This window comes from Streptomyces sp. UG1 (assembly GCF_049974585.1).
Taxonomy (GTDB): domain Bacteria; phylum Actinomycetota; class Actinomycetes; order Streptomycetales; family Streptomycetaceae; genus Streptomyces.
Genome location: NZ_JBNGGG010000042.1, coordinates 57,672 through 115,342, shown reverse-complemented (window position 1 = coordinate 115,342; position 57,671 = coordinate 57,672). Strand labels below are relative to the sequence as shown.

General features: G+C 67.8%; 51 protein-coding genes and 1 pseudogene (1 of these 52 only partly in view). 20 read left to right on the top strand and 32 right to left on the bottom strand.

Annotated features, from left to right (window positions below; all coding sequences use genetic code 11):
• Window positions 1-87 precede the first annotated feature (87 nt).
• Complete coding sequence (gene dapA / locus ACP4J3_RS38375) at window positions 88-987, bottom strand: 4-hydroxy-tetrahydrodipicolinate synthase (protein ID WP_426540957.1); 900 nt, start codon at window positions 985-987, stop codon at window positions 88-90.
• A gap of 200 nt (window positions 988-1,187) precedes the next feature.
• The gene (gene thyX / locus ACP4J3_RS38370; protein WP_426540956.1) at window positions 1,188-1,943 is read right to left on the bottom strand and encodes an FAD-dependent thymidylate synthase; all 756 of its coding nucleotides are present in this window, start codon (window positions 1,941-1,943) and stop codon (window positions 1,188-1,190) included.
• Window positions 1,944-2,114: 171 nt separating this feature from the next.
• On the opposite strand from thyX, the gene ACP4J3_RS38365 reads away from it, so the two are divergent.
• Window positions 2,115-2,351 carry a hypothetical protein gene (locus tag ACP4J3_RS38365; protein ID WP_426540955.1) on the top strand — a complete coding sequence of 79 codons (237 nt, stop codon included), beginning with the start codon at window positions 2,115-2,117 and terminating at the stop codon, window positions 2,349-2,351.
• 124 nt (window positions 2,352-2,475) lie between these two features.
• Window positions 2,476-3,030 carry a hypothetical protein gene (locus ACP4J3_RS38360; RefSeq protein ID WP_426540954.1) on the top strand — a complete coding sequence of 185 codons (555 nt, stop codon included), beginning with the start codon at window positions 2,476-2,478 and terminating at the stop codon, window positions 3,028-3,030.
• A gap of 140 nt (window positions 3,031-3,170) precedes the next feature.
• On the opposite strand, the gene ACP4J3_RS38355 is transcribed toward ACP4J3_RS38360, so the two are convergent.
• From ACP4J3_RS38355 to eccD, 6 genes are all read right to left on the bottom strand, one after another.
• Complete coding sequence (locus ACP4J3_RS38355) at window positions 3,171-3,623, bottom strand: hypothetical protein (RefSeq protein ID WP_426540953.1); 453 nt, start codon at window positions 3,621-3,623, stop codon at window positions 3,171-3,173.
• A gap of 17 nt (window positions 3,624-3,640) precedes the next feature.
• Complete coding sequence (gene dapB / locus ACP4J3_RS38350; RefSeq protein WP_426540952.1) at window positions 3,641-4,393, bottom strand: 4-hydroxy-tetrahydrodipicolinate reductase; 753 nt, start codon at window positions 4,391-4,393, stop codon at window positions 3,641-3,643.
• Between the two features lie 43 nt (window positions 4,394-4,436).
• On the bottom strand, window positions 4,437-5,816 hold the full coding sequence (locus ACP4J3_RS38345) for a M16 family metallopeptidase (RefSeq protein WP_426540951.1): 1,380 nt from the start codon (window positions 5,814-5,816) through the stop codon (window positions 4,437-4,439).
• Window positions 5,813-8,032 carry a polyribonucleotide nucleotidyltransferase gene (locus ACP4J3_RS38340; protein ID WP_426540950.1) on the bottom strand — a complete coding sequence of 740 codons (2,220 nt, stop codon included), beginning with the start codon at window positions 8,030-8,032 and terminating at the stop codon, window positions 5,813-5,815. The genes ACP4J3_RS38345 and ACP4J3_RS38340 overlap by 4 nt, the downstream gene beginning before the upstream one ends.
• A 311-nt stretch (window positions 8,033-8,343) precedes the next feature.
• The gene (gene rpsO / locus ACP4J3_RS38335) at window positions 8,344-8,631 is read right to left on the bottom strand and encodes a 30S ribosomal protein S15 (protein ID WP_059415298.1); all 288 of its coding nucleotides are present in this window, start codon (window positions 8,629-8,631) and stop codon (window positions 8,344-8,346) included.
• A 189-nt stretch (window positions 8,632-8,820) separates the two neighbouring features.
• Complete coding sequence (eccD, locus tag ACP4J3_RS38330) at window positions 8,821-10,278, bottom strand: type VII secretion integral membrane protein EccD (protein WP_426540949.1); 1,458 nt, start codon at window positions 10,276-10,278, stop codon at window positions 8,821-8,823.
• A gap of 274 nt (window positions 10,279-10,552) precedes the next feature.
• Between eccD and eccCa the strand changes: the two genes are divergently transcribed.
• The 6 genes from eccCa to ACP4J3_RS38300 all read left to right on the top strand — a co-directional run bounded on the left by eccCa (window position 10,553) and on the right by ACP4J3_RS38300 (window position 19,488).
• Window positions 10,553-14,497 (top strand): type VII secretion protein EccCa, encoded by a 3,945-nt coding sequence (eccCa, locus tag ACP4J3_RS38325; protein ID WP_426540948.1) that lies wholly within the window; start codon window positions 10,553-10,555, stop codon window positions 14,495-14,497.
• A 173-nt stretch (window positions 14,498-14,670) separates the two neighbouring features.
• Window positions 14,671-15,060 carry a hypothetical protein gene (locus tag ACP4J3_RS38320; RefSeq protein WP_426540947.1) on the top strand — a complete coding sequence of 130 codons (390 nt, stop codon included), beginning with the start codon at window positions 14,671-14,673 and terminating at the stop codon, window positions 15,058-15,060.
• A gap of 109 nt (window positions 15,061-15,169) precedes the next feature.
• A complete protein-coding gene (locus ACP4J3_RS38315) occupies window positions 15,170-15,487 on the top strand; it encodes a DUF397 domain-containing protein (protein WP_426540946.1) in 318 nt (105 codons plus the stop codon).
• Between the two features lie 99 nt (window positions 15,488-15,586).
• On the top strand, window positions 15,587-17,572 hold the full coding sequence (locus tag ACP4J3_RS38310; protein ID WP_426540945.1) for an ATP-binding protein: 1,986 nt from the start codon (window positions 15,587-15,589) through the stop codon (window positions 17,570-17,572).
• A gap of 243 nt (window positions 17,573-17,815) precedes the next feature.
• A complete protein-coding gene (locus tag ACP4J3_RS38305; protein WP_426540944.1) occupies window positions 17,816-19,144 on the top strand; it encodes an SUKH-4 family immunity protein in 1,329 nt (442 codons plus the stop codon).
• Window positions 19,145-19,179: 35 nt separating this feature from the next.
• Window positions 19,180-19,488 (top strand): hypothetical protein, encoded by a 309-nt coding sequence (locus tag ACP4J3_RS38300; protein WP_426540943.1) that lies wholly within the window; start codon window positions 19,180-19,182, stop codon window positions 19,486-19,488.
• A gap of 31 nt (window positions 19,489-19,519) precedes the next feature.
• Here ACP4J3_RS38300 and ACP4J3_RS38295 read toward each other — a convergent pair whose 3' ends face one another.
• The gene (locus ACP4J3_RS38295; RefSeq protein WP_426540942.1) at window positions 19,520-19,936 is read right to left on the bottom strand and encodes a hypothetical protein; all 417 of its coding nucleotides are present in this window, start codon (window positions 19,934-19,936) and stop codon (window positions 19,520-19,522) included.
• A 137-nt stretch (window positions 19,937-20,073) separates the two neighbouring features.
• On the bottom strand, window positions 20,074-20,469 hold the full coding sequence (locus ACP4J3_RS38290; protein ID WP_426540941.1) for a hypothetical protein: 396 nt from the start codon (window positions 20,467-20,469) through the stop codon (window positions 20,074-20,076).
• A gap of 39 nt (window positions 20,470-20,508) precedes the next feature.
• Between ACP4J3_RS38290 and ACP4J3_RS38285 the strand changes: the two genes are divergently transcribed.
• The 6 genes from ACP4J3_RS38285 to ACP4J3_RS38260 all read left to right on the top strand — a co-directional run bounded on the left by ACP4J3_RS38285 (window position 20,509) and on the right by ACP4J3_RS38260 (window position 30,797).
• Window positions 20,509-21,165: a hypothetical protein gene (locus ACP4J3_RS38285; RefSeq protein ID WP_426540940.1), complete on the top strand. Its 657-nt coding sequence runs from the start codon at window positions 20,509-20,511 to the stop codon at window positions 21,163-21,165.
• A gap of 188 nt (window positions 21,166-21,353) precedes the next feature.
• On the top strand, window positions 21,354-25,754 hold the full coding sequence (locus tag ACP4J3_RS38280; protein ID WP_426540939.1) for a toxin glutamine deamidase domain-containing protein: 4,401 nt from the start codon (window positions 21,354-21,356) through the stop codon (window positions 25,752-25,754).
• A 31-nt stretch (window positions 25,755-25,785) separates the two neighbouring features.
• Window positions 25,786-27,942: an SUKH-4 family immunity protein gene (locus ACP4J3_RS38275; RefSeq protein ID WP_426540938.1), complete on the top strand. Its 2,157-nt coding sequence runs from the start codon at window positions 25,786-25,788 to the stop codon at window positions 27,940-27,942.
• Window positions 27,943-28,669: 727 nt separating this feature from the next.
• Entirely contained in the window at window positions 28,670-29,290 is a 621-nt protein-coding gene (locus tag ACP4J3_RS38270) for an SUKH-4 family immunity protein (RefSeq protein ID WP_426540937.1), read from the top strand.
• A gap of 129 nt (window positions 29,291-29,419) precedes the next feature.
• Window positions 29,420-29,788 carry a hypothetical protein gene (locus ACP4J3_RS38265; RefSeq protein WP_426540936.1) on the top strand — a complete coding sequence of 123 codons (369 nt, stop codon included), beginning with the start codon at window positions 29,420-29,422 and terminating at the stop codon, window positions 29,786-29,788.
• Window positions 29,789-30,347: 559 nt separating this feature from the next.
• The gene (locus ACP4J3_RS38260; RefSeq protein WP_426540935.1) at window positions 30,348-30,797 is read left to right on the top strand and encodes a hypothetical protein; all 450 of its coding nucleotides are present in this window, start codon (window positions 30,348-30,350) and stop codon (window positions 30,795-30,797) included.
• Between the two features lie 273 nt (window positions 30,798-31,070).
• Here ACP4J3_RS38260 and ACP4J3_RS38255 read toward each other — a convergent pair whose 3' ends face one another.
• From ACP4J3_RS38255 to ACP4J3_RS38230, 6 genes are all read right to left on the bottom strand, one after another.
• Window positions 31,071-31,355 (bottom strand): hypothetical protein, encoded by a 285-nt coding sequence (locus ACP4J3_RS38255; protein WP_426540934.1) that lies wholly within the window; start codon window positions 31,353-31,355, stop codon window positions 31,071-31,073.
• 21 nt (window positions 31,356-31,376) lie between these two features.
• Complete coding sequence (locus ACP4J3_RS38250; protein ID WP_426540933.1) at window positions 31,377-32,507, bottom strand: hypothetical protein; 1,131 nt, start codon at window positions 32,505-32,507, stop codon at window positions 31,377-31,379.
• A 120-nt stretch (window positions 32,508-32,627) separates the two neighbouring features.
• Window positions 32,628-33,041: a hypothetical protein gene (locus ACP4J3_RS38245; protein WP_426540932.1), complete on the bottom strand. Its 414-nt coding sequence runs from the start codon at window positions 33,039-33,041 to the stop codon at window positions 32,628-32,630.
• A gap of 291 nt (window positions 33,042-33,332) precedes the next feature.
• Window positions 33,333-33,722, bottom strand: coding sequence for a hypothetical protein (locus ACP4J3_RS38240; RefSeq protein WP_426540931.1), 390 nt, complete (start codon window positions 33,720-33,722; stop codon window positions 33,333-33,335).
• A gap of 60 nt (window positions 33,723-33,782) precedes the next feature.
• The gene (locus ACP4J3_RS38235) at window positions 33,783-34,904 is read right to left on the bottom strand and encodes a PE-PGRS family protein (protein WP_426540930.1); all 1,122 of its coding nucleotides are present in this window, start codon (window positions 34,902-34,904) and stop codon (window positions 33,783-33,785) included.
• Window positions 34,905-34,947: 43 nt separating this feature from the next.
• Window positions 34,948-35,274 (bottom strand): WXG100 family type VII secretion target, encoded by a 327-nt coding sequence (locus ACP4J3_RS38230; RefSeq protein WP_426540929.1) that lies wholly within the window; start codon window positions 35,272-35,274, stop codon window positions 34,948-34,950.
• Window positions 35,275-35,490: 216 nt separating this feature from the next.
• Here ACP4J3_RS38230 and ACP4J3_RS38225 point away from each other — a divergent pair, with 216 nt between their 5' ends.
• Together ACP4J3_RS38225 and ACP4J3_RS38220 are read left to right on the top strand one after the other, a co-directional pair.
• Window positions 35,491-35,994: a hypothetical protein gene (locus ACP4J3_RS38225; protein WP_426540928.1), complete on the top strand. Its 504-nt coding sequence runs from the start codon at window positions 35,491-35,493 to the stop codon at window positions 35,992-35,994.
• Between the two features lie 33 nt (window positions 35,995-36,027).
• Window positions 36,028-36,648 carry a hypothetical protein gene (locus ACP4J3_RS38220; RefSeq protein ID WP_426540927.1) on the top strand — a complete coding sequence of 207 codons (621 nt, stop codon included), beginning with the start codon at window positions 36,028-36,030 and terminating at the stop codon, window positions 36,646-36,648.
• Between the two features lie 101 nt (window positions 36,649-36,749).
• Here the strand turns inward: ACP4J3_RS38220 and ACP4J3_RS38215 are convergent, their stop codons facing one another.
• Both ACP4J3_RS38215 and ACP4J3_RS38210 read right to left on the bottom strand, forming a co-directional pair.
• Window positions 36,750-38,012, bottom strand: coding sequence for a PQQ-binding-like beta-propeller repeat protein (locus ACP4J3_RS38215; RefSeq protein ID WP_426540926.1), 1,263 nt, complete (start codon window positions 38,010-38,012; stop codon window positions 36,750-36,752).
• Between the two features lie 290 nt (window positions 38,013-38,302).
• Window positions 38,303-39,619 (bottom strand): hypothetical protein, encoded by a 1,317-nt coding sequence (locus ACP4J3_RS38210; protein ID WP_426540925.1) that lies wholly within the window; start codon window positions 39,617-39,619, stop codon window positions 38,303-38,305.
• A 936-nt stretch (window positions 39,620-40,555) separates the two neighbouring features.
• Here ACP4J3_RS38210 and ACP4J3_RS38205 point away from each other — a divergent pair.
• The 3 genes from ACP4J3_RS38205 (at window position 40,556) to ACP4J3_RS38195 (ending at window position 42,228) form a co-directional block, all read left to right on the top strand.
• Window positions 40,556-40,756 (top strand): hypothetical protein, encoded by a 201-nt coding sequence (locus ACP4J3_RS38205; RefSeq protein WP_426540924.1) that lies wholly within the window; start codon window positions 40,556-40,558, stop codon window positions 40,754-40,756.
• 36 nt (window positions 40,757-40,792) lie between these two features.
• Complete coding sequence (locus tag ACP4J3_RS38200) at window positions 40,793-41,923, top strand: hypothetical protein (protein WP_426540923.1); 1,131 nt, start codon at window positions 40,793-40,795, stop codon at window positions 41,921-41,923.
• 62 nt (window positions 41,924-41,985) lie between these two features.
• Complete coding sequence (locus ACP4J3_RS38195) at window positions 41,986-42,228, top strand: hypothetical protein (protein WP_426540922.1); 243 nt, start codon at window positions 41,986-41,988, stop codon at window positions 42,226-42,228.
• A gap of 190 nt (window positions 42,229-42,418) precedes the next feature.
• Here ACP4J3_RS38195 and ACP4J3_RS38190 read toward each other — a convergent pair whose 3' ends face one another.
• Genes ACP4J3_RS38190 through ACP4J3_RS38180 form a run of 3 tightly spaced genes read right to left on the bottom strand, consistent with a single transcriptional unit; the run spans window position 42,419 to window position 45,441 of the window.
• Complete coding sequence (locus ACP4J3_RS38190) at window positions 42,419-43,867, bottom strand: hypothetical protein (RefSeq protein ID WP_426540962.1); 1,449 nt, start codon at window positions 43,865-43,867, stop codon at window positions 42,419-42,421.
• Complete coding sequence (locus ACP4J3_RS38185; RefSeq protein ID WP_426540921.1) at window positions 43,848-45,011, bottom strand: hypothetical protein; 1,164 nt, start codon at window positions 45,009-45,011, stop codon at window positions 43,848-43,850. The genes ACP4J3_RS38190 and ACP4J3_RS38185 overlap by 20 nt, the downstream gene beginning before the upstream one ends.
• Window positions 45,012-45,027: 16 nt before the next feature.
• Window positions 45,028-45,441, bottom strand: a complete 414-nt coding sequence (locus ACP4J3_RS38180; protein ID WP_426540920.1) for a hypothetical protein — start codon at window positions 45,439-45,441, stop codon at window positions 45,028-45,030.
• A gap of 191 nt (window positions 45,442-45,632) precedes the next feature.
• On the opposite strand from ACP4J3_RS38180, the pseudogene ACP4J3_RS38175 reads away from it, so the two are divergent.
• Window positions 45,633-46,484, top strand: a pseudogene (locus tag ACP4J3_RS38175) (IS5 family transposase).
• Here ACP4J3_RS38175 and ACP4J3_RS38170 read toward each other — a convergent pair.
• The 11 genes from ACP4J3_RS38170 to eccB all read right to left on the bottom strand — a co-directional run.
• Window positions 46,408-46,743 carry an ankyrin repeat domain-containing protein gene (locus ACP4J3_RS38170; RefSeq protein ID WP_426540961.1) on the bottom strand — a complete coding sequence of 112 codons (336 nt, stop codon included), beginning with the start codon at window positions 46,741-46,743 and terminating at the stop codon, window positions 46,408-46,410. The pseudogene ACP4J3_RS38175 and the gene ACP4J3_RS38170 overlap by 77 nt on opposite strands.
• 514 nt (window positions 46,744-47,257) lie before the next feature.
• The gene (locus ACP4J3_RS38165) at window positions 47,258-48,673 is read right to left on the bottom strand and encodes a hypothetical protein (RefSeq protein WP_426540919.1); all 1,416 of its coding nucleotides are present in this window, start codon (window positions 48,671-48,673) and stop codon (window positions 47,258-47,260) included.
• The gene (locus ACP4J3_RS38160) at window positions 48,670-49,794 is read right to left on the bottom strand and encodes a WXG100 family type VII secretion target (protein ID WP_426540918.1); all 1,125 of its coding nucleotides are present in this window, start codon (window positions 49,792-49,794) and stop codon (window positions 48,670-48,672) included. Before ACP4J3_RS38160 ends, ACP4J3_RS38165 begins: the two co-directional genes overlap by 4 nt.
• Complete coding sequence (locus ACP4J3_RS38155; protein ID WP_426540917.1) at window positions 49,791-50,129, bottom strand: hypothetical protein; 339 nt, start codon at window positions 50,127-50,129, stop codon at window positions 49,791-49,793. The genes ACP4J3_RS38160 and ACP4J3_RS38155 overlap by 4 nt, the downstream gene beginning before the upstream one ends.
• A 781-nt stretch (window positions 50,130-50,910) precedes the next feature.
• The gene (gene mycP / locus ACP4J3_RS38150) at window positions 50,911-52,269 is read right to left on the bottom strand and encodes a type VII secretion-associated serine protease mycosin (RefSeq protein WP_426540916.1); all 1,359 of its coding nucleotides are present in this window, start codon (window positions 52,267-52,269) and stop codon (window positions 50,911-50,913) included.
• Between the two features lie 84 nt (window positions 52,270-52,353).
• Complete coding sequence (locus ACP4J3_RS38145) at window positions 52,354-53,901, bottom strand: hypothetical protein (RefSeq protein WP_426540915.1); 1,548 nt, start codon at window positions 53,899-53,901, stop codon at window positions 52,354-52,356.
• Window positions 53,902-53,943: 42 nt separating this feature from the next.
• Complete coding sequence (locus ACP4J3_RS38140) at window positions 53,944-54,306, bottom strand: hypothetical protein (RefSeq protein WP_426540914.1); 363 nt, start codon at window positions 54,304-54,306, stop codon at window positions 53,944-53,946.
• Between the two features lie 61 nt (window positions 54,307-54,367).
• Window positions 54,368-55,732, bottom strand: a complete 1,365-nt coding sequence (gene mycP / locus ACP4J3_RS38135) for a type VII secretion-associated serine protease mycosin (RefSeq protein ID WP_426540913.1) — start codon at window positions 55,730-55,732, stop codon at window positions 54,368-54,370.
• A 277-nt stretch (window positions 55,733-56,009) separates the two neighbouring features.
• Window positions 56,010-56,300, bottom strand: coding sequence for a WXG100 family type VII secretion target (locus tag ACP4J3_RS38130; RefSeq protein WP_426540912.1), 291 nt, complete (start codon window positions 56,298-56,300; stop codon window positions 56,010-56,012).
• A 126-nt stretch (window positions 56,301-56,426) separates the two neighbouring features.
• Window positions 56,427-56,738, bottom strand: a complete 312-nt coding sequence (locus tag ACP4J3_RS38125) for a WXG100 family type VII secretion target (protein ID WP_426540911.1) — start codon at window positions 56,736-56,738, stop codon at window positions 56,427-56,429.
• 217 nt (window positions 56,739-56,955) lie between these two features.
• Window positions 56,956-57,671, bottom strand: partial view of a type VII secretion protein EccB gene (gene eccB, locus ACP4J3_RS38120; RefSeq protein ID WP_426540910.1) — the end only. Its footprint extends 874 nt past the window's final position; 716 of the gene's 1,590 nt are visible here — the last part of the coding sequence; its start codon lies off the right edge, out of view — the gene reads right to left on this strand; the stop codon is at window positions 56,956-56,958.

Here is a 57,671-nt window from a genome sequence, read left to right as displayed (position 1 = left end):
TTGTCGTTGTGTGTGCTGTGCAGGCACCGGTGGCCCGCTTATTCAGTTGTGGAGTCCGTTTGCGCGCCGGGCGCGCGAAGTCTGGTGTTAGAGCTGTACCCCGCCTGCGGCAAGATCGATCTTGAGCTGCTCGATCTCCTCTGGGGAACACTCGGCCATGGGGGCGCGCAGTGGTCCGGCGGGCAGGCCCTGGAGGGCGAGCGCGGCCTTGGTGGTCATGACGCCCTGGGTGCGGAACATGCCCGTGTAGACCGGGAGCAGCTTCTGGTGGATCTCCGTGGCCTTCTGGACGTCGCCGGAGACGTACGCGTCCACCAGCGCCCGCAGGTCGGGGGTGACCACGTGGCCGACGACGGAGACGAAGCCGACCGCGCCCACGGAGAGCAGCGGCAGGTTCAGCATGTCGTCGCCGGAGTACCAGGCGAGGCCGGAGCGGGCGATGGCCCAGCTCGCCCGGCCGAGGTCACCCTTCGCGTCCTTGTTGGCGACGATGCGCGGGTGCTCGGCGAGGCGGACGATCGTCTCGGTGTTGATCGGGACGCCGCTGCGGCCGGGGATGTCGTAGAGCATCACCGGCAGCTCGGTGGCGTCGGCGATGGCCTTGAAGTGCCGGTACAGGCCCTCCTGCGGGGGCTTGTTGTAGTACGGCGTGACCACCAGCAGTCCGTGTGCGCCCACCTGCTCCGCGGTGCGGGCGAGCTCGAGGCTGTGGTGGGTGTCGTTGGTGCCGACGCCCGCCACGACATGGGCCCGGTCGCCGACCGCCTCCAGCACCGCTCGTACGAGGTCCGCTTTCTCCGCATCGCTGGTGGTGGGGGACTCGCCGGTGGTGCCGTTGATGATCAGGCCGTCGTTGCCTGCGTCCACCAGGTGCGTGGCGAGCCGCTGTGCGCCGTCGAGGTCGAGTGCGCCGTCCGCCGTGAAGGGCGTGATCATGGCGGTGAGGACCCGCCCGAAGGGGGTCTGCGGAGTGGAGGTCGGAGCCATGGGTTACACGCTACTCGTTGCGCCCGGCCTGGTCTGCCCTCGGGGGGTGCGGGAAAGTCAGGACAAATGTGGAGCCCGGCACTGCCTGCTCGGGGGTTCAAGCAGTGCCGGGCCCGTTTGATCAGGCTAGATGAACTTCTCTAAATGCCGCAATACGGACACTTCATGAGGCTGAACCATGCCCCCGTGCCCGGGTTGCGTTACGGCGCCACGCGGCCGTTCGCATTGAAGGCGGCGTACGTCAGCGGCATGAGCCTGGCCCACTCCGCCTCCATCTTCTCGCCGACCATCTCGATCTCCCGCTGCGGGAAGGACGGCACCTTGGCCAGCTCGTGCTGGGTGCGCAGGCCGAGGAAGTGCATCAGCGAGCGGGCGTTGCAGGTGGCGTACATGGAGGAGAACAGGCCGACCGGGAGGACGGCGCGGGCGACCTCGCGGGCGACGCCGGCGGCGAGCATCTCCTGGTAGGCCTCGTAGGCCTGCCGGTACGAGTCCTCCATGACGCGGCCGACCAGCTCCTGCTGGGCCTGGGTGCCCTCGACGAAGACGTACTTGCCCGGGCGGCCCTCCTGGACCAGCTTGCGGGACTCGTCCGGGACGTAGAAGACGGGCTGGAGCTCCCGGTAGCGGCCGCTCTCCTCGTTGTAGGACCAGCCCACGCGGTGCCGCATGAACTCGCGGAAGACGAAGATCGGGGCGCTGATGAAGAAGGTCATCGAGTTGTGCTCGAAGGGGCTGCCGTGCCGGTCGCGCATGAGGAAGTTGATCAGCCCCTTGGAACGCTCCGGATCCTTGCTCAGCTCGTCCAGGGACTGCTCCCCAACGGTCGACACACGAGCCGCGAACAGGACGTCGGAGTCTGCCGCGCTGTGCTTGACCAGTTCAACGGTGACATCGCCGCGGAGGTCGATCTTGAGTTCGTCGTCGGGGGTCACGATTCGGAGGGTCCTTCCCATCACATCACTTGGCGACGCCACTCTACGGCCCACCAAACGGGACGATCACGATCGTGACCGAGTGAAGTTGGCGAAACCGGGCACCTTTTGGGGCACTCGCTCGTCTGTGTTGGTGATGGTCGTTCATACGATCCCGAAGATCCCGACGATCCCGAGAGGAGACGTTCCCCGATGTTCCGTCGGCGCGAGCCCGTCCCGTTCGCCTTCCTCGCCGAGGCCGACAGGTTCCGCAGCAATGTCGCTCCCCCGCCCCGTGAGCGGGCGTCCGCCGGTCAGATAGCCGGACGCTGGCTGCTGGGGCTCACCATCGTCGCCGGTCTGGTCGGCTCGCTGGTGGTCGGCATGCCGGCGCTGTCCACGGACACCGCCACGCAGACCCAGCCGTCGCAGGCGTCCCAGGGGCACTGACCTCTCCCCCACAGCCCGAATGGCGTGAGAGGCACCCCCATGGCCCCCCGCGGGTGGTGAGCGGGCACTCAGGTCGATAGCCTCACCGGGCACAACCCATGCATGGATTGAGTGAGGACCAGCCGTGCCCCTGCCCTTCCTGACGGCCGACCGCGCGTTCGAGGCTGCCGACGACGTCGCGCTGCCCTTCGACGACCACGACCGCTGGCGGCGTCCCTACCGTCCCGGGCCGTGGCGGGTGGGCATGGCGGCGCTGGGGCTGCTGCTCGCCTCGTTCGTGCTGTTCGCGGCGGTCATCATCGCCCTGACCGGCACGGTCAACGAGGCGGCCGTCATCTTCGGCATCGCGCTCGCCGTCATCGCCTGTGCCCTGCGGCTGCTGCGCGCGGGTGTGTGGGTGAGCGCGCGCGGGCTGCGCCGGGTGAACTTCCTGGTCACGCGTACGGTGCCCTGGGAGCAGGTCGTCGCGGTGCGGACGGTGCAGCAGCCGGTGCGCTGGCTGGGGTTGCCGCGCACCGTGCAGGGGCAGGCGCTGATGCTCGTACGGCAGGGTCGGTCGGCGGATGACATGCCGACGCTGATGACCACGCACAACGCGGACTTCCTGGCGCGGGTCGCGGCGTTCGACCGGGCGGCCGACGCGATCGAGGCGTGGGCGGCGGAGAATACGCGCGGCTGATCGAGACGGAGTGCCGAAGGGGCCGGTCCGAGGTGAGAGCGGGCCGGCCCCTTCGGTGTACGGATCGAGCGGCTGCGTACGGATCCGGCGGATGCCGTACGGCTCAGGCCGCCACGATCGGCCGGACCTCCACGGTCGGCTCAGACCTGCGCGGTCTTGCCGTCGTGCAGCGCGATGGCCCGCTGCATCGCCTTGCGTGCCCGCGGGGTGTCGCGGGCGTCGTGGTAGGCGACGGCGAGGCGGAACCAGCTTCGCCAGTCGTCGGGGGCCGCTTCCGTCTCGGCCTTGCGGCTGGCGAAGACCTCGTCGGCCGAGTCGCGGTCGATGCGGCCGCTGGGGGTGCGCTTCAGCTCGTCGACGGGCAGGCCGCCCTCGGCGTCGAGCTGGGCGGCGAGGGCGTTGGCCCGGCGGACGAACTGGGTGTTCTTCCACAGGAACCACAGCCCGATGACCGGCAGGATCAGCACCGCCACGCCGAACGTGACGGTCAGGAGCGTGCCGGACTGGATGAGCAGCACGCCACGGCTGCCGACCAGGACGAAATACACGACCAGGACGGCGGCCGTTATGGCGTAGGAGATCTTCGCGCGCATGTTCTCGGGGCCTCGTGTCAGCCCAGGTCCAGGAAGTGCTCCAGGCCGAAGGTCAGGCCCGGAGTGGTCACCACGCGGCGCGCGCCGAGCAGGATGCCCGGCATGAAGCTGCTGTGGTGGAGGGAGTCGTGGCGGATGGTGAGGGTCTCGCCCTCGCCGCCGAGCAGGACCTCCTGGTGGGCCAGCAGGCCGCGCAGGCGGACCGCGTGGACCGGCACCCCGTCGACGTCCGCACCGCGCGCGCCGTCCAGGGCGGTCTCCGTGGCGTCCGGGGCGGGGGCCGTGCCGGCGGCGCGGCGGGCCTCGGCGATGAGCTGGGCGGTGCGGGTGGCGGTGCCGGAGGGGGCGTCGACCTTCTTCGGGTGGTGCAGTTCCACCACCTCGACCGACTCGAAGTACGGGGCGGCGATCTGCGCGAACTTCATCGTCAGGACGGCCCCGATGGAGAAGTTCGGCGCGATGAGGACGCCGGTCTCCGGGGAGGCGGACAGCCAGCCCTTGAGCTGCGCGAGGCGCTCGTCGGTCCAGCCCGTCGTGCCGACGACCGCGTGGATGCCGTGGTTCACGCAGTAGTCGAGGTTGGCCATCACCGAGCCCGGCGTGGTCAGTTCGACGGCCACCTGGGCGCCCGTCTCCGCCAGGGTCTCCAGCTTGTCGCCCCGGCTCAGGGCGGCGACCAGCTCCATGTCCTCGGCGGCCTCGACCGCCCGTACCGCCTCGGAGCCGATCCGGCCCTTGGCACCGAGGACCGCCACGCGCAGCTTGCTCATGTCTTCTTGCTTCCTTACGTCGGATCTTCCGAGGGCGGAGAGGTCAGGCGACGGCGTCGTGCAGGCGGGAGGCCTGCTTGTCCTTCAGCGGGCCGATGACCGACAGCGAGGGCCGCTGGCCCAGGATGTCGCGGGCGACCGAGCGGACGTCGTCCGGGGTCACCGACGCTATCCGGGTCAGCATGTCGTCGACGGACATCTGCTCGCCCCAGCACAGCTCACTCTTGCCGATGCGGTTCATGAGCGCACCGGTGTCCTCAAGGCCGAGGACGGTGGAGCCGCGGAGCTGGCCGATGGCACGGTCGATCTCGTCCTCGGGCAGGCCGTGTTCGGCGACGTGGTCGAGTTCGTCGCGGCAGATCTTCAGCACGTCGTGGACCTGCGAGGGCCGGCAGCCCGCGTACACGCCGAACAGGCCGCAGTCGGCGAAGCCCGAGGTGTACGAGTACACGCTGTAGGCCAGGCCGCGCTTCTCGCGGACCTCCTGGAACAGGCGGGAGGACATGCCGCCGCCGAGGGCGGTGTTGAGGACGCCGAGTGCCCAGCGGCGCTCGTCCGTGCGGGACAGGCCGGGCATGCCGAGGACGACATGGGCCTGCTCGGTCTTGCGGCCGAGGAGCTCGACACGCCCCGCGGTGCGCAGGGCGCGGTGTCCGTCGCGCGGGGCGATGGGGGTGGCGGCCGGGTTCTTCAGGGCGCCCGCCTTCTCGAAGGCCGCGCGGACCTGTCGTACGACCTTGTTGTGGTCGATGTTGCCGGCGGCCGCCACGACCAGGTGCGTCGGGTCGTAGTGCTTCTTGTAGAAGCGGCGGATGCGGTCGGCGGTGAGGGCGTTGACCGTGTCGACGGTGCCGAGGACCGGGCGGCCGAGGGGGTTGTCGCCGAACATGGTGTGCGCGAACAGGTCGTGCACGCAGTCGCCCGGGTCGTCCTCGGTCATGGCGATCTCTTCGAGGATGGCGCCGCGCTCGACGTTGACGTCCTCTTCGAGTATGAGCGAGCCGGTCAGCATGTCACAGACGACGTCGATGGCGAGCGGCAGGTCGGTGTCGAGCACGCGCGCGTAGTAGCACGTGTACTCCTTCGCCGTGAAGGCGTTCATCTCGCCGCCGACCGCGTCGATGGCGGACGAGATGTCCAGCGCCGACCTGCGGGCGGTGCCCTTGAAGAGCAGGTGCTCCAGGTAGTGCGTGGCGCCGTTCAGGGCCGGGGTCTCGTCGCGGGAGCCGACGTGGGCCCAGATGCCGAAGGTGGCGGAGCGGACCGAGGGCAGGGTCTCGGTGACGATGCGCAGGCCGCCCGGGAGGGTGGTCTTGCGGACGGTGCCGATGCCGTTCTCGCCCTTGATGAGGGTTTGGGTACGGGCGACGGCCCGCGCCTCCGAGGAGGTGCGGGCCGTCGCCGTGGAGCTACTCGACGTCACTTGTCGGCGTCGTCCTTCTTGTCGGCGTCAGCTTCTTCGCCCTCGATCACCGGAACGAGGGAGAGCTTGCCGCGGGAGTCGATCTCGGCGATCTCGACCTGGACCTTCTGGCCCACGCCGAGGACGTCCTCGACGTTCTCCACGCGCTTGCCGCCGGCCAGCTTGCGGATCTGCGAGATGTGCAGCAGACCGTCCTTGCCGGGGAGCAGGGAGACGAAGGCGCCGAAGGTGGTGGTCTTGACGACCGTGCCCAGGTAGCGCTCGCCGACCTCGGGCATCGTCGGGTTGGCGATGCCGTTGATCGTGGTGCGGGCGGCCTCGGCGGACGGGCCGTCGGCGGCGCCGATGTAGATGGTGCCGTCGTCCTCGATGGTGATCTCGGCGCCGGTGTCCTCCTGGATCTGGTTGATCATCTTGCCCTTGGGGCCGATGACCTCGCCGATCTTGTCGACCGGGATCTTCACGGTGATGATCCGCGGCGCGTTCGGGGACATCTCGTCCGGGGTGTCGATCGCTTCCATCATCACGTCGAGGATGTGGAGGCGGGCGTCACGGGCCTGCTTCAGGGCGGCGGCCAGGACGGAGGCCGGGATGCCGTCCAGCTTGGTGTCGAGCTGGAGGGCGGTCACGAACTCCTTGGTGCCGGCGACCTTGAAGTCCATGTCGCCGAAGGCGTCCTCCGCACCGAGGATGTCGGTGAGGGTGACGTAGTGCGTCTCGCCGTCGATCTCCTGGGAGATCAGGCCCATGGCGATACCGGCGACCGGGGCCTTCAGCGGCACACCGGCGTTCAGCAGCGACATGGTGGAGGCGCAGACCGAGCCCATGGACGTCGAGCCGTTGGAGCTCAGCGCCTCGGAGACCTGGCGGATCGCGTAGGGGAACTCCTCGCGCGTCGGCAGGACCGGGACCAGGGCACGCTCCGCGAGGGCGCCGTGGCCGATCTCGCGGCGCTTCGGAGAGCCGACGCGGCCGGTCTCACCGGTGGAGTACGGCGGGAAGTTGTAGTTGTGCATGTAGCGCTTGCGGGTCACCGGGGAGAGGGTGTCCAGCTGCTGCTCCATGCGGAGCATGTTCAGGGTGGTGACGCCCAGGATCTGGGTCTCGCCACGCTCGAACACGGCGGAGCCGTGGACCCGCGGGATGGCCTCGACCTCGGCGGCCAGGGTGCGGATGTCGGTGACACCGCGGCCGTCGATGCGCTTCTTCTCCTTGATGACGCGCTCGCGGACCAGGGTCTTGGTCAGCGAGCGGTACGCGGCGGAGATCTCCTTCTCGCGGCCCTCGAACTCCGGCAGGAGCTTCTCGGCGGCGAGCGCCTTGACGCGGTCCAGCTCGGACTCGCGCTCCTGCTTGCCGGCGATGGTCAGCGCGGAGGCGAGCTCCGGCTTGACGGCGGCGGTCAGGGCCTCGAGGACGTCGTCCCGGTAGTCCAGGAAGATGGGGAACTCGGCGGTCGGCTTGGCGGCCTTCGCGGCGAGGTCGGCCTGGGCCTTGCACAGGACCTTGATGAAGGGCTTCGCTGCCTCCAGACCGGCGGCGACGACCTCCTCGGTCGGGGCCTCGGCGCCACCCTGGACCAGCTTGATGGTTCCCTCGGTGGCCTCGGCCTCGACCATCATGATCGCGACGTCGCCGTCCTCCAGGGTGCGGCCCGCGACGACCATGTCGAAGACGGCGTCCTCGAGCTCGGTGTGCGTCGGGAAAGCCACCCACTGACCGCGGATCAGCGCGACGCGGACGCCGCCGATCGGGCCGGAGAAGGGCAGACCGGCGAGCTGCGTGGACGCGGAGGCGGCGTTGATCGCCACGACGTCGTACAGGTGGTCGGGGTTGAGCGCCATGATCGTGGCGACGACCTGGATCTCGTTGCGCAGGCCCTTCTTGAAGGACGGGCGCAGCGGGCGGTCGATGAGGCGGCAGGTGAGGATCGCGTCCTCGGAGGGGCGGCCCTCGCGGCGGAAGAAGCTGCCGGGGATCTTGCCGGCGGCGTACATCCGCTCCTCGACGTCCACCGTGAGGGGGAAGAAGTCGAGCTGGTCCTTGGGGTTCTTGGAGGCGGTGGTGGCCGACAGCACCATGGTGTCGTCGTCCAGGTACGCCACGGCGGAGCCGGCGGCCTGCTTGGCCAGGCGGCCCGTCTCGAAGCGGATGGTGCGGGTGCCGAAGGAACCGTTGTCGATGACGGCTTCGGCGTAGTGGGTCTCGTTCTCCACTAGCGTTTTCTCCGTTACTTTTCGTCTTTTGTCCTGATCCGCCCGTGTGGCGGAGGGACGTGGGCGGAGAAGCGCTCCGTCTGGTGCGGGCCGGTCTTCGATCGAAGCACCCGGGGTTCGCATCGCCCGGGGGCCACTACCGAGGACCGGCGGCGGCGAGGTGCACTTCTCCTCGTGTCACTGCGTTGTGCTACCACACTACAAAGCGGGTGTGACACTCCGCACGTTTCCGTACGCACAGCAAAGGGTCCGTACGTACGGCAAAGGGAGCGGCCCCCGATCCGTTCGGGAACCGCTCCCCTCATGGCGTCCTACTTGGCGCCCGCCGCACCGCGGCGGATGCCGAGGCGGTCGACCAGCGTACGGAAGCGCTGGATGTCCTTCTTCGCCAGGTACTGCAGCAGGCGACGGCGCTGACCGACCAGGATCAGCAGACCACGGCGGGAGTGGTGGTCGTGCTTGTGGGTCTTGAGGTGCTCGGTCAGGTCGGAGATCCGACGCGACAGCAGAGCGACCTGGACCTCGGGGGAGCCGGTGTCACCCTCCTTGGTACCGAACTCGGACATGATCTGCTTCTTCGTAGCGGCGTCGAGCGACACGCGTACTCCTCGTGAGTCTTCTTCTTGCCACCGAGTGCCCCTGGTCTTCATCTCAGGGGAGCTTCCATGACTCGGGAGGCGGGGATCCGCTGGGCGCTGCCCCCAGGTGGACCGGGGACGCGTACACAAACGGCCGTTACACAGCGTACCAGCCCGCAGGCACGCTCCTGACCGGCGGTTCCCCGCCCGTCAGAGGCCGCCGCGGACCTTGGCGTAGACGTCGAGGACCGCGAGGCAGATCGGGACCAGGGACAGCAGCACCAGCGAGTCCGCGAGGTCCAGCATGCGGCCCCAGAAGGGGGAGAGCCCCTTCTGCGGGACGATCAGGGCGATCGCGATCAGCAGCAGCACGCCCGCCCCGACCGAGGCGCCGAGCCACAGGGTGCGTACGTCGACCGGGCCGGAGTCGCCCTGGAGCAGATCGATGATGATGTCGGCCGGCGGCGAGATCGCGAGGCCGAGGACCAGCAGCGCGAGCGTGACGACACCGGCCACGAACAGGCAGGTGACCTGGGCGGTGTAGCGGAACAGCCGGGCCCGCAGCATCGCGGCGAGGCCGGTGCACAGGGCCAGGAGCTGGGCCCAGCCGCTGTCGCTGAAGCCGAGCACCGCGCCGCCCGCGCCGATGATCACGGCGGCGCAACCGCCGACGAGGCCCAGCAGCAGCTCGTGGCCGCGGCTGGTCTGGGCGACGATGCGCTGGACGTCGACGGCCTCGAGGTCGCCCTCGCGGCCCTCGCGGCGGGCGCGGGCCAGGTCCTCGGGGTTGCGGAAGCCGATCGGGAGCTTGGCGAAGCGGGCCGACCAGCCGGGCAGGAAGCCGACCACCGCCAGGGCGACGACCGTGGTGCCGGCGGCGATTTCGCGAGGCTCGGCCTCGGTGAGCACGCCGCAGAACACGGCGAGCGTGCCGATGGCCGAGGCCAGCGCGGCGGCCACGAACGGGGCGTCGCCCTGCGGCAGCAGCATGATCAGTACGACGGAGCAGAGCAGTACGGCGACACAGCCGACCAGGAACTGGATCCTGCCGGGGCCCTCGCCCGCGTCCTGGGGGATGACACCGGAGCCGGCGATGAGCGCGTGCGGCAGGGCCGAGACGCCGAGCGCGACGGCGGCGCCGCGGTCCTCGTACACCCGGGCCCGCACCCCGGCGAGCGACGTCAGGGCGAGCGCGGTCACGCCGGCCAGGATGCCCTGCAGGCCGTGCATGTCGTGCCGTACCGGATCGGCGAACCAGAAGACGAAGCCGAGCATGACCAGCAGCAGCGACCCCGCGACCAGGCCCGCGACCCGCATCAGGTTGTCGTTCCAGCTGCGGACGTCCTGCTTGACCGCCGCGGCGATGGCGTCCACCACGTCGTCATGGACCGCCGGCGGCAGCGAGTCGGCGAAGGTGCGCAGCAGCAGCACCTCGCCGTCCCTGACCCGGTGCTCGAGCAACGACCGGCTCGCGTCCAGCACTTGGCCCTCGCGGGTCACAAGGTGGTAGCCGGCGGGACTGGTGTCCGACTGGACCAGGCCCGAGAGTCTGACGATCTCGGGAAAAAGGTCCTGGACCGGCAGGTCCTCCGGCAGCGCCACATCGACGCGACTGTCCGGCGCTGCGATGGTGATTCGGCAGAAACCTGTCGAAGTCCCCGTGCTCACCTGGTGTTCCCCCTGCTAGACAAGGCTTCTTCACGCCGCTCCTACGACGCGGCTCGCCACCCTATCCGCTGCCGTGCCCGGGGAAGGACCTACCTCCCGCATTCCTCCCAGGACCTGCGCCGCATCTCCATCCGCCTGACTCCATCGGGCACCTGCCGCATCAGTAGGATCGACCTCTACGCGAACGACGCCTACGCGAACGAGAACACGTCGCGGTACAACGGGGGCGTCGGTGCCAGGACGTACGTATCAATCGCGAAGGATGAGTGCATCGGTGAGCGTCGTCATCATCAAGCGGCCACCGCGGATAGTGCCCCCGGCCGTCCCGGACGGCGAGGTCAAACTGGAGACGCCCCCCGAGATCCCTCGCGAGGGCGACGAGAGCATGCTGATGAACCTGCTGCCCATGATGGGCATGCTGGGTTCGGTCGGTTTCTTCTTCATGCCCAACCTGCCCTCTTATATGAGGGTGGTCGGTGGTCTGATGCTGGCCTCGACGCTGGCCATGGCCATCGCCCAGTTCGCCAAGTCCCGGCAGGGCGGCGGCGCGGGGATGGCCCAGGACCGGCGTGACTACTTCCGCTATCTGGAGCAGGTCCGCAAGGACGTGCACAAGACGGCGGAGCTGCAGCGGCAGAGCCAGCTCTTCCAGCACCCCGACCCGGAGCAGCTCTGGGCGGTGGCGGCCGACGGCAAGCGGCTGTGGGAGCGGCGGCCGACGGACGCGGACTTCGCCTCCGTACGCATCGGGCGCGGTGTGCAGCAGCTCAACACTCCGCTCGTCGCGCCGGAGACGGCGCCCAAGGACGAGCTGGAGCCGCTGACCGCGGCCGCCATGAAGGCGTTCCTCGACGCGCACGGCTCGCTGTCCGATCTGCCCGTCTCCATCTCGCTGCGCGCCTTTTACCACGTGACGGTCTGCGGGGACTCGGACACGGTGTACGGCAACGCCCGGGCCACCCTGTCGCAGCTCGCGACGCTGCACTCGCCCGAGGACCTGATGATCGCCGTGGTGGCGCACCCCTCCGCGGCGGCGGACTGGGACTGGATCAAGTGGCTGCCGCACAGCCAGCATCCGAAGGCCAAGGACGGCGCGGGCTCGACCCGGCTGCTCTTCGACGACCTCGGTGAGCTGGAGGAGGCGCTGGCGGACCAGTTGGGCGACCGGCCCCGCTGGAACCGGGAGGCGACCCCCGTCTACGACCAGCCGCACCTGATCGTGGTGCTCGACGGCGGCACCGTGCCGCCGGACTCCGAACTGGCCAGCAGCGAGGGTCTGCAGGGCGTCACCTTCCTGGAGATCGCCCCCGGCCCGCTGGAGGAAGAGCTGCGCGCCGGTCTGACGGTGTACGCCAAGCCGGACCGGATGCGGCTGTTCGTCGGCCACGAGTCCGCGTACACCGGCAAGCCCGATGTGCTGAACCCGGCGCAGGCCGAGTCCCTGGCGCGGCAGCTCGCCCCCTTCCGGGTCGGGTCCGCCGAGGAGGGCGAGCCCCTGCTGTCCAACCTGGACTTCACGGACCTCATGGGCATCGGCGACGCGGGCACCGTCGACGTCTCCCGCACCTGGCGTCCGCGCACGCTGCACGAGCGGCTGCGGGTGCCGATCGGTGTCGGTGAGAACGGCGAGCCGGTCATGCTGGACCTCAAGGAGGCCTCGCAGGAGGGCATGGGCCCGCACGGCCTGTGCGTCGGCGCCACCGGTTCCGGCAAGTCCGAGGTGCTGCGCACGCTGGTGCTCGGGCTCGCGGTGACGCACTCCTCGGAGACGCTGAACTTCATCCTCGCGGACTTCAAGGGTGGTGCGACCTTCGCCGGTATGGCGGACATGCCGCACACCGCGGCCGTGATCACCAACCTCGCGGACGACCTCACCCTCGTCGACCGGATGCGCGACTCGATCATGGGTGAGACGCAGCGCCGCCAGGAGCTGCTGCGCTCGGCGGGCAACTACGCCAACCTGCACGACTACGAGAAGGCCAGGGCGGCGGGCGCCGCGCTGGAGCCGATGGCGTCGCTGGTGATCGTGCTCGACGAGTTCTCCGAACTCCTCACCGCCAAGCCCGACTTCATCGACATGTTCATCCAGATCGGACGTATCGGCCGATCGCTGGGCATCCACCTGCTGCTGGCGTCGCAGCGCCTGGAGGAGGGCAAGCTGCGCGGCCTGGACACATACCTGTCGTACCGGATCGGTCTGCGGACCTTCTCCGCCGCCGAGTCCCGTACGGCGATCGGTGTCCCGGACGCCTACCACCTGCCGTCGATCCCGGGTTCCGGTTATCTGCGCTACGACACCGACACCATGGTCCGCTTCAAGGCGGCGTACGTGTCGGGGCCGTACCACGGTGAGGGCCCGTCCCGTGTGCACCGTTCGACGCAGCTGCGGCCGGCGCTGTTCTCCGCGGAGCACGTGGCGCTGCCCCCGCAGCCGGTGATCGAGGAGCCGGAGCCCGACAACCGGGTGGACGACGCGCTCGCCGACACCGTCCTGGACGTGCTCGTCGGCCGGATGGTCAACCAGGGTCCGCCCGCCCACCAGGTGTGGCTGCCCCCGCTGGAGGAGGCGCCGTCGCTGGAGCAGTTGCTCCCGCAGCTCGCCGTCACCCAGGACCGCGGCCTGACCGCGCCCGACTACACCGCGCTCGGCCGGCTCAATGTGCCGGTCGGCCTGGTGGACAAGCCGTTCGAGCAGCGGCGTGACGTGCTGTACCGGGACTTCGCGGGCGGTGCGGGCCATGGTCTGTTCGTCGGTGGTCCGCAGTCCGGCAAGTCGACGCTGCTGCGTACCCTCATCTCGTCGTTCGCCCTCACCCACACGCCGTCCGAAGTGCAGTTCTACTGCCTGGACTTCGGCGGCGGCAGCCTGATCGCGATGGAGGATCTGGCGCATGTCGGCGGCGTCGCCAACCGTCTGGACGCCGAGAAGGTGCGCCGTACGGTCAGCGAGGTCGAGGGCATCCTCGAAGCGCGCGAGGAGTACTTCCGCGTCAACAACGTCGACTCGATCACGACCTTCCGTCAGCGCCGCGCCGCGGGCCAACTGCCCGACCAGCACTGGGGTGACGTCTTCCTCGTCATCGACGGCTGGGCCACGTTCAAGACGGACTACGAGCTGCTCGAGTCGACCGTCACGGAGATCGCGACCCGCGGCCTCGGCTTCGGTGTGCACGTGATCCTCACGGCCAGCCGCTACACCGAGGTGCGACCGGCGCTCAAGGACATGCTGCAGAACCGCATCGAGCTCAGGCTCGGTGACCCGACGGAGTCGGAGATCGACCGCAAGGTCGCGCAGAACGTCCCCGCCACCGTGCCGGGCCGTGGTCTGACGCCGGACAAACTGCACTACATGACGGCGCTGCCGCGCGTGGACGGCTCCTCGGCGACGGACGACCTGTCGGAGGCGACGTCGATCCTCATCCGCGGGATCAACGACAACTGGCAGGGCAGCCACGCCCCGGCCGTACGACTGCTGCCCACGATGATGCCGGCGGACCGCCTGCCCAAAGGCTTCGAGCACCCGGACCGCGGTGTCGCCATCGGTATCGACGAGTCGTCGCTGTCGCCGGTCTTCGTCGACTTCGAGACGGACCCGCTGTTCATCGTGTTCGGTGAGAGCGAGTCCGGTAAGTCCGCGCTGCTGAGGATGCTGGTCAAGCAGATCACCGAGCGCTACACGCCGGACCAGGCGAAGATCGTCATGGGTGACTACCGGCGTGCCCACCTGGAGGGCGTGCCCGACTCGCACCTGTCGCGGTACTGCGCGTCGGCGCCGGCCCTCACGGAGACGCTGGAGGGCCTGGCCGGCTCGATGCACCGCCGGATGCCCGGCCCGGACGTCACGCCCGAGCAACTGCGCAACCGGAGCTGGTACAGCAGCCCGGACGCGTTCGTCATCGTCGACGACTACGACCTGGTGGCGACCGGCGTAAACCCGCTGGCCCCGCTCCTGGAGTACCTGCCGTTCGCCCGTGACATCGGTCTGCGCGTCATCATCGCGCGTGCCTCGGGCGGTGCGAGCCGGTCGCTGTACGAGCCGGTGATGCAGCGGATGCGTGAGCTGGGCGCCCAGGGCGTGGTGCTCTCCGGCGACCGCTCGGAGGGCGCGCTGCTCGGCAACATCACCGCGTCGCAGCTCCCGCCCGGCCGCGGTTACTTCCACACGCGCCGGCGCGGTGGCCAGCTCATCCAGACGGGATGGCTGCCGAACCGGTTCTGAGGATCGGTCGGTCCAGTGTTCAGGGGCGGTACCCGGGTGGGTGCCGCCCCTTCCTGTTGCCCTTGGGGGTGGGGCTGTCGAGGGGCCCGGCGTTAAGGTGGCGGTGCGACCTGGACACAGGTGCGAGAGACATAAATGACGAGCCACGGGGGGCAGTTGTGCCGTCGGAATACATGGACTCCGATCCCGCGGTCCTCAAGACCGAGGGCTTCCACATGTTCAACGTCGGGGTGGACTTCGCCAAGGCCGTGACGGCGCTGCAGACGGGGCTGACCGCGCTCGAGGAGGGCGACACCCCGCCGTGGGGCGACGACGACATCGGCGAGAAGTTCGGCGTCGTCTACGAGGGCCTGCGCGACGGCATGTACGAATCGATGGCCAGCCTGGCGGAGCGGATCGCAGGGATGGGGGTCGCCTTCGGCAAGATGGGCGTGGCGCACGAGCAGAACGAGGCCGAGCAGGAAGCCATCTGGAAGGAGACGATGGCCCAGTACGACGGGCAGGTGGAGGTGCCCTCCGGGGTCGCACACGCCAGGTTGCGGCCTCACCAGGACCTCCTCTGATCAGGACCTCTGACCAGGACCTCTGATTCCGACGGGCACATGCGGGGCGATCGACGCCAGTAAGGTGAGACACGTCCGTCGTTCGCACATCAGGAAGAGGCCCAGCAGCATGACCGAGGCACGGGACAACGAGGTCGGGACTCAGGCCGAGGACATCAAGGCCCGCAAGGAGCGGGAGCGCGACGAGCTGTACGCCCTCGACATCTCCGGGGTCGAGTGGCACTGCGCGCCCGGTACCGAGGAGCACGAGGAGCGCGTCGAGATCGCGTACCTGCCCGAGGGCGCGGTGGCCATGCGGTCCTCCCTCGACCCCGACACGGTGCTGCGGTACACCGAGGCGGAGTGGCGGGCGTTCGTACTGGGGGCGCGGGACGGGGAGTTCGACCTGGAGCCGACGCCGCACAACGGGGGCGTGACGGCCGACTGAGGGGCTCGGAGCCCCGGTCGGCCGCCTAGGATCGACGTCGTACGCGAACAGATCGGCGCCGTGCGCGAAGGCATCCGCGACGGCGGAGGACGGGGACCCATGACCGGCTCGACCGACGACTACGCACCGCACTCCCACATAGGTGGCCGGGGCGCCGCCCTGCGCGCGCTCGCCGCGTGGCGTGGGGCCGCGCCCGGCGCGCCACGCGTGGTCGTGCTCACCGGCAGCTCCGGCAGCGGGCGTTCGCGGCTGCTCACCGGGTTCCTGATGCTGTGCGAGCCGGAGTACCGCAAGCGGCTGCCGCTGGCCGAGATGGATCCGTCGACGGTGCCGCCGGAGCTGCCGGCCCCCGCGGTGCCGTCCGCCGAAGGGTTGACGGCGGCCCAGGTGCTGTGGCTGCTGGCCGACCACTACGGCCTGAACGCCACCAGCACCGAGGGGGTCTACGCCGAACTGGCCGCGCTCGACGAGCCGGTGACCGTCGTCGTACCGGACGTCGACCGCGCAGGCCCGGTGCGCGCCGCGGGCGAGCCCGAACGGCTCGTACGGGACGTCCTCGCACCCCTGGCGGCCACCGAGACGGTCCGGCTGCTGGCCGAGGTGCCGCGCCGGCTTGCCGCCGAGCTCGCCGAGATCCTGCCGTCCGACGCCGTCCAGGTCATCGATCTCGACGAGCGGGAGTGGGCCGACCCGGAGGGCCTGGTGCTGCATGCCCGGGCCGCGCTGAATCCGGAGGTCGGGGCACCCGAGCTGCCGTTCACGGTCGATCCCGCCGCACGTCTGGCCCTGGGCGCGGCCATCGGCCGCCGGGCAGGGACGAGCCCGCTCGTCGTCGAACTCGCCGTCCGCTGCGTCCTGATGGCCCCGGAGGGCTTCGACCCGGCCGACGAGAGCCTGTTGCCGACCTCAGTCGGTGAGTCCCTCGACCTGCATGCCCGGCGGCTCGGTGCCGACCCGCGGACGCTACGGCTGCTGCTGGCGCCGCTCGCCCTGGCCGAGGGCGAGGGGATACCCGTCCAGTTGTGGGCGCGGTTGGCGAGCGCGGTCGCCGAGCAGGACATGAGCCGGGCCATGGCGGACGGGATGCTCCTCGCCGGGCCCTTCGTCCAGCCCGAGGACCGGGAAGAGGAGGGAGCGGGAGCGGGCGGCGGCCGTACGCTGCTGCGGCTGCTGCACCCGGCCCTCGGGGACGAGATCCGCGCCGGTCTGCCGAGCGTCCGGGCCGCCCAGACGCAGATCGCGATGGCGCTGCTGGAGGCCGTGCCGGAGCAGGACTGGAGCAGGGCCGATCCGTACGTGCGCGACCACATCGCGGGCCACACCCTGGAGGCGGGCCTGCTGCCCCAACTCCTCACGGACCCGGGGCTGTTCGTCCACGCCGACCCGGTGCCGCTGCGCGCCGCCGTCGAGGCCGTACCGACCGAGGCGCTGGGTGCACCCGCCCGTACCTACCTTCGTACGGCCCCTCTGCTGACCCGTACCCAGGCCCCTGTCACGCTGCGGGCCGCTCTGCTGGAGAGCGCGTTCGTCGAGGACGGGCTGCCCGAGTACGCCGAGGCCATCCACGGCCGGCTCGGTATGGAGCTGCCGTGGCAGACCCTGTGGAGCCTGCCCGTCCCCGGGATCACCGCCGCGACCGTCGGCAGTCTGCCCCGGCCCGAGAGGCCGGCCACCCCTGTCGCCGTGCTCGTCGTGCCCGCGGGCACGCCCGGTGCGCTGCCGGTCGGCGATCCCGGCGAGGAATCCGGTTCCGCGGTGCTCGTCCATGGGCTCGTACAGGCCGGTCTCCTCGGCGGCACCGACACCGACACGGATACGGATACGGACACCGACACCGACCTCGACCCCGCGCGGATTCTGCGTCCCTCCGAGGAGGAGCGGGCCGCCGCGCCGCTGGGGCTGAGCCGTGGCGCGGACTATCTGCGGGTCTGGGACCGGGGGAGCCAGGAGGTCGTCGCCGCGATGGTCTCCGACACGCCCTTCACCGCCGCCGACCTCTCCTCCGACGGCATCCTGCTCGTCGCCACCGAGCGCGGGGCGAAGGCCCTCCGGATCCGCTCGGCGGGCACCGGGATAGCCTCGTAGGCACGTACGGCATGGTTCGGCTCGTCGGTACGTATGGCGTGGTCCGCCCGTCGGCACGTACGGCGCGGTCGGCCCGTCGGCACGTACGGCGCGGTCCGCCCGTCGACACGTACGGCGCGGTCCGCCCGTCGACACGTACGGCGCGGTCCGCCCGTCGGCGCATACTGCGCGGTCCGCCCGTCGTCCCTCTTCTTCCCCTCGACCTTCTTCCCCTCCACCGACCAGCCCCGAAGGAGCCTCCCCGTGACCAGTCAGGAGCAGGCGCTCGCCATCGCCGACCGTTGGCTCAACCCGGACGGCTCGGCGGAGCCGCGCCGTGAGGTCCGGATGCAGGAGTTCGACCTGGGCTGGGTCGTGTGGGCCGCGCCCGCGGAGCCCGAGCGTGACCCGGTGACCGGGGAGCGCCGGCCGCCCGCCGAGATCGGCAACGCCTGCGGGGTCGTGGACCGCCGCACCGGCGAGCTGACGGTCTGGCCGTCGGTACCGGTCGACGAGGTCGTGCGGATGTACCGCCAGAAGCACGGCGGCGCGGCGCAGGGCGCGGGATCGCCGGAGGGCGCCCGTCCGGTCACCGGCCCCGGCAACACCGCCGTCTTCACGTTCGTCGACCCGGCGAACGGCGAGGAGACCACTCTCTTCCGCACCTCCGCCCCGGGCATGCTCCCCGCCGAGTACCAGGCGTGGGCCGAGCTGCGCCGGATGAACGTCCCCGTCGACAATGTCGTGGCCATCCACACCGACCTGCGCCCCAGTCTGCTCCCCGGCGGTTACACGGCCGAACTCCTCAACTCCTTCCGCAACGCCCAGCTCTCCTGCTCGCAGACCTACGGAGCCCGTCCCGAGGCCCGTGCGGAGGGCATCGCGGCGCTGGTCGAGCAGGTCGAGACGATGCACCGGATCGCGGGGCAGCAGCCACCGCCCCGCCCGCACCGCGTTCCGGTCCCCACCCAGGTGACGCCCGCCGAGCCGATGCGTGACGTGGCCCTCGGCCGGCATCTCGTCGAGGTCTTCGGCCAGGACGGCGTATGCCGCTTCGACGCCGACGACATCGCCGGCAGCCCGCTGCCCGAGGCCACCAAGGAGACGCTCACCTGGGCCGGGCTCCCCGCCGACCTCCCGCTGTTCTTCACGGCCGACCGGCCCGACGCCCCTCCGGCCGGCGGGCTGTTCACCGACGTCGCGACGAATCTGCGCGAGCGGCGCAGCCCGGCCGGCGAGGAGAAGATCGGCACCCTGGCGCATCTGGTGCGGATCGGCTTCGACGGGGTGGCGGTCGTGGCGGTGCAGTGCCTGCCGGGTTCCGGGCAGCCGGACGGTCTCGGGGCTGTCTGGGCGGTGGATCCGGTCACCGCCGAGGCGCGCTACGTCAATGTCTCGGTCGCCGCCTTCGCCCGTTCCCTGGCCCTGATCGCCACGGTGCGGGAGCGGATGCAGGGCCTGGACCCGGTCGCGGCGGGCGGTGAAGTGGCGGAGCTCCAGGGGCAGTTGGCGGCCGTCGACGCGTCCGCGACGGCCAACGCGGAGACCTGGTGGTCGCTGATCGTCGAGCAGATGTGGCATGGGCTGTTCTGAGGGGCCTGGGCCTCGTGAGTTCAGACCCTGGCCTCGTGAGTTCAGACAGCCATGCCCCGCCCACCACCGCCGAGCAGGCGCTCGCCATCGTGCGCGGCCGGTATGCACAGCCCAGGCTGCCGGACGGCACCCCGGTGGAGCTGCGCGTCGAGGAGTTCGACGTCGGCTACCTGGTGTACGCGGTGTTCCCGCCCGTCACGGACGCCGCCGGGCGGCCGGGGCCCGCTCCGCCCGGTGGCAGCAGGATCGTGGTCTGCAAGGAGACCGGCGAGACCGTCACCGTTCCCAACTGTCCGACGGAGACGGCCATCGCGCTGTACCGGAGGCAGCGCGAGTCCGGATGATCGGTGCAGGACGGGTCTTGGGCCTCGGTGATCAGTACAGCGAGAAGCCGCCGCTGTGCCGGCCTTGGCCCTTCTTGCCGGACTGTGATGCCTGGTCCTTGGAACTGCCGGGGTCGGACTGCCCGGCCGCGGCGTCCCCGCTCGCCGGTGCCTCTCCGTGCCTGATCCGGTCGCGTTCCTCCTCCGACAGCGACTCCCACTGGCCGCGCAGGGACGCCATGCCTCCGCTGAGAGCGCGGGCCACCGCGGGGTCGTCCAGAGCGTCGCGCAGGGCGAGTCGGCCGGAGAGCATCCTCTTCGCCGCCTCCTGCAGGTCCTTGCTGACCCCGTCGGTCTCGGTCAGCTTGCGCAGGGCGGAGTTCAGGGAACGTATCTGCTCCGGTTCGAGTGCCTCGTCCAGTACGCCGCGGTCCGGTGGGTTCGGAGAGTTCTCGGGTCGCCCGGTCATGTCGATGCTCCTCGTTTCTCCTGGCGTCTCGACACCCGCAGTATCTCCCGTCACTTGAGGGGGGAATTATTGTCATGGCTCGGGCGCGCCGACGGCCTGGTCTTCCTGATCGCCGGCCTCGTGGGTGCTCAGCCGGGTCAGGGCAGCGCATCCGCCAGCGACGCGCCCGCAGCCGCGAGAATGATCGCCATCATGGCCCAGCGGGTGCGTGCGCGCCGCGCCAACTCCACGCTGGCACCGGCGAAGACGAAGGCCGAGCCGTACACCACGGTCCCCACGCCCGCCTGCGCACCGTCGTTGAGACGCCCCACCATCACGACGAGGCAGACCAACGCCACGAGCGCCCCCGCGGCCATGAGGCCACCGCGGGCGCTCCGCGCCTGCCGAGACCGTTGTCTCGCGAACCCCGGATCCGGTTGCCCCTGGAAACTCGCCCTGACTTCGTCCACGCCGGGCAGGACCGGATCGCCCTCGCCGCCTCGCGTCTGCATCTGAACCTGTTCCCCGCCGCGTTCCCGGCCGTACGTCGTCATGACGAGGCAGCGTAGGTCAATTGGCTAAGCTCACGCACCATGTTGCCATCGCACACACCCTCCCCCGCGCCGGACGCCACGGTCATACGGACCGGCCGCCGCGGTGCCATGGCCGGACTCCCCTGTTCCGTCGTCCTCATCGCGCTGGGCGCCGTAGGCGTCCTCGGTGCCGTCGTGATCGCCACCGGGAACCAGAAGGGCCAGTCCAGCCCCGCGGGGTTCGTCGGCCTCGCGTTCATGGTGCTGTTGGGTGTTGTCGGCGTGTTCCTCTTCATCGCCAACTGGGCGAACCGCAGGACGAGGATCCTCGTCGACCACACCGGCCTGTGGATCGACACCGGAAAGCTTCGCAACGTCATCCCCTGGCAGACCCTCGCCGGAGTCGGCCTGTACTGGAGCAAGTTCGGCCGCAGCCAGAAGGTCTACTCCCTGGAGCTGTTCCCCACCGGCCCCATCGACCGGGACGACCCGGTCCTGTGGACCCTGGTCCGCGACGAGGAGCCGTTGCATCCGAACCTGCCCCGCCTGCGCTACCGCGTCCCCTTCCCGGCCGGCTGCCAGGAGCAGGTGGTCTCGGCGGTCCAGCAGTACGTCCCACACATCTGGCTCGGCAAGTCCGAGCGCGCGCAGGGGCACATCGGCCGACCTGACGTCAAGGGACACAAGGAGCGAACTCGGGGCCGTACGACTCCGTAGGACGTAGGACTCCGAAGGGCTCCGCACAACGGCGGTGACCTGCAACGGATTTGTGACAGCGAACCTCTGAAGTTGCCTGCGGACGAGTCCGTAAACTTTGCGGACGGCTGTACTCCTGTGTGTTTTCCCTTGACGGATGAGGGAGTTGTACGGCCGTGCTGTCCGACGGGGGTGCTTCTGCTGTGGCGATGATGTTGCCGGACGAGCTCGAGTGGGTTCTCGAGATGCTGGGCTTCCACTGGCCCACGGCGAACGAGGACAAGCTCAGAGACTCCGCCGACGTGTGGCGGAAGTTCGGCGACGACGTCAGAGGGCTGCACACCAAGGCGAACACCAGCGCCCGGCAGGTGGTCGCCCACAACGCCGGCGAATCGATCGACAAGTTCAGCAAGACCTACGAGAAGTTCGACGCCGGAAACGGCTCCGACGGCTATCTCGCGAACGCCGCGGAGGCCGCGTACCTGATCGCGAACGTCCTGGAGTCCTGCGCCTACCTGGTCGAGTTCGCCAAGTGGGCGGTGATCGCCCAGCTCATCGCCCTGGCCATCGAGATCGCCGCCGCCCACGCCGCCGCGCCCTTCACCTTCGGCCTGTCCGAGGTCGCCGGCCTCGGCGCCACCCAGGTCACCCGGCTGATCGTCCGGCGCCTCCTCGACGAGCTCAAACAAGCGCTGATCGAGGCCATCGTCGAGACGATGAAGGAACCCGTGATCTCGGCGGTCGAGGCGATCATCTCCGACTTGATCCGCCAGACCGTGAACGTCGGCTTCGGCGCCCAGGAGGGCTACGACGTCGGCGCCACCATCAAGGCCGGCGGCACGGCAGGCCTCGACGCCCTGCGGCAGAGCCCGCAGACCTTCGCCGAGGGTGTGCGCGACAGCCTGGGCCAGAAGGCGGGCAGCCGGGCGCGGGACGCGATCGACAGCCGTATTGACGGGTATGACGGGCCGTCGGGGTTGTCGGGGGGTGACATCGGCGGCGACTCCGGCTTGGGAAAGTCCGATTCTGGGGGCTCTAACTCCACGTCCTCCGAATCGAGTTCGTCGGGATCGGGAACGGGATCCGGACCGGGATCGGGATCGGACTCCTCCACATCGACGCGTACGAGCAACGGCAATGTCCCCGGCGCGAACATAGGCAACGGCATATCCGCCGACACGGGCGGCACCGACGTGGGCGCACCCAACATAGGTGCGGGGCCCAGTTCCGACTACGGGTCGGGGTCCGATTCCGGGAGCCCGTCCTCCTCGGACACGCCGTACGCACGCCCGACACAGTCCCCGTCCGGATCGTCCCTGTCCGACTTCGACGACCCCTCACCCGGCGGTCCGTCGTCCAGTTCCTCTTCCTCGGACTCCAGCGGTCCGTCCAGCACACCGAGCACCTCCGGCCCCTCCCACACCAGCGGTGGCTCCCCCGTGTCGGGCCTGTCGTCCCCGACCGCGCAGTCCGCGCCCACGCCGGCGTCGTCCGGCGGTACGTCGTCCTCGCCCGGGGGCGGCTCGATCGGCACCCAGATCGACGGCTTGGCGGCGAGCGCGCCCACCCAGTCCAACGCGGCACCGACACCGACGACGGCCGACTCGTCTCCGGCCGGCACCGGCGGCCGCTCGGACGGCGGCTCGGCGATGCCGACGTCGCCGACAGCGCCTTCTACCGGGGGTACGACTCCGGGCACGCACGCCGCGCCGGGCGGTTCGGGTGGGACGCCGTCGGCGACGAGCCCGACGCCCAACTCAGGCCCGCCGAGGAACCCTTCCACCGGCACGCCGACCACGCCCTCCGCAACGGGGACCGGCCCCGCGTCCACGCCGAGCCCCACGTCGCCGACGACGCCTCGCAGTACGCCGACGCCGACACCGGCACCGACACCGACACCGGATGGCCGAATACCCGGTACGGCGGACGGGCGTACGTCCAGCACGCCTGACGGTCGTACATCCAGCACGCCCGACGGTCGTACATCCAGGCCCGACGGACGTACGTCCAGCACACCCGACGGGCGAATACCGACTCAGCGCACTCCGGGGAGCACGACGCCGGGCGACGGGACCACGCCCCGCAACTCCCCCGGGACCACAACCCCGGGCGACCGCTCCACGCCCGGCAACACCCCTGGCACGACGCCGGGCGACCGCACACCGCCCCGCAACACCACGGACCCGAGCACCGGCACCCGTACCACCACCCCGGGCCAGAACCCGGCCCAGTCGACTCCCCCTATGACCGCAGCGCCGTCCACCGGCACCCCCACGTCGACGCCCTCCCCCTCGACCGGTACCGGCCCCGGGCGCACTCCGAACCCCTCACCCCAGCCCGGTCCCACGAACAACCCCACCAGTCAGGGCACACCCAGCACACCCGGCACGGCCGGCACCCCGAACCAGCCGAGCACCGGCTCCACCCCCACCAGGCCACCCCACCAGCCGCCGGGTAGCACGCCGAACACCCCGAACACTCCAAGCGCTCCGAACACCCCGAACCAGCCGACCGCGCAGCCGAACCCCCAGCAGCCCCCGGCGAACACTCCGAACCAGCAACAGCAGCCCCAGGTCACGGTCACCCCGGTCCCCATCCACCACGTGACGCCGACGCCGCACAACCCGCCCCATCAGTCCACCCCACGGACCCCGGACTCCTCCACCCCCAACAACTCCCACCAGCAGAACTCCTCGGACAACCCCAAGCCGAAGGACCCCCCGACCCCGGCGTCGGAGACCCGCAACACCAACCCCCCGGGCGGCGTCATCGACCCCACCCGGGATGAGCAGGACGCCCTGGAGAACTCGGTCCCCCGGGACGAGAACGGCGACCCGACCCGACCGCCGAACCCGGCGGACGGCCGCTGGGTCGAGCGCATCAACGGCGAAGGCCGCGACGTCCCCGGCCGCAACAACAACTGCGTCGACGTCGCCCTGTCCACGGTGGACACCTACGCGGGCAACCCCACGGCAGCGGCCAGCCGCACCCCCGACCTGGACGCCGACGGCAACCCCTCGGACCGCGGCGAGAAGGGCGGCCGCGACCGCATCGAGCACACCCTGGGCGCCCGCTTCAGCGACCTGGGCAACGGTCGCGACGCCTTCAACCGCCTGGAGAACACCCTCCGCGACAGCGGCCACGGCTCACAGGCCGTGATCATCACGCAGGACGCCAACGGACGGGCCCACGCGTGGAACGCCGTCAACCACAACGGCAAGATCACCTACATCGACGCCCAGACGGGGCAGCAGAGCTCCAAGCCGCTGCACAGCGGGGACAACGGGGTCTTCGCGATTCCGCTGGACTCGAACCGGCAGCCGGTCACCCCCGACCAGCACGCCGGCGATGGTACGCAGCCGCAGCGGAAGGCCTCCGAGACTCCCACGGGCGCCGACCGCAGGGCGCCCGACGAACCTGCCGGAACCGATCCCGATGAGACGAAGGGGTCTCCGGACGACGAGGGTGGCAAACCCAACACCGGGACGGCCCCTGAGCGGCTGGGCTCCACACCGTTCGAGGAAGACCAGAAATCGGATCACCAGCACTACGGTGTCGCCGGCGACCAGGCACAAAGGGACTTCCGGGACCACCGGGACATTCGACAGATCGACCTGGACCCCGTCTACGACACCCTGCGGGACTTTGCGAACAACGACAACGGCGGGTTGCGTGACCTGCTCGAAGGAAGCAAGAACGGGACGACCTGGCGCCGCGACGACCTCGCGGATCGCATTCCGGGCTTCAACGATCTGAGCCGAGGCCAACAGGCCGCGGCAGTGGGTGTTCTGGCACGCCTGAGCAATGACTTCCACATGAACCAGGGCGTGGGCGCCAGTCCGTACCGACGCGAGGGCGACCAGTCCGCTTACCGCTGGTCGGAGTCGGAGGACGCCACGGAGGCACGAGAGGCGCACCGGAAGCGCGACATAAATCGGCAGACGAACTTCCCGGGCAACGACAACGAGAAATACCGGGAATCAAGGGCCGCCGTCGCGGCGGCGAATGGAAAGCCCTTCTCTGAAGTGGTCGGCTCCGATGCCCCGTCCGCCAACCCTGCACAGCGCACCCGGCATTACCTCGACGAGACCTACGGCAAAAGCGTGGCCAGTCAGGTCGTAGACGCCACCGCGGACATGAAACCGAATTTCCTTGGGCGCAACTTCGCGGTCATGGAAGTGTACGACCCGGACACCAAACAGACCCACTACGTGGCCGACAGTTCGTTCAACTACGTGGGACCACGACCCGACCACTCCGAACCGCACTTGGGCGGCTGGATCGAACGCCTCAACGAGGACCGCGCGGCCAAGGGACAGAATCCGCTCGTCCCCGCACACCTGTACACGGAGCGGGAGCCGTGTGGTCACCCTTCCGAGTCGAAGGGGCACGCGGACTGCGGAGGCTATATCCGCGCCTATCTGCCGGAGGAGATGGGGACGACCTATGCAACGGCTTACCGAAAAGGCGAACAGGTCGAACCATTCGTTCCGAGCGAGGGCAGACCCACTGCGGCGCGGGCCATGGAAGTCGATTTCCAGGATCACTTGAACAAGGTTGCTGATATCCTCAAGGCTTACGCCTTGCCGACTCCAAATAGCCCTGCGTAGAGAAGACTTGACGGTAGGAAATACCTGACCCATGAGTACCATCCCAAACCCGGATGAAGTCACGGCAGAACTCGCGCTGAACCGTGCGCTGCAGTGGATCGACCGGCCTCGCGAAACAAGTGCCTGGCTGTGGATCGGCGGGCGGGCAGGCAGCGGCAGAACGGCGCTGCTGCGCGAGGTCGTTGCCCGCCATCCGGCCGCGGCTTACGTCGACTGCGCCGGCAGGTCAGCGGAGGAGGTGGCCCGGGAGTTGGCGACGGTCCTTGGCATCGCCGCCTTGGACACCTTCAAGGGCGACATCGCCGCCGTGGCCCGCCGGATCAGCGACGACCCCGTGGTCGTGCTGGCGAACACGCAGTGGGCGGGCCGGCTGCGCACCTCGCGCGAACCGCAGCGTGTGCTCGATCGGGTGGCACGGGCGCTGATCACGTTCCATCCCCGCGGGCTGCGGATGCGTCTGCTGGTCGAAGTCGACGATGCCCCGGGCAGGGCCGCCGAGTTGGGCGGACGGCATCTGACCCTGCAGGGGGGCTTCGAGAGCATGCCCGCCTTCGCGCAGCCGGACGAGGATGCGAGCCTGTCGTCCGCCCTTGATGCGCTGGCGTTGGCCGAGCACCGCTTCGTTCCCATCCCCGTGTGGTCCCTGCTCTGCTCCGCCCTCGGCCGGGACATCCCGGAGTCCGGGCTGGAGTCGCTGCTCGGCGACCCGGTGGCCGGGGAATGGATCCACCGGACGGACGACGGGACCGGCACTGCCCTCGTCTCCTTCAAGCAGGAGGCCGCGGCCCGGCAACTGCGTGCGCAGATGCCCGCCGAGGAGGCCAGGTCCTGTCACGCGCGCGCAGTCACCGCGCTGCCGGCCGCAGACGCCCCCGAGGCCACACGCTGGTACGCCGAGCGCGCCCTGGCCGGTCACGCTGCCGCGGCCGGCCGGTTCAACGCGTTCCTCGAGGACACGGCAGCGGTCGCCGGGGTGGGCCACGAGTCGCTCTTCGAAGGGTTCGAGGCCGCGTTCCATTCACGACCCATCCCGAAGGGAAGTGCCGGGGCCCGTCTCCACTACCTGGCGCTCCGTGGCGTTCAGCCGTCGTCCCAGGGTGAGTGGCTGGCGCTGTTGCACCTGACCCTGATGCAGGCCGGGCCGACGGAGGAAGCAGCCGCCGACCGGCTCCTGTCGGCGGCCGGCCCCGTGGCCCTGCCCTGGCGGACGCTCTGGGCCGAAGGCGTCGGCGCCGGCGTGTTCAGCACGGATGAAGTGGTCAGGCGCCCGATCGTCCAGACGCTCCAGATCGTGCACACCCCGACCGGCGACCTCGTCACAGCCCGTACCCGCCGCGAACACATCGCCACCTGGGACCTGGCCACGGGCGCGCCCCGCCCGGAGCCCGATGAGACCGCGGACACGTCCGGCACCACGCAGGCGGATCAGGGGCCCCGAGGGTGGCGCCCCGCCGGAGCCGCCGGCGGGGAAGTGGATCTGCCGCGCATGCCCCAGTACATCCGTGACGGCGTGCGCTCGGGCCATCGCGTCGCCCTGGCCTCCATGGACGGCGTGTGCGTGATCGAGATCAACCAGGGCACCGGACAGGAAGACGCACCAGGCCTCCTCACGTGCCTGGTGGGCACCGACACGACACTTGCCCGGGCAGACCTGCCCGCCCAGGCCCTGGCCCCCACGACCGATTGGCTGACGGACATCTTCGGATCCGCGGCGGTCAAACGGTTCCCGCAGGAGACCCTGCCGGCCACCCTCTCCGACGGCGTCACACGGACCTTCCTCTCCGACGTCGGCTTCCCCTGCGTCACCGGCCTCCTCGAACTCGACACCACCGGCCTTCAGGACACCGGCCTGCTCCCCGTTGCCGAGCCGTTCGGCAAGCCGGACGACGCGGAGTCCACGTACTTCTCCCTCGGCACCTGGCAACGTGCGCGACTCCTCCTCGACGGCCGCGACGGGCGCGTGCTACAGGACGGCTGGTCGGGGATAGAGGACGAGCTGGCCGGAAGCAGTCTCGGCCAGTTCGTCGCGATGGTCCGCCTTTACTACTGGTGGCGCGCCTCCGACTGGTCGATCGAGGACACGGAGTCGGATCTACGTCACTGGCTGAACCTCATCGACCCTCAGGCCTTCCAGACACAGGGCTGGCAGAGGGTTTTCGAGGACTACAACTTCGACGACCGGGTCTGACGGGCCGGGCCCGGTTTCGGATTCCGAGGCCAAGGGCGAGGCCCCGGGCCAAGTTCGAGACCGACGTGACGTCGCCAGACGCACCACCGCGACTGGAAGATCACCCCGGTGCCCGATATCAACGCTGAGGACTGGGCTCGCATCGAGATCTGGCGGGAGCTGCCCGCGCGGCAGCGGCGGGTGTTCTCCGTTCTCGGTCCGGCGCTCAGCGGTAAGACCGCGTATCTAGAAGCAGTTCGGGATCGTTGGCCCAGCGCCACACTGATCGACTGCCGGGGCATGAATGCCGACGCGGTGGCTACCCGCATGCGTGAAGAGTGCCGTACCGCCCCTGCCGGTCGTCCCTGTGTCCTCCTCCTGGCCAATGTGCAGTACGCAGGTGAGGTCCTGACGTCGACCGAACCGACCCGCGTGGCGGAGATCCTGGCTCCGGGATTCAGACGGTTCGAAGGCCGACGAAGCCGCGAACGCACTGACTTGGCCGCCGGAGACGGGCTGGTCCGGGCCGACCCGTCGCAGCGAACTCCTGGCCCACGACGCCGGCGAGGAGGGGCCTGATGACGAGTTCCTGCCTGTTTCACTGTGCCTTGGCAACCTGGCGGTGTTCGCCGGCCCCGGAGGTGTCTTCGCCGTGGAAGCCGCCGATGCGGAAGCGGCGCACGTACTCGCTCCACTCCGCGGGGCGCCCCTCCTTGGCTCAAATACCGCCGCAGGCCCCATCCTGCCTGTGAATACGTCGACGACGAGCGCGGCCGACTTGGCAAAGCTCCTCCCCGACGCGCCCGTTCTGCGCACCCGACCCGAAGACCTGCCGACCGGACTCACCGATGAAACCGCCCGCCGGGTACTCACCGACATCGGTCTTCCCGTCATGGACGAAAAGGGAATCAGGCTGGAGTCCGATTACGAGAAATTCCTGTGGGAACTTCCCTGGACCAAGGACATCGAACAGCCCGCAGCAAACGGCCCGTTCTTCCAGATCGGCTTGTGGATGGGAGCCGAGATCGTGATCGACGGCCCCTCCGGGCAAGTCCTGCGCATGCCGCGTACCGCCGACGAGAGCGGACTCGACGGCTCCTCGTCGCCACGTCCCTCGACCGCTTCCTGGCCATGGTCACGTGGTGGATCACCGGACGTCGCATTCCCGGGACGCTGGAGAACCGGGACGAAGACCATCTGTACCGCCAGCACATCGAAGACGCCGTCCGGGAAATCGACGCGGCCGGCTCCCAGGCCGAAGCGTGGACGTACGCATTGCACAACGACTGACGCACCATCCGCGAGGGTGCAGGACAGAGACCGCGACCGGCTCAGAGGCCGGCTGCGCGCCCTTCCCCCACTCTCATGAGCATTCTCGGATGGGCGAGTTGCTGCGCAGTGAGCATGGGATCGCATTGGCGGAGCGGGCGCCGAGCCCAGCTACTTCCGTCGCCCGCGCGCTCTGCGAGGCGAGCGGCGCACCCTGTGGAACTGGTGCATGCTCCCCGTACTCGCGACCGTGAGACTCTGCGCCATCACCTGGAACCGGTTCGAGGCGTTCTTCGAGGCTGTCTTCTGGCGTGAGAAGAAGCAGCCCGGCAAGCCGTTCCATGGCGGCTGGGACAGCATGGCAGGCCAATTGGCGCGGGCCATAGCGCCCCGGACCAAGACCAGCACGTCCGTGGTGTTGCAGATCACCGACCGCCGCCTCCAGCTCGCTCACCTGTCCCGCGCACACTCCTTCACCTGCGCACTCGGTCCGGCCGAGGCGGGCTGGGCCACGGAACTTCGCAACGTCCCCTATATCCGCGACCGAAGCGAGGTGGTAGGTGGCGACCACGAGATCGGTTTCGCGGACGGTTCGTAGTGCTCGGTCCATTTCGGGGCCGCGGTTGGAGCCGTACGGCGTCGGCGTTCCCCTTCCAGTTGAGCCACCTCGAGGCACTGCCGCACACGGGATGAACACCGAATCATCCTCGATGCCCTTGATGCCCTTCACGCAGCCCGCTCCGCCCCCGACGGCCCTCTCCTGATCTCACTGATAACTTGCTGTTCTTACTTGTTCACTCCGTGGGAATCCGATGAGCCAGCCGCCGTTCCAACCGCCACCGCAGCCCCCGCAACCGCCGCAGCAACCCCCGCCGGACCCCAACAACCCGTACACGCAGCCGGCCCCACCGCAGTCGGCCCCGGGATTCGGTCCGCCGCCAGCCCCTGGGCAGCCCCCGATGCAGGCCGGCCCACCGCCGGTCCCCGGGCACCCTCCGATGCAGGCGGGAGCGGCGCCGCAAGTCCCCGGTCAGCCCGCGATGCACCCCGGAATGCCGCCTGCCCCGGGCCATCCGGCGCAACCGATGTACCCGATGCAGCCCACCCCGCCGTTCCAGGCGCCTTACGGTCAGCGGCCGAACGCAAGCGGCCACCCGGTGGGCGCCGTTTTCCTCGGGCTCTTTGCGTCGGTCATCGTCTCGCTGCTCTACAGCGGCCTCGTGCTGGCCACTTACAAGGACCAGACGCTCACCCAGGCCCACACCATCTACCTGGTCCACGCCCTGGTCAACGGAGCGATCGTCGGCTGCCTGGTCGGTCTGGTGGGACACCGCAGCACCGGCGCGCACATCGGCGGAGCCGCCGTCGCCGCGGCCGGCGCCTTCTTCGGCTTCACCAACTCCATCCCGCTGATCATCGCCGAGAGCCAATCGCCCGCCGCCATCGGGGACATGATGGAGGCCGACCCCTTCATCCCGGCCAAGGCCTGGTGGAACAACGAGATCGACGGCGGAGTGGACTGGTTCTCCCCGCTCGGCCTCCTGCTCGCCGCGGCCGCCGCCTGGGGGCTCGCGTACCTCATCGGGAGCCGGCGCCGTCAGGTCTGACGTCTCAGCGGGAGCCGGCGCCGTCAGGTCCGACGTCTCAGCGGGAGCTGACGCCACCTCTCATCGAATGCCGCCCCCCGGGTCACCGCTTGGTGCCCCGCCGGCCGGGGCGGCCCTGGTGGCCCGGCCAGCAGCCAAAGCCCGGCCTTCGGTCGGCCCGTCTCCCGAGGCCCCTCAGCGAGCCCACCCACCCGCAGGACGATCACCACCACCATCGTCCATCGCGCGAGGCGAGCCATACGGTACGTCCCACCCGCCGCGCTCCCCCGTCCGCTACGCCCCCTCGAGCGACGCCAACACAAACGCCAACGGCAGCGTGGCGACCGCGAGTGCAAGCCCCGACGCCGCCATACCCGCGCGGATATCGCTCTTCCCCCGGATCGCCAGGTAAGCGGCGATCACCGGCAGGACGCAGCACAGCAGCAGGCTGAAATACCAGCCCTCTTCCTTGATGAAGAAGACCATCGCGGCCAGGCAGACCGGCACCGAGCCGACGCTCATGATGCGGCAACGCGAGAGGAAGAGTTCGAGGCCGTCGGCCCCGCCGAAGAAACTCATGATGGCCTGGGCTCCTTGCGCCTATACCGCGGCATGGTCGTAACCGCCGGTACCCACCTGCGGAAAACTGTCCGCCGCCGAGAAACCGTTGATGGCGGTCGACATGACCACCCCGAGCGCGCTCAGCGCCATCGCGAACTTGTCGAAGGCCTGGGCCGCCTCGGCCCACATCTGCATGAGCCGGATGGCCTGTGCCGCGGCCAGCGCGAACATGGCGACAGACGCCGCCTGCCCACCCACCGGGATCGCGTTGACGGCCTGTGCCGCGAGCAGGTTGACCAGCCAGATGACGAGCAGGTCGCAGAACATCACCAGGAACGACTTGAGGAATTCCGCGAACTGGAACGCCATCTGCGCCGCCTGCGTATAACAGCTCTGCAGGGACTCGAACGTCTCCTTGATCTCTTCGAGTTTCTTGCTGAACTCGTCGAAATACACGGTCGCGGCGTTCGCGGCGTTGCCGTCCCAGGTCAGACCGACGTTCTGGGTGCCCTTGCGCAGATTGGCGGCCACCACGTCACAGAAGGACGCGAGGTTTCCCCAGACGTCGGAGCAGTCGTTGTACTTGTTCCAGTCGCCGAAGACCCAGTTCGTCACTTCGGCGAAGGGGTCGAAGTCGAAGAGCAGCTTGGACGCCTCCACGGCCATCGCCGAGGGGCTGCCCAGGTCGAGGGCGCTGCCCAGCGTCTTCTGCACGGGGCTCATCTGGTACTCGTCCGCGTGACCCGACGCGTACTTGACGATGGGGTTGGTGGGGTCGCCGGGCGGCTTCAGCACATCCACGGCGTCGCCGGCGTCGGAGAAGTCCTGCGGATCGCCGCCGGAACCGCCGCCCGACACCTTGGAACCCGGATAGGTGGCGTCGAGCTTGGCCGCCTCGTCGGTGTCCGTCTCCCGGTAGTACTTGGCCGTGCCCGTCAGCTCCTTCTCGGACGCCTCCAGAAGGCTCTTGACCTTCCCCAGGGCTTTCTTGGCCTCGCTGACGTACTGGTCGTGGTCACCCGCGACGAGATCCCAGGCCGCTCCGCCCGCCGACTTGTCGATCTGGGTGTGATTGCCGGTGTACGAGACCGCCTGCGCACTGCCGTCCGCGGCACGCCCCACCAGCTTCGAGAAGCCGTCGATCGCGCCGGGTTCCACACGAAAGTTCACATCTCCCCCATCGCCTGCATCAGCTCAGCTCCACGGTCGGCGGTCCGGTCCGGTTCGGCCGGTACGGTCGCTCGCCACGGCGTACGACCGCTCACCTTCGGACCCACCGGGCGCGCCCGCTCAGTACAAGGACCAGCCACGCCCGTCGTGACGCGACTTCGTGCCCGACCGGTTCTCGGACTCCGCACGCCGCTCGTCGTCGAGCTGCCGCCGCTCCTCCTCGAGCCGGCGCTCCCCTTCCGCGGCGAGTGCCTCACGCTCGCTGTCGGACATGGCGGCCCACTTCTCGGCGAGCGGGGCCGACTGCTCGACGGCCTCCTCGGCGTACGCCGAGACATTGGCCGCCTCCCGCAACCCCATACGCCCGGAGAGCACCTCCTGGGCCATCTCCTTCAGCGCGGGGCCGCCGAGCCCCGAGGCGAGATGCTCCAGCGACTGCCGCAGCATCTTGGCCTGGACGGCGTCCTGCTGGGTCATCTCAAGAAACTCGGAGTCGTCCACGCGCTTGTCGGACGGGTTTGCGGCGCTGTCCACGGGATTACCTCATCGGGAGGTTCGGCGGGTCTCGACCGGCGTGAACCTACCAACGCACACGCAAACGCATCAACACACGGGACAGCGCCGGAACGGCACTGAGAAGCCGTATCGCCCCCGCTGTCATGCGAATTGACCAGCGAGCGGGTGAGCGTGAAGGTTCCGAGGAGAAATGCGCATCGGATGGTCGAGACCTCTCCAGGGTGACGTATCGGGGGTGACGTATCGGGGGTGACGTATCGGGTGACGTATCGAGACGCGACACCCGCCGCATTCAAAAAGCTCCGCACCTCAGCGCTGAGCCGAGCGACCCCCCTTGCCCGAGCCGTACACCGGCGCGTCCCGCTCCGCGCGCTCGCGGTCCAGGTCCGCCTGCTGCCGGGCGTCCCACTCCGCGAACCGGGCCTTGGACTGCTGGCGTTCCGCGTACGTCTGGTCGTCGGCCACCCGGCGGATCTCGTGCATCCGCTGGTACACGGCCTCGGTGTAGCGCGGGTCCTGGAAGGCGTCCTTGATGTCCACGTTCCCGCTCAGCACGGACCGAGCCATCTCGCGCAGGTCCGGGCTGAGCGAGGTCGCGCCGGCGATGGTGCGCAGGGAGCGGCGCAGCCGCAGAGCCTGTTCGGGGTCCTGGGCGATCCCCATCAGTTCCTCGTCCTGGATTTCCCGGTCCGCGGTCATGGGTGTGGGGTCCTTCCTGTCAGAGGTGAGGGCTGGGGGGTACGGCAGGAAGCGGCGACGTCACCCGAACTCGCTACGGGCCCAGTCGTCCACGCCCCCGGAGGAGCCGGATGTACCGGAGGAACTGGACGTACCGGAGCGCGCCGCTGCAGGGGTGGTGGCTGCGGCCCGTCCGGACGACGTCTGCGCGGCGCCCGCCGAGCCGGTGGAACCGGAGCCCGTCGAGGAGGCAGTGTCCGCACCTCCGTCGGAGGCCGGCGCGTCGCCGCCATTGGCACCATGCCCGGCCAAGGCATCGACACTCTGCTGCGCGCGATCCCCGACGGCACCCGTGGCCGTCTCCTTCGCGTGATCCACGTACGTGTTCGGATCCGCGTAGCCGGCGAGCGTCGACCCCTCGCCGCCGGTGACCTCGTTCTTGAGGTCGCCCAGATACTCACCGGCCGCCGTCTTGGCCACGTCCGCCGTCTCGCCGAGGTCGATGCCGGAGCGTGCGTCGAAGTACGCCTCGATGCTCTGCTGACCGACGTTCTGGGCCATGCCCACGGCGGCCTCACGGGCCTTGTCCTTGGCGGCGTCGACGACCTTCTCCTGGACGAACTGCTTGGCCTGGTCCTTGACGACCTTCTTGGCGAGCTTCTTGAGGGCGTCCATGGTGGCGTGCTCCATGGCCTGGGTGATCGCCTCCATGACCTCCTTCTTGAGGCGGTCCAGGAGTTCGCGGACGATCAGCCGTGTGGCCTGTGTCGCACCCAGTGCGCCGATCTCGGACAGCCCGAAGGTGAAGGGCGCCGCGGCCTGCGCCGCGATGATCTCGATGGCCAGCGCGACGAGCTGGGCGATCACGGCCAGCTTCGCGGTGAGGACGGCGATCGCGGCCGCGTCGAAGGCGAAGGCGATCACTTCGCACGCGGTCTGCGCGTCCGGGAGATAACTGTCCTCGCCGTTCGCGCCGGTGTAGGCGCCCCAGTCCTTGCTGAAGCCCTCGATGGCCTCGCCGAAGTTGGACGCTTGGACGGTTCGGGCGAAGCCCTCGCCCTGAGACTGGATCTTCTCCAGTTCGGCGCCGAAGCCCCGCCAGGTCTCGGCGACCTTGTGCAGTGCTTCTTCGTCGGCCTCGGGCCAGTTGTAGCCGAGGAGGTCGAGCACCCAGACGATTTCGCCGGGCAGTGTGAGCGACATGCCGATAACCCCGAATTCGCAGGATCTACTTCGCTGGATCCACTCAGAGCTGACCGGCGATTCCGCCCAGCAGGCCACTGTTCGACACATCCGAGGCGTCGTAGTTGCGCGCGTTGTCCTGCAAGTTGTGCCCGATCTGTTGCAGCCGTTCGGCAAGGCTGTCCATGGACGTGAAGATCCCGTCACGAATCGGCGTGTAAATCTCCCCGAAGATCTCTCCGAAATCCGCGTCCGCCCAAGGCTCCCCGATCCCCTCGAGGTCGCTCTGCAGCTTCTTCGAGGCCCTCGCGAAATCACCCCCGAGGCCGTCGAACATCCGCCCCTGCTGACGAAGTACATCCGTGTCCACATCAAAGGTGCCGAACGTCATCGCTCTCCCCCGAACCAGCTTTACAGCACGTCATATTGCACGATGGGCCGATAGCTTAGACTCCTCGCGCACGACCTGAAAAATCCATCGGTCAAGAGATCGTCAAGTCATTCAAGGGACCACCAAGTGGACCACCAAGTGGTGACAGCACAGCCGCGTTACGCCAGCACAGGGAGCCTGTGGGTGGGAAGACTCATAGGACTGGGGCTGCTGCTCGTGGCCGCGGTCGTCGCCACGGTGACCATTCCAGAACTGCGCAGTGAACTCGCCGGCGACGGCACCACGGGAACCCTCACCGTTTCTTCATGCGAAACGCACACGAAGACCCACTACGGCAGTCACCGACGCTCCACCGAACTCCAGTTCAGTTGCACCGGGAACTGGACCGCACAAAACGGTGAGCCCACTTACCGAAACGTGGAAGTGAACACTTCATCGCGTTTCGATTCCGGGACGAAAATCCCCGTCGTACAAGTGGACGACACATTCGAGCAACCACAGGACCGGGACCCCGGAGACGACGCCGCGATCCTCGCCCTCTGCCTCTCCATGCTGGCAGCCGGCGTCTACTGCCTTCTCACCGGCTTCGGCGCCCGCAACGGCCCCGGCTTCGCGGCCTCCTGGAATTCCCTGCCGGCCCCGAGCGTCACCGGCCCCCTGGTCGGCGGCCTCTTCACCTTGGGCGTCCTGGCAGCCCTCGTCTGCACCTTCGCTCTGTGATGCCCGTATCCGCTCTCTGAGGAGTCACCCCCAATGGCACAAGTACATGGGTCCCCAGGGTCCCCCGCGACCAACACCGCCGCACCTGGAGGACCCTCGGCCCTCGGCCGCCTCATCGGCCTCGGCCTGCTCCTCGCCGGCGTGGTCCTCCTGGCCCTTGGCGCCTACCTGGGCCCCTACTCCTACGCCACCTCCACGCCGGGCAAACTCACCGTCGAGACCTGCACCGTCGACTACAAGTACCGCTCGAGCACGTCGAGCAGCTCACGCAAGCGCACCAAGACCAAGTGGTGCTACGGCACCTTCACCGCCGCCGACGGCTCCCCGAAAGACCTCAACGCCGAACTCAAGAGCGACGCCCTGCACCAGCGGGGCGACGTGATCGAGGCCCTCAAGACCGGGGACACGTCGTATCAGCAGGATCAGGGGTGGGTCGGTGCGATCGCCGTCGGCTGTGTGTGGTGGTTCGGCGCCCTGGTCCCTCTCGCCCTCGGCCTCTTCAGCACCACCACCGGCTTCGCGTTCGGTGGCGCGTCCGACTTCCGGCGCTCCAGGCAGGCGGCGGGTCAGGGCCTGATCAACACGGTCTACTCACTGATCGCGGTGGGCGTGATCGGCTTCGGGATCAGCTTGTTGGTGATGTTCTTCGTGTGACGGACGTAAGGACCCGCACCGAGCTTCCGCCGCATGTTGACTCCTCCACTCGGCTCGGCGGCGGCCGACCGCGATGGTCTGCGCCGCCGCCGAGTCGCTGCCTAGGAGGCGGTCGTGGGCAACGCCACGAGAGCGTAGGAGTCGCTGCCGAGGCTGGCACCAACCGAGGTGACGTAGAGCACGTCGTTGTGCCAGAAGGGCCACGCTCCGGCGCCCATGTTCTTATGCACCTCTTCGGGGTACTCGGCGACGGTCGTCATCGCGCCGTCCTCCGCGTTGAACTCCACCAGCTTCGGCTTCTCCGGGCCGTCGGTGACGTACGCCAGCAGACGCTCGTCACCCGTGTCCCTCAGCGGAATGTAGTTGAGGGTGCTCGAAGCCGGTGCCTTCCACAGCTCCTTGCCGCTGTCGAGGTCGAAGGCAACCAGCGTCTTCGACTCCCCGTCGGCGCTGTCTTTCTCCCCCATGCCCATGAGGAGGATGTTGCCGATGCCCGCGACCTGGCGCATCGGGCTTCCGTTCTCCTCCGGGAGGAGGTAGTACTTCTCCGCCATGTCCGGGAACGCACCGCGACGTTCACCGGTCTTCTCGTCAAGGGCGAACACGCCCTTCGCCTCGCCGCTGAGGACGAGCGGGGAGGTGGAGAGCGCGATCTCGGCTTCAGCCTCGCCAAATCGCTTCGTCCACTCGGCCTTGCCGGTGGCCGGGTCGACGAGCGACGCCTCGGTCCAGCGCTTCCCCTCGAACTCGTCTCCCTCGAGGCACCACGTCGTGCGGATCAGATTCTTGCCGCCGGTGTACGTGCCGCTCGCACAGGCACTCGGCACGACCTTCTTCACGTCCCAGGCCTTGCTGCCGTCGGCCGCCTTCAGCGCCACCTGCTCCCGATCGGTGGTGACCACGACTGTCTCGCCGGCTCGAGCCACCGCCAGTTCTGTACCGGTCTTGAACTCGTCCTTGACCTTGAAGCCCCGATGCCACAGCTCCTTGCCGGAGTTGAGGTCGAACGCGGCGACGTGGTCGCACTGGCCGTGGGCTCCCCCCACGCCCGAGGCACCGTAAGCGACGACGCCGATTCCCCCGTCGGAGACGGACGGCGCCACGCAGGCCTGATTGCCGGCGCCCGGAAGGGGCGTGGCCCACAGCTTCTCTCCGGTGTCACGGGCGTAGGCCTTCACACCACCGGACAAGGTCTGAATCACAGCCTTGTCGGTGAACCAGGTGCCGTCCACCTCCTGTTCGCCGAGGCCCCATTCCGACTTCGACGGCACGCTCCACAACGGCTTGGTGCCCGAGGCCGCCAGCAGGTACCAGGCGGCCCCTCCGGCGCCGGCGAGCACGACCAGCGCGACGACGAGCAGCACGATCAGCCCGGCTTTCCCCTTCCGCGGCGGCGTAGGCGGGACGGGCGCACCAGGAAAGTGCGGTGGTTGTCCTGGGTGTTGGCCTGGGCCGTAACCGGGCTGGGGAGCCGTCGGATACTGCGAGGGCGCAGGCTGCTGGGGATAGCCGTAGCCGGGCTGCGGCTGCTGCGGATGGCCGTACGCCTGCGGCTGTGGCGGCAGGGGGCTCTGCTGGGGTGGCACGGGAGGCTGCTGTGGCGGCGGAGGCTGCTGTCCGTAGGGGCCCATACCCGGCACAGGTCCGTTGGCGCTCATCGGGTGTTGCTCCTGACGTACTGGGCCCACGCGGTCTCGAAGGCGTCCTCGTTCATGCCGACCGCCTTCTGCAGCTGCTGATCGAGGTTCGTGGGCTGCCGATAGTGATCCACGGCGAACTGGAAGAACGCCCGCTCGCCACCCTTCTCCGCGATGTAGCGCATGGCCAGATAGCTCAGGGCGTAGTTCGTTCCGACCGAGTCGTACTTCACTTCGAAGTCCTGGCCCGGCAGTTGGCCGTCGAACTCCTGGCCCGCGAGACCGCCGCGCACCCGCTCATCGCCCTGCGCCCGGTCGAACCGGTGGGACACATACTCCGCGAATCCCTCGACAACCCAGGCCCGAATGCTGGTCTCCTCGTCGTTGCCGTACGCGCCGGGGTCCTGCGGCTGAATCAGCGCGTGCGCCATCTCGTGCCGGGAGATGTCCCCGACGCCCGCTCGCCAGGCGGACGTGGTGAACCGGCTCGTCGAGGTGTCCATCTTGATGCGCGCCCCGCCGTATTCGAGCTGGTCCTTGTCCCCGCTGTATCCGGCGTTGAAGGCAGGCATGGCGACGCTTTCTCCGGCGTCCCACCCCAGGTCGCTGCCATCGTTGTTGTACAGCTTCGTGTAGATCTTTCGGTCCGGCTCGAGGACTACGAGGAAGCTTTCAGGGGTGTTGGAGACCGAAGAGGTATTCGCTCCCCACAGCTCGAGATCCTTCTTCGCACTGTCCTCGACGATGGGCGCGAACCGTTCCGCGTCAGCCGCGTTCTTCCTCGCCGAGATCGTGATGGTGTGCGCCTGACGCTTGACATACATGTCGTCGTAGAGGTCCCAAGGGGCCGGATAATAGACCGCGTTGGCCAAGGCGGCCGCGCCCGGAGACCCCCCGACCTCACTGATGCGCGGCTCGGCCGACTGGGACTCCTTCTCGACCGTCCACCGATACCACTCGGAGACCGGTCGGACGTCAACGCCCTTGATCTGATGGACGAATGCGACATCCAGCGTGAGCTTCACATCGGAGCCGTACTCGTCCGACCCGTCACCCGTCTGCTTGAGCACCATGTACTTGCTCTCGGCGAAAGGGAGCTTCCGCAGATTCTTGAAGATCTTGCGCTGCTCGTCCTTCGCCGAACCCACGAAGGGCTCCAGAAACTCGTCCTCGTCGCCACTCTTCAGCGCACTCGTACGGCCGTTGAGCAAGGTGCTGATCTCGTCCGAGCTCAGAATCTGCTGTTCCTCGTCGCCACCGCCCCGAGCACCTGGCAGCGAGCCACCGCCGGCAGCGGTGTAGAGAGCGAAGCCGCCAACCGCGAAGACCGCCACCACGGCCAGGACCAGCAACCCGATGACGACGCCCTTCAGCCCTTTGCCCTCGCCGGAGTTGCCGGGCGGAGGCGGGGGTGGAGGTGGTGCGTACCACCCTTGCTGCTGGGCCGGTGCCCCGCAGGGGCCGGCGCTGCCCAGCCCTCCTGGTGGCATCGAATAGGACATGACAACCTCTCACGCGGACATTTCCGATGGGGACACGATGCAGCCGACCGCACGCGGCAGAGGCCTGGGTGACTCACCCAGGCCTCGATGGGCAATGCGTGCGGATCCTTTGAGCGGCACTCACACCGCCCGACTCACCCTCCCCCTAAGTCACGCAACACCTTATGACCTTGGCCAAGGCGACCGGATCGGCCCTCATGGGACTTTCGTGCAGAAAGTGTGATCAGGACCTGGAGAGAGTTGCGGCCTGGGGAGTGGCGAGACCCCCTGGGGCGCGCGCTACGAAACGCCGAGCCTCGCCTCACAACCCTCCCTGCCTACTTCAAGATCATTCAGGCCCGCAACACGTCCGGCCTCGGCCAGCCCGGGTCGGCAAGACGGGTACCAGAAGACTCTGCCCACCCCTCCGGGCCTGCTGGTTGTCCTGTACATTTTCATGTGGCCCATCGCCGTGCTCCACGGAGGAAGTGCTTGCGGACGGCCAGGGGAGGCAACATGAGCGAACCCATCGATCCGAGGACGGCGTACGCGATGACCGCGGAGCCCTCGCCGAGCCCGACTCCCGGCCCCACCCCGAGCCCGTCGCCGTCCGGACCGGGGTCGGACGACAGAGGGCCGAGTCCGGAACCGTCACCCTCGCCGAACCCCAGCCCGACCCCGCCGGCGCCGTGGGGTACCGATCCGGACCTCGGCGTCACCTCATCATTCCTCCGCAAACGGGCCGAAAAGTGCGAGACCGCGTCCGAGATCATCCGCAAGACACGGGGCGTGGCGGAAGACGCGAACAGCGACCTGGCCCGCGCCGCCGACGGCTGGAATTTCGTCAGCAGCCTCGACGAGCTCCAGGGCCGCTGGGAGGCGCTGAACCAGTTGGTCGTGCAGCGGCTCGACCAGGCAGCGGCCAACTTCCGCCTCAGCGCGGACGCCTATGACGCGAACGAGACACGCACCGCCTCACAGTTCTCCTGAGGATCGCCGACCGCCATCGAAAACACGGGGACAGAAATGCCCGGCTTCTACGCACTGCTGCAACTCGACGTCGCAGGACTGGAGGCGTTCGCCGACGAGTGGGTGACGGTCGACCGGAAGCTGAAGGAGGCACGGACAACGTTCCACGACGACGTGGTGAAACCCCTCCACGAAGATCACTGGCGAGGCGAGGGCGGCCGCGCCGCGCAGGACTACTGCGACCGTATCCAGATGGATATCGACGCGCTGGACAAAGAGGTCAGGGCGCTGCGGAAGTTCCTGGACACGGAAGCCGACGGCGCCACCGGTCGCGGCGGCGTGAAAGGCCTCGCAGGCTTGCAACTGCGGGCCGAGAACCTCCAGCGGGAGGCGCTGACCGAAGGGATGAACATCACCGACTCCGGCACGGTCGAGTGGGAGGTCATGTACGACCCGAACGACCCGGAGGCTCCGGAGATGCTCGACGAGCGCAGGAGGACCGCTGACTCGCTCGAAACACGGGTGCGAAGGCTGCTCGACGACGCCGCCGAGGACGACGACTGGCTGGCTAAGAGCCTCAAGGTGATCTTCGGAACGGTCGGCAACTTCGAGTCGGAGAACCGCAAGTTCGGCATCGTTGAGCCCACCGCCAAGGACCGGCAGGTCCACAACCAGCTCAACAATGTCGCCGCCTACTTCGCCGTCATGAAGGGCTGGCCCACAGCCGCCGGCTTGGTCCAGCACTATCTGGACGGGAGCGGAAAACCCGTCGAGGTCGAGCCGCAGCAGATGATGAACGACATTCCCGCCTTCCGGAAGGACGTCGACGGAACGCTGGAGAACGACGTCCGCAAACGCGGGGACGGGCCTTTCACCACCGAGTGGTCCTCCACCGCCCCGAATCCCGCGGACGGCGACCGCAGTATGGAGTGGTACTACGCGCTCAATCACTTCCAGTACCGTCTCGTCGGGGAGAAGGAGGGCGACGAGATCAGGTACCACGTCGAGGTCAAGAAGCGTTACGACTGGGGTATCCCCAGCGAGCATCGCGCCACGGTGTCCGGTGGTGGGCCAGGGCCGATGGGCATGGACCTGGAGCAGGCCGACATCGCCCACCTCCACACCTCCGGTATGGCCCAGGACTTCGACGTGTCCGGCTCGTCCGACGAGATGACGGTTCGCTCGTGAAGGGGCGGCACACGCCGGCCGGACAGCCGCGGTCGGATTCGTCCAAAACCACCCGTCGCCCTGTGTTGCAGGACGACGCACGCAGCGGCGGCGAGTCGGAGTCCGTACCTGGTGCCCACGAGGACGACGCAGGTCACGGTGGCCTTCTGAAGAAGCTGGCCCTGTGGGCCGGCCTCGCCCTCTGCATCGCCTTCATCGCCTGGGTGGCCTGGGGGTTCCTCCAGTTCGGACACGACATCGACCATCCCCGTGAGGGCGGGTTCTCCGGCTGGCAGTGCGATGCCGGCCGCGATTGCGGGTCCTGACGTTGCTCCGATCCCGCCTGGTCCCGGCTGTGTGCTCCCCCAGGCCGGCCGAGGCGACGGCGTGCCATGACGCCGATGCCCTTTGTCTGCGTGATGAGCCGGACACAACTCCTTGCGGCGACAGCGGAGTGGGCCAGGTTGAACGATCCTCAGGGGGCCAGAGTGTGCCAGGCGGGTTGCGAGGTCCCCCTCACTGGTCCAAGCCGGAGTGTCGTACGGGATCATGCTCCCGGTCCGCTGCGGCTGGAAGCAGGGCGCCCGCGACCCGCCGCTCCTGACGGCGAGCGGAGGGGCGCCAAGTCGCGTCGGTCATGCAGTTGCCGATCATGGTGCACAGGGCTGTCACGACCATGGCCACCTGGATCAACTCCTGGCCACCCCCGCCGACCGGGAGCGCCGCCGCGGCCAGCGTCGCGAGGACCGCGAGGCCCAGCCACACCACCGCGCCGACACGGGTCCGAGGGGGCCGGAGCACGCCCGGGCCGAACTGCCGTACCTCTGGGGCGGATTCGAGGTTCATCGAGCTGAGGCGGCGGCCCTGTGCGACGGGCCATTCGGGTGTGCGGGGCATCCAGCCGCACACATGGCGGGCCTCGTCCCCGCTGCCGACCACCAGTACGGCGGGCAGCATCTCGCCCCGTCGGCCGGGCCGGCCGGGCGGGGGGTTGTCGCGGGCCCGCTCCCAGTACAGCCAGGCGGTGCGGTCCCACAGCGTGTCGGCGAGCTGCTCGACGTCGACGGACCGGCCGATGTGCAACTGCCGCTCGCCGTCCTCGGCCGTGAGGCGCAGGCCCACCCCGACCGCCCGGCTACCCCCGGGCGCGGTGCCGGCCACGGTCACGGCGAGCGCCTGCGCATTGCCGGTGCGCAGCGCCTCGGTGACCGCCGAAGCGCTGTCGTGCAGCGGCTTGAAGCGCCGGCGCAGCAGCAGGGCGAGTCCGCCGACGGCCGCCGCCGAAGAGAGCCCGAGTGTCGTCCAGGAGGGGCGGGCGCTGCCGTCCTGCAGCGCCGCCAGCTCTTCGCGGGTCTCCGAGAGCTGGGCGTCCTTGCCGGCTCTGTCGGGGTTGTAGAGGGCCCAGAGGCGGTCGCGGGGCCCTACCGAGCCGGACGTCTTGATGGTGCCCCGCAGGCTCACACGCTGTCGGCCGGAAGCGTCACCGCTGTCGCCGTTCACCGTGACGGCCAGCTTCGACGTATACGTCATACCGCCGCCCTTCACAGGACGTGCGCTCTGCGACAGCACCTTGTCGACCGTCACTGCGGAAATACGCGCCGACCCTGCCCTGGCATCGGCCAGTTGAGGCGTGACATGAGAGGCGGAGCCGAACAGCAGGAGGGCAACTGACAGCAGGACGAGCAGAACGCCGAGGCGCTGCCGCTCCCTGCGTTCGGGCAGTTGGACACCAGCCAGCCGGAACCCGGCCGGCGAGGGCAGTGCCGCCACCCGAGGCACCTCCGCCACCCGCTCCCGCCGCCTGCCCGCCCAGGAGACGAGCACCCCGAGCAGGGCCACGCCGATGCAGGCCAGGACGTCCCAGCGCGGGGCGGGTTCGACGTAGCGCAGCAGCAGACAGACCGCTACGCCCACGACGCCGCCCCACTTGAGGACGGCACCCGCGTCAGACAGCCTGGTGGTCATACGCCGCACCTGGCCTCGGGAACTTCTGTACCGCATCGAGATTCCCGTTCATGGCGGCGCCCGCGAGACCGAAGGCCACGTTGACCGCCGCGTACAGGGCCGACAGCGCATCGATGATCTTCGACCACTCGCCGATCATCTTCGCCGCCGTGCGGGCGATCAGCGCAGCCATTCCGCCCGTGAGGACCAGGCCGACACCGGTGGTCGCGGCTCCGGTGGCGACCGCGATCTCGACGGCGATCGAGATCGCCATGTCGCAAATGAGGATCAGCCCGGCCTTGAGACCGTCGGCGAACTGCTGGATCTGGCCCGCGACTTCCTCATAGGCCGACTTGAGTGTGTCGTAGCAGTCATCGGTTTCGTCCAGCTTCGTGGCGAGTCCGTCGAAGTAGTCGTAACGCGTGTTGGACGCGTTGCCCACCCAGGTGTCACTGAGCAGGTTGTTCCCCTTCCTCACATTGCTGCCGACGCCGTAGAAGAAGGAGCCCAGCGAGTCCCAGGCGCCCGCGCAGTCGCCGAAGCTCTCCCAGTCTCCGGCGAGCATCTTCGCGGCCTCGCCGAAGATGTCGAAGTTGAAGACGAACTTGAGGGCCTCGTTGACGAGGGTCGTCGGGCTCAGCAGGTCGAGCCCGATACCGAGCACCCCGAGGGGCACGTTCTTGCCCTCGCCGGTGACAGAATCCACCCGGTCCCAGATCAGCCCGTCCATTCGGTCGCTGGCCCCTTGTTGCACCTGCTCCCAGACACTGAGCTTGGGCTCGGAGAACGAGGCGGTCGGCTCACTCACGTCGGAGAAGCCACCGCTCTCCGACGGGGTGCCGGCCGGTCGGCCGGAGCCTGCCGGATAGGTACTGTCGACTTTGACGGCCTCGGTCTCGTCGGTCTGCGTGTAGTACGTGGCCGTGCGGGCCAGTTCCTTCTGGCAGGCGTCGAGCGTCTGCGAGAAACCCTCGATGGACGCCTTGGCCTTCTCAAGTACGTCACTGTGGTGTCCGACGACGAGCTGCCACAGCTGGCTCTCGGCCTCGCCATCCACGGTGGCCTTGCGGTCCAGGAAGCTGCGGGCCTCGCCCACGTCCCGGTGTGCCCGCTCGATCATTTTGCCGTAGGAGGCTATGTCGGCGGGTATGACTCGGAAGTTCATGTTTCCCCCGTGCTGCTCAGTAGGCGGACCAGCCGCGGCCGCTGTGCCGCGCATTGCCCCTGCCCTGTGTACCGCTCTGTGCCTGCCGGCGCTCTTCCTCCATCTCGGCACGCTTCGCCTGGTACTCCCGCTCGCCCTCCGCGGCAAGCTGGCTGCGCTCGGCTTCGGAGAGCTGGTCCCATGCCTCACGGAAGGGACGGCCGCCCTCGATGAGCGCCTCGCCATAAGCGGGCACGGTCACCGCCTCGCGCAGACTGATGCGTCCGGAGAGCACCTCTTTGGCCATCTCCTTGAGCGTGTCGTTCGACGCGCCGTCGGCCAGCTTCTCCAAGGACTCCCGCAGTCTTCGTGCATCCACTGGATCCCGGGTGATGTCCTGGAACTCGCTGTCGTCCACACGCTGTGGGGTGTCGCGTTCTCCTCGACCCACGGAACGCTCCCTGTCCATTGCCATCAGTGTCAGCTGGTATGAGGCTCAGCCCGTTCGGGCAAGGCCACCTACACTAACCCTGACGCCCAGCAACCCCATAGGTGTCAACTGTCACAGCAGCGTCCCAAGGCTGGGGCTGGTGTATCTACGAGGTCATCTCATTTGGCCGCCTCGGTACGCTGTGTGGCGTGATGGGGATCGTTGAGCAGCTGGTGCCCGATGAGTTGTGGGAGTTGTTCCAGCGGGTGATGCCGGAGGCGCCTTCGCTGCCTCAGCGCGGTGGCCGCCGCCGGCATGGCGACCATGAGGTACTGGCCGCAATCGTGTTGGTGGCCACCTCGAGTTGCACGTGGCAGCAGTTGCCCGCTGCGTCGTTCGGTCCGTCGGGGGCAACGGCTCATCGCCATTTTGCGGAGTGGACGAAGGCCAGGGTGTGAGCCAAGCTCCACCGTCTGGTCCTCGACGAGTTCGGCTCCCGCGGGAGTTGGACTGGTCCCGTTGTGCGATCGACTCGGTGAACATGCTGGCCTTGAAAGGGGGGACCTGATGGGCCCGAACCCTGTCGACCGGGGCAAGTACAGTTCGAAGATCCATTTGATCACCGAGCGGACGGGGCTGCCTCTGTCCGTCGGAATCTCGGGGCGAACCTGCACGACAGCCAGGCACTGATCCCCCTGGTGAAGGGCATACCGGCGATCCGCTCCCGTCGCGGGCGGCGGCGACGCCGGCCGGACAAGCTCCACGCAGACAGGGGCTACGACTATCCTCACCTGCGCCGATGGTTACGAGGGCGTCGCATCAAGCACCGTATCGCCCGCAAGGGGATCGAGACCTCCCAGCGGCTGGGCCGATACCACTGGACCATTTAGCGCACCATGTCCTGGCTCGCCGGCTGCCGCCGCCTCCACCGCCGCTCTGAGCGCAAGGCCGAGCACTTCCTCGCCTTGACGAGCATCGCCTGCACCCTCATCCGTTGTCGGCGGCTCGTCTGCCGATGTGGGTCTGCAGCAGTTTCATCGCCAGATCGTGGCCGTAGTGATTAGCCATGTCCATGGGGGTGCGGCCGTCTGGGTCTGCGAGCTCCGGATCAGCCCCGAAGGCCAGCAACACGGCCGTGGTGTGCACAGTCAACGGCTGCCCGCTCTGCAGGGCCCCATCACCCTCGGCGTCGATCGCGTGCGTCAGCAGCGTCATATTGCTTAAGACCTCGTCAGGATCGGAACCAGCGGCCAGCAACCGGGCCAGAGCTTCAGCATCCTCCTGCTCGACCGCTCGATGCGCGGGTGTCCAGTAGCCACTCACCACGACATTCAACCGTTCCCACAGCACCCCTGCCAGCGGCTGTTTACACCACACCACCAGACACCAATTGCGATGACGTCTAACCTCAGTCGGGTTCGTCATGGTGCTGCGGCGGGACGACAGTCCCGTGGTGCGGGTGGATGCCGCCGAGCCGCTGATCGTGCGGAATGCAGGGCGACATGATCAGGGAAGTCCCGCGCGAAACGGTGCAACCTGAGATGCCTGCCGCGACACAACGACAACCGTAAGCGCCACTGCCGAGCGGGGTGCAAGTCCCGGTCCGCACGACTGCCTGCAACTCGACGGTGCCACCGCCAGACTGGAGTGGGTTCGTTCGTGAACCCCACGCCCTGCTCGTGATTACAGCCGCTCTCCTGACGTGGTCCGGCACCTGCGGCCACGGATATCCACTACGGCCGGAGATCCACTGCCCGGGAAGGGTTCATGCTCGGTGGGATTCTCTTCCACGAGGCCTTAGCCGGCCAGAAGGGGTCGTACCACAGCCTCGCCCGCCTTACTGTGAGGGCTTCCTGTCCAGCACAAAGGAGCCTGCCAACAGAGCCGAGGCCAGGGGTCCAGCAATTCCTACTGCCCAGCGCCACCCCGATGAAACGTCGAACGTCATCAGCCCTGCACCAGCAATGACCAGCGCAAGAAGACCCAACGTCAGGGGGCTCACGTAGAGCGCCCACTTGGAGTGCGGATCCCAAGTGCGGAGCATTCGACCATCCTCCGCTGCGCTACTCAATTGGTGAACCGGAATTCCACCGTCGGCCAACAACCGCCGCTCGTCCACGGCGAGCGTTCCATACATCACCCAGTCCTGGTCAGAAATCAGAACCGCAGGGACTACACGAGGCGAGAACCGCGTGCCACCCGTACCACGGCGCCCGTCCCAACACAGCCAGATCTGTTCACCTTTCACCGCTTCAGGCAAGTCCTGCTCTGCGATGTCCACAAGAAAGTGCACATGGCCGACAGCCGTCTCGACAGCCAGGCTCGACCCCTTCAAAGCGCTCTTCGCTGGCTCACTCGGAGCCTGATGGAACAGCTCAACTCGAACGATCCTTCCTCGAATGGCATTATCACTACTCCGCAAACGAGAGAAGGAACGGAATCCTTGCTCGACGTAGAGCAACACCACTATGACGAAAAGCCCGATGCCCCATCCAATAAGAAGAATCCAGACCAGGTGAACTGGCAACGCTGCTCCGCGCAGTTCGTCTTCCAGATCATCCTTGTCTCCGGTCACAGCCCCCAACTGCGGTTGTGTTGAGGCATAGAGCACCGACACTCGATCCCCAGACGTCAATCGATCAGGGGATTTCGTAGTCACCGTCGCGGGTACTGGCTCCCCACCCTTCGCATTCGGGAGCTCAACAACAGCCGTTGCCGTGTAGTACGAATTTCCCCTACTCGGATTGTGGAAACGAACGTCACTGACTTTCGCGACCTGAACATCCGCGAACACAGCCCCAGCCGAATGAATCTGCTCCACCAACGCGGGCCTCTGTGGTGATCCCCATGCCATGGCGATCAGCCCCACAAGAATGCTCCAGACACCGACAACGCCTGCGAAAGAACGCCATAGTTGTTGCCGCCTTGAGGGGATGCGTCGAGGGAAAGATGTCAACTCGGATTTTGGCCACCCTTGTTCTATACCCTGACTGGCCCTAGCGAACTCAGATGCCGCCACTGCACGGAAGGGCTGCCGACCACCGAGTTTTCGCTGATACAGAGCGATCGCGACGACGCTGAGCATGGCGCAGGCAAGAGCGACAAGGATCGCCCGGCGTCGCAGAGTTGGCTCGGAACTGAAGAACCAGAGCGCGAATACTGCAGCGCCGGACAGGAAGCCGAGCCGGGCAGACCAACGGCCGACCTTCTCAGCGGCCTTGAAGTCTGCAGGAGTAATCGTTTCGCGGTTCACCCAAAGTCCTCGCGAATCCGGTCCGTTGCCGTTTTACGGTCGTCCTCAACGCTCCGTTCGGCGGCCTTCTGAGCTCCTTCCGCGCTCTTGTCCACGCCGTCGAACCCGTCCTTCGCAGTGTTAGCGGAAACGCCCCCCGCTACGGGAATGGAGGCACCGAAGGCGCCGTCGACCGCGGTCTGCTGGTGCTCCGGTCGATCCCCGCTGTAGGAGAAATCGTTCTCGTTCCTCAGGCCTCGAGCCATATCGTCGAGACCCCTGTCGACCGACCTTGCCCCACCGCCCAGTCCCCCGGCGGCCCCTCCAGCGATGCCGGTGACAGCGCTCTGCCTGATGTCGTAGTCTTCACCCTTGCGTAGGGAGTCCAGATAGTCTCCCGACATCCCTCCAGCCGCTCCGCCGGCCATCCCGCTGAGGATCTCCTTGCCACCAAGTGCGGTCACGGCCTTGCCGGCGGCCGTCCCGACAGTTGCGCCAGCCACGCCTCCGATCATGTTGGTTCCGACTTCCCAGCCTTTGCCGCTGAGTTGGCTGGTAATCATGCCTCCGACGGTGCCACCAGCCCAGTTCAGCACTCCCTCAGCAAGGAGTTTCCCGCCCTTTCCCGAGTTGTACAGGGTCCGGAAGATGTTGGCGATCGTCCGTAGGAGCTTCCCCAGCCGGCCCGCGGCGTCGAGCGCCCTTGTGACCAACATGGTGACTCGCGCTGTGCCTACTGCCGCCGAAACGCCCAGCGTGAGGAACGACATACCTACCGAGACGCCGATGGAGATCCCGATCTCTATGTAAATGTCGTGGATCTCTTTATTGACCTCGTCTATACAGTCGGCAGCGTTTTCGAGGCCCCTGGCGGCTTCATCGAAGTCGTCCGTCGTGCTCAGCACTGCAGCGGCGAACTCGTCCCAATGGGCCTGGAAGGCATTGGCTGCCTCGCCACGCCATGTATGCCCGACCGTGGCTCTGACATCCTTGTCCAGGTCCTTTACCAGGCCCTCGACTTCAGACTTCAACTGCCGCCACGCCTTGGCTGCGGCTCGCAACTCATCCGGACGACCGCCTGGATTGATGACCTCGATGCCGAGTTCGATGATCTCTTCAGCGGCGGACTCGTTCCCGCTCACCGATCACCGTCCGAATGCTTCCCGAAGAGGACCGCAAGGTCATCGTCGGTCACTTCGGTGTCCCTGTTCACCTTCCGCAATGCGTCGGCAATCCTGTCCAGGTGCTCATGCACCACCTTCATGGCACTGGCTACATCCGCGGAATATGAGATGTACGCCGATGTGACCTCCTCCGATTCCGTCAGGACGCCGAAGCCATCAGTGATCGCCTCTTCCCCTGTCTCCTCCGCGAACTTCTTGAGGTAGGCCCGCAGGTCGTATGCCTGCATCTCAAACTTGCGGGCCAAGCTCCTGCCCGCTCCGGGTTCGTAATACGAGGTTCCGTTGTCAGCCACTTGTCGTCCTATTTGAGTGGTTTACATGCTGCAGGCCGAGAATGGTGGGGGCCGTCCCTGACACGTCAATCCAGGGCGGAACCTCTCTGAGTATACGAGGGGGAAACAGAGCGTGCAGCCATTCCGGAATAAAGAATAAAAGAATAAAGGGCTACTGGCCATGCTGCGGAGGTTGCTGAGCATAGGGATTGGGATACTGGGGCGAATGTCCCGGAGGAGTGGGGTATCCCTGATTGGAAGTTGAAGGGTAGGGCTGCTGGGGCGCATAACCCATGTACTGAGGGTAAGATTCAGGGCCAGCACTGAGCCGACTGGCGCCAGAGTTGCGGCGGCCGCGCAGTACAGCGAGGACGACGATGGCGCCAATTACGGCTCCAAGGCCGATGACGCCAACCACAAGGACGACGAAGCCCATTGAGGAGGATCCCTTCTCGTTCTTGGCATCTAGGTCAGTAAAGGATCGCGATCTTCCCGAGTACAGAGCAACAGAGTCACCGCGAATCCGTACTCGCCATGCCTTCAAAGAGCGAGTGCTTTCGCGGTACCCGAGCTCGAGGTCAAGAGACCAAGGTGTGTGCCGATCACATCGAGCCAAGTGAGCCACAAGAACTTGCCTGACATAATCGGCAGGACGAGGAACAGCCATGTGGCAACAACTGCAATCCCGAGCAGGACAGCGATGACGTGGTTCGCAGTGCGCTAGGCCATCTCATCGAGTGGTGCTCGGGAATTCAGCTCCGGTAGTTGCGAATTCACGCCGTCAGCGAGTGGGGAGTGCTCTCTACTGCCCTTGGTGCGGAGGCTGTTGGGCGTACGGGTTCGGGTGCTGCGGGGACTGTCCGGGAGGTGCGGGGTACTCCTGGTTGGGAACTGTGTTGGGGTACTGCTGGTAGCCCGTCGGGGGCTGGGGCGGGTAGCCCATGCCGTGGGGAGGGTTTCCGCCGCCGGAGCCGGGGCCGCCGCTGCCTCCGTTGCGGCGGTTGCGGAGTACCGCGAAGAGGATGCCTCCGATGACGACCACTGCGGCTGCGATGCCGACGATGAGAAGAATGTTGCCCGAGGAGGACTTCTTCTTTTTCTTGGCCTGGCTTGTGCTGTCGTTGTCGTCGGGCGCGGCGCCGGAATTCGTGGAAGTGGACGGCGCGGACTGGGCGAGGGGGCCCTGCTTGGGGCCCTTGGGGATGTCCATCGTCAGCGCCGAGTACGGGCGGATCAGGCCGTAGCCGTACTCCTCGTCGGGTACCTTCTTGACGTCGTGGTCGAGGAATGTGGCCGATTTGATCAGGCGGTTGATGACCTGGCCCGCAGTGAGGTCGGGGTACTTGGCACGAATGAGGGCTGCAGTGGCGGAAACGTAGGCGGTTGCGTCTGAGGTGCCGTCGGCTTCTGCGTATCCGTTGGACCGGCTAGGATCCGCTCGGACGATTTTCACTCCAGGAGCGACTAGTGTCACTCCTCGTCCATAATTGGAGCTATCCCAGATTTTCAATGAATCGTCAACTGCACCTACGGCCACCACGCCGGGCAGCTTTGCAGGATAGAGCAAACTGTCAGTTCCGTCATTTCCAGTACCGGCCACAACAACCACGTCGTGCTGCTGTGCATACTTGATTGCTTCAGCGCCCTCAGAATCAGGATGGGCGACAGAATCACCGAACGACATGTTGATCACGTCTGCACCCTGATCAACTGCATATCGGATCCCTTCAGCCCATTCGTCATCATTGAAATCGTGGTCGGGGCGGGAAGCCTTGATTGGGAGAATCTTAGCCTTCGGCGCCAAGCCAATTACGCCAGAAGAATTGTTCGCACCATGCCCTTTCCCTGCGATGAGGCTGGCCATACCGGTACCATGCCCATCGGGGTCACTTTGAGCATTTCCACCGTCTCCAGTGACATCTTTACCTTTTAGTACTTGGCCGACCAGATCAGGATGGCTGGCATCCACCCCAGTGTCGACGACTGCAACCGTAACCCCTTGCCCCTGCGATTCCGCCCAAACCTTGTTGAAGTTGATGACGTCTATGACCCACTGCTTGTCGCGGATGTAGTCCGCTGAAGCGGTGGGAGCCGAAGTGAGGAGCAAGGCTCCCGTCACCGCCACGACTCCCGTCGCGGACCAGAATCGCTTGAATCCCAATTCCTTGCTCCTCACTCATGACTGGTTCAGCCAGTCTTCATGCGAGCGAGCCGCACGTACTCTCCATGCGGCTCGCTCGCACGCCTATTCAATGGTTCGCGGCACGTTCCGGTTGCGGTCCTCTTCCGAGATCCAGGTCTCTTCGTCCTCGACCAGGTAGTCGGGACGGTCACCCCGGCTATTCTCCTCAGACCGGCGACCGTTGCGACCACCCATGCCACCGGCCATTCCGCCTACCCCGGCGCCTCGCTGAGTTCCGCCCCTGCTGCCGTGCAAGCCCGCGCCGCCGCCAGCGCCCTTGCCCGTGACCCCCTTGGCTGCACCGACCACGCCGCCACGAGACTTCGCAAGGGCTCCACGACCACCTGCACCGGCACCGCCTCGGCCAGTTGCGCCGGCTCCGGCGCCACCCATGCCGCCCATACCGGCTCGGCCTCCAGCGCCGCGGCCTGCTGCCACGCCACCACCAGCCAGACCACCGCGACCACCCGTAGCTCCGATGCCGCCCCGTGCGGCAGCACTGCGCCCGAGACCGGATGCTCCGCCGGGAGCCACGATGCCTGGGCTCTGAGCTCCACCAGTGCCGGTACCGCCACCACCGCCACTGACGCTGACAGGGCCCGTGCCAGGGCCGGTCCCCGTCAGGCCTGGGGAAATGCTATCCACCTTCGTTCGGGATGTCGGGAGCTGCGAACCTCCCGTGATACCAGGGTCACGGGGCACCGCGGGTGCCGGCTTAACACTGGTGGTGGCGCCTGCGCTCCAAGGCTTGTTGCCCGCGCGCGCTGCACCCGGTCCTCCCGCCGAAGCACTCGGCATCGTGATCGGAGGAGGCATCGTCACGTCGTTATTCGGCGGCGTAATGCCTCTGGTGTCGTCGATGGTTGGGGCGTTCTTGAGGTTCTTCGTATAGACCTGGTAGTTGGCCGCCAGCCTCTCCATCACCGCCACGGCCTGGAGCTTTCGTTCCATGCCCAGCGACAGGTTCTTCTCGTTCGCCTCGGCAACGGCGTCGGCGCTGGCGCCCGTAGCCAAGTCCTTCTTCATCTGGGAGTCATCCCGGCCGCTGTCATTGAGCCTGTCACCCGCACTCTCAAGCTTCGACGGCGCCTCGATGGGCTCCATCTCGGTAATGGCAGCGTCGAGGTCCTTGCTGATCGCAAAGAGTTGCTCCGCCGTGAAGTTGGCGTACGCGGCACCGTTCCGAATCTGGGCACCGACTTCGTCCGCCCTGCGCTTAAAAGCTTCGGCCGCAGCACCTTCCCAGTGTTCGAGGACGTTGTCGACAGCCGTCTGGAGCGTCCCGGCGATACTGGTCTTGGACGGCGTTGTGTCCACCGCACCGGTCTTTCCATCCCCCTCGCCGCCGGAGAGGAGTTGGTGGACGCTCTTCCAGTGATCCCCAGCCACGGAGATTTGTCCGGGATTGGAGTTCATGATCATTTTGCGGAGGCCGTTGACCGAGTACTGCATGAAGTCCGTCTTGAAGGCACCGCGATCGATGCCTTTGCCGTTGCGTGCGACCGTGTCGGACTCAATGCGGCGGTCGTGATCCCTTTGCTGACTCGTCGCCCGTTCCTGCTGCTCCCGGGCCGTCCGCCCCTCCACATTATCTACATTGTCACCGGCCACGCCCTGCTCCCCTCGTCAATGCTTTTCCGGAACCCGCCGCCGCTAGACCATCGCGTCATTCGTGGAACCACCCGAGCCGCCCCCCACGCTGTGCTTGATCTCCTGCTCCTCGTCGTTGTACCTGTCCCGGACCTTCGAGGTTTTCGTGCTGAAGTCGTCGATCAAGTCGTGGAGCTTCTTGATCATCTCCTCGATCTTGATCTTCATTTCACTCTCAGCCGCCTTCAAGTCCTGGGCTTCCAGGAATCGACAAGAACCATCTGAAACCTGGCCGAAGGCATCCGCCGGGATATGCGTGTCGTACTTCGAACTGTTCCCGGCCTTATCCATGTCATCCAGCAGCCGCCAGAGCCTCCGGATGACCTCATCCAGCGCGCTCAGATCAACCCGCATTCCGTTACTCATACCCCGTTGTCCTCTCCCCTGTTTCTCAAGTTGTCAGCACCCGCTCGATGCCCGCGCCAAGTCATCGTCCAGCCCTGTACGACCCGTACGACGTAGCAGCCCTACCGGCCTCCGCAGCCCGCCGACTACGCCAGTCCCGCACAGCAACGCCACTCCCCGCAACCACAAGCGCGAGCACAAGTCCCGTACCCAGCACATAGATAGCTACCCGGCGCTCCCGCTCCGCCTCGCTCTCCCCCATGGTCACAGCCATGGGCACGACCCCACCCACTCCGGCCGTACCCTGCTGATCCGGCTTCGGAGAAGTCCCCGGCGTGGAGCTGTCCGTCAACGCAGCAACCGGATCCACTACACCCCACCCAATGAACCGGTTGGGCTCCCGCCCCGGCCGCTGGGCCGTTTCCTCGATGCGGGTGGCGATCTGGGCCGCGGTCCAGTTCGGGTATTTCTCCTTCAGCAGGGCCGCGACCCCAGCCACATACGGCGCCGCGAAACTCGTGCCGTCCGCCGTGCACTGGCCGTCCTTCGGGACTGTGGAGACCATGCCGACGCCCGGTGCGGCTACGTCGACGAAGTCGCCGGACTGGGAGAAGAAGGCGCGTTCGTCGTTGCGGTCGGAGGCGGCCACCGCCAGGACCCCGGGGTACGAGGCCGGGTAGGTGTTCGCGGACTTGCCGTCGGCCCCGTCGTTGCCGGCGGCCGCGATGATGAGGGCGCCGTCGTCCACGGCCGACTTCACCGCGCGACGCAGGCCCTCGTTGTCCTGCTTGTTCGCGGTGTCGGACGAGATGTTGATGATCTTCGCGCCGGCGGCCACCGCGGCGCTGATCGCCTGGGACATCGTCCCCGAGTTGCCCTGCTTCTCCTCCCCGCCCGTGTAGCGGTAGGAGAGAATCTCGGCGTCGGGCGCGATGCCCACGAAGCCCGTGCCCTTCAGCGGGCGGGCGGCGATGATGCCGGCCACCCGTGTGCCATGGCCTTCGAGGTCCTCCGTGGCGGAGCCACCGACGTAGGACTTGCCGCCGTCCACCGCGCCGCGCAACTGCTTGTTGCTGTCGTCGACGCCCGTGTCGATCACCGCCACCTTGACGTCCTTGCCCGTCGCCTGCGCCCACAACTGGTCCAGGAGGATCCGCTGCAGTGACCAGGGCGTGGACTTGATGACGTCACCGCCGAACACGCATTCCGAGGTGGCCGACAGGCCGAAGTCCGGGTCGCCGGCGGCAGAAGCGGGACCGGAGGAGTCCAACACATGGGTGGGGGCCGCCGACACGGTGGGCGGTGTCGCGGCAAGGCATACCCCGGTCACCGCGAGCACGCCGAAAACCCGCTGCAGTGCGCGGGTTCCACTGTTGCGGCCGGTGCGGCTCCGCGAACGGGCTGTCCGGTCCTTCACGTTCGGGCCCTTCACGTTCAGGCCTCTCATGCTCAGGCCCCCAGGGTTTCCTTGCTTCCTTCGAAGCTGGGTCATGTAGGTGTCACGGGTGTAGCGATGAGTGTGAATGTTTGCGGGATTTGCTGTGTGCGCCCGTGCGGGAAGCATGTCCGGAGCCATGTCGGGTGCCACGTACGGACCTGCAGCGGGAAGCATGTGCGGACCCGCCGAAGGCGTGTACCGCCCTGAAGCAGAGTTCGGCCCAGCGGACGCCGCGGCGTCGGCTGGGCCGAATCTCTTCATCTCATACCCTCGAGGCGCCGACGGGTCAGGCCCAGGTGTTGGCGTTGCTCTTCTCAGTGGCCTGGTAGTTCTCGGCGGCGTTCTGGAGCGCCGTCGAGATCTTCAGCAGGGTGGCGTGCAGGTCCGCGGCGGTCTGGTCCCACTCGCGCTGCTTGCGCTGGTAGCCCTCCTGCGCCTCACCCTCCCAGGACTGGGCGACGCGCTTGACGGCGGCCTCGAGGTCGTCGAGCTGCTGCTTGATGCGGCCGGCGGTCGACTTCACGTCCGTGGACGCGTTGGTGATCGTTGCGTAATTGACGAGGATCGACATCGTCATTCCCTTTCAGGAAGAGAAGATTCGTTGGAAGTCTGTGGAGTGAGTGGACTGGGTGGAGTCAGTGGAATGAGTCGAGATCGACTGGAACCGGAACCGGCTGGTTCCAGGTCATTCCGCTCGGCTCCGTCAGCCGAAGTCCGACATGATCTTGCTGATCTCGGAGTTCTGCTGCTCTTCCGACGCGGAGTAGTTGCTCCGCGTGGAGTCCACGGCTTCCTTGATGTCGTTGAGGATGTCGCTCATCCGCTTCGCGTCCGCGTTCCAGCGGTCCTGGAGCTGGCGGTACGACTGGGCCGCCTGGCCCTTCCAGCCACCGGCGATCTGGTCGATCACTCCGTTGAGGCGGCGGATCTCGCCCTGAAGCTGACCGTTCACGGTGCTGATGTCGCTGGAGAGCTTGGTGAGTTCGTCCTCTGTTACCCGGAACTGGCCGGCCATGATGAACCTTCCCCCATGTCGTCGTTGGTCCGGGAAACCTGAGCCGGTGCCCGGAGGAGCTTCGCACGCCTGAGCGCTGCAAACACTCTATCGTCAGCCTGTCACTCAACCACAGGCCAGGCCAATCAGTTACACGGCTCACACACTTGGGCGATGAACCTGTGACCCGTGCGGCCGTCTTACTCTCAAGTGCCCACGGCTGTATGCCCGTTGGTCGTCACTGGCTCTGCGGTTGCGACGCGCTCGTGGTGTCCAGAGTCGGACCCTTCGGGATGAACGTCGCCCACGTCTGCGGCACGATCGCGGGCTTTGCAAGGTCCTCGTAGCCCAGCCGCGTGCGCGCCTTGTCCGTCTCGCTCGCCCCGCCCTCGGACGACCCCGACGAAGAGGAAGAAGACGACGAAGACGATGCATCGCCGGCGCTGTCCTTCGCCTCGCTGTCGTTGCTCGCCGGCAGCGAGTACCGCAGGCCCGTGTCGGTCAGCAGGTACACCGCGCCGCCGCCTCCGGCCGAACCCGTGACCTCCTGGAAGAGCAGGCCCGAGCCGGACGAGACGTACGCGCTCAGGGAGTCGGTGATGACCTTCTTCGGGTAGTTCGTGCCGGCCCACGCGGCCAGTTCCGGCTTCTTGTCCGCGCCGAAGCCGCCCTTGTAGACGCTGCACGAGGTCATGCCGGCCTCGCCGGACGCCGTGGCCGCGGCGTTGGCCTGCCTCGGGACGTCCTCGGGCCAGCCGGTGTTCGCGTAGAAGCGCGTCGCACCGCCCTTGTTGGCCTCGACGATCTGCGGGGTGTTCACCTTGACGGGGGTGTCCCCGTCCCGTGCGAACAGCAGGTTGGCGACGAACGGCGTGACGGCGGCGACCTTGTCCTTGAGGACGACGTAGTACTGCTCGCGCTGGGCGTCCTGTGCCCTGAGCACCTGGCCCACCG

Bases quoted from the DNA above. Each gene is read 5' to 3' on its own strand.
- ACP4J3_RS38265 (WP_426540936.1), top strand. From the start codon at position 29,420: ATGCTCCCCGTACTCGCGACCGTGAGACTCTGCGCCATCACCTGGAAC.
- ACP4J3_RS38125 (WP_426540911.1), bottom strand. From the start codon at position 56,738: ATGGCCGGCCAGTTCCGGGTAACAGAGGACGAACTCACCAAGCTCTCC.
- ACP4J3_RS38320 (WP_426540947.1), top strand. From the start codon at position 14,671: ATGGACTCCGATCCCGCGGTCCTCAAGACCGAGGGCTTCCACATGTTC.
- ACP4J3_RS38185 (WP_426540921.1), bottom strand. From the start codon at position 45,011: ATGAACTTCCGAGTCATACCCGCCGACATAGCCTCCTACGGCAAAATG.
- mycP (WP_426540913.1), bottom strand. From the start codon at position 55,732: ATGAGAGGCCTGAACGTGAAGGGCCCGAACGTGAAGGACCGGACAGCC.
- ACP4J3_RS38200 (WP_426540923.1), top strand. From the start codon at position 40,793: ATGCCCGGCTTCTACGCACTGCTGCAACTCGACGTCGCAGGACTGGAG.
- ACP4J3_RS38295 (WP_426540942.1), bottom strand. From the start codon at position 19,936: ATGACCGGGCGACCCGAGAACTCTCCGAACCCACCGGACCGCGGCGTA.
- ACP4J3_RS38310 (WP_426540945.1), top strand. From the start codon at position 15,587: ATGACCGGCTCGACCGACGACTACGCACCGCACTCCCACATAGGTGGC.
- ACP4J3_RS38235 (WP_426540930.1), bottom strand. From the start codon at position 34,904: ATGTCGCTCACACTGCCCGGCGAAATCGTCTGGGTGCTCGACCTCCTC.
- ACP4J3_RS38140 (WP_426540914.1), bottom strand. From the start codon at position 54,306: ATGAGTAACGGAATGCGGGTTGATCTGAGCGCGCTGGATGAGGTCATC.
- ACP4J3_RS38355 (WP_426540953.1), bottom strand. From the start codon at position 3,623: ATGCGCGCGAAGATCTCCTACGCCATAACGGCCGCCGTCCTGGTCGTG.
- ACP4J3_RS38255 (WP_426540934.1), bottom strand. From the start codon at position 31,355: ATGAGTTTCTTCGGCGGGGCCGACGGCCTCGAACTCTTCCTCTCGCGT.
- ACP4J3_RS38220 (WP_426540927.1), top strand. From the start codon at position 36,028: ATGGCACAAGTACATGGGTCCCCAGGGTCCCCCGCGACCAACACCGCC.
- ACP4J3_RS38130 (WP_426540912.1), bottom strand. From the start codon at position 56,300: ATGACGATGTCGATCCTCGTCAATTACGCAACGATCACCAACGCGTCC.
- ACP4J3_RS38275 (WP_426540938.1), top strand. From the start codon at position 25,786: ATGAGTACCATCCCAAACCCGGATGAAGTCACGGCAGAACTCGCGCTG.
- ACP4J3_RS38230 (WP_426540929.1), bottom strand. From the start codon at position 35,274: ATGACGTTCGGCACCTTTGATGTGGACACGGATGTACTTCGTCAGCAG.
- ACP4J3_RS38240 (WP_426540931.1), bottom strand. From the start codon at position 33,722: ATGACCGCGGACCGGGAAATCCAGGACGAGGAACTGATGGGGATCGCC.
- ACP4J3_RS38290 (WP_426540941.1), bottom strand. From the start codon at position 20,469: ATGACGACGTACGGCCGGGAACGCGGCGGGGAACAGGTTCAGATGCAG.
- dapB (WP_426540952.1), bottom strand. From the start codon at position 4,393: ATGAGCAAGCTGCGCGTGGCGGTCCTCGGTGCCAAGGGCCGGATCGGC.
- ACP4J3_RS38190 (WP_426540962.1), bottom strand. From the start codon at position 43,867: ATGACCACCAGGCTGTCTGACGCGGGTGCCGTCCTCAAGTGGGGCGGC.
- dapA (WP_426540957.1), bottom strand. From the start codon at position 987: ATGGCTCCGACCTCCACTCCGCAGACCCCCTTCGGGCGGGTCCTCACC.
- ACP4J3_RS38315 (WP_426540946.1), top strand. From the start codon at position 15,170: ATGACCGAGGCACGGGACAACGAGGTCGGGACTCAGGCCGAGGACATC.
- ACP4J3_RS38280 (WP_426540939.1), top strand. From the start codon at position 21,354: ATGATGTTGCCGGACGAGCTCGAGTGGGTTCTCGAGATGCTGGGCTTC.
- thyX (WP_426540956.1), bottom strand. From the start codon at position 1,943: ATGGGAAGGACCCTCCGAATCGTGACCCCCGACGACGAACTCAAGATC.
- ACP4J3_RS38285 (WP_426540940.1), top strand. From the start codon at position 20,509: ATGTTGCCATCGCACACACCCTCCCCCGCGCCGGACGCCACGGTCATA.
- ACP4J3_RS38365 (WP_426540955.1), top strand. From the start codon at position 2,115: ATGTTCCGTCGGCGCGAGCCCGTCCCGTTCGCCTTCCTCGCCGAGGCC.